This is a genomic window from Akkermansia sp. UNK.MGS-1, assembly GCF_000980515.1.
GTDB classification, from domain to species: domain Bacteria; phylum Verrucomicrobiota; class Verrucomicrobiia; order Verrucomicrobiales; family Akkermansiaceae; genus Akkermansia; species Akkermansia muciniphila.
The window spans coordinates 142,921-190,924 of the sequence record NZ_LBCB01000009.1; the positions used below are offsets into that span (position 1 = coordinate 142,921).

At 51.3% G+C, this 48,004-nt stretch carries 39 protein-coding genes, 1 tRNA gene and 1 pseudogene; 14 read left to right on the forward strand and 27 right to left on the reverse strand.

The genetic code is table 11. The features are described from left to right. From WW58_RS13120 to WW58_RS05810, 5 genes are all read left to right on the forward strand, one after another. Positions 1-594, forward strand: a 594-nt coding sequence (locus WW58_RS13120; protein ID WP_288143413.1) for a tetratricopeptide repeat protein, incomplete at its 5' end; no start/stop codon positions are given. 80 nt (positions 595-674) lie between these two features. Continuing rightward, a complete protein-coding gene (locus tag WW58_RS05795) occupies positions 675-3,386 on the forward strand; it encodes a tetratricopeptide repeat protein (RefSeq protein ID WP_046436073.1) in 2,712 nt (903 codons plus the stop codon). Positions 3,387-3,425: 39 nt separating this feature from the next. Then, positions 3,426-4,565: a GYF domain-containing protein gene (locus WW58_RS13125; protein WP_146023958.1), complete on the forward strand. Its 1,140-nt coding sequence runs from the start codon at positions 3,426-3,428 to the stop codon at positions 4,563-4,565. After that, entirely contained in the window at positions 4,463-5,959 is a 1,497-nt protein-coding gene (locus tag WW58_RS05805) for a GYF domain-containing protein (RefSeq protein ID WP_146023959.1), read from the forward strand. Before WW58_RS13125 ends, WW58_RS05805 begins: the two co-directional genes overlap by 103 nt. Before the next feature lie 268 nt (positions 5,960-6,227). Continuing rightward, positions 6,228-6,551: a hypothetical protein gene (locus tag WW58_RS05810; RefSeq protein ID WP_046436078.1), complete on the forward strand. Its 324-nt coding sequence runs from the start codon at positions 6,228-6,230 to the stop codon at positions 6,549-6,551. Between the two features lie 926 nt (positions 6,552-7,477). Here the strand turns inward: WW58_RS05810 and WW58_RS05815 are convergent. Further along, complete coding sequence (locus WW58_RS05815) at positions 7,478-8,539, reverse strand: tyrosine-type recombinase/integrase (protein ID WP_162000117.1); 1,062 nt, start codon at positions 8,537-8,539, stop codon at positions 7,478-7,480. A gap of 690 nt (positions 8,540-9,229) precedes the next feature. On the opposite strand from WW58_RS05815, the gene WW58_RS05820 reads away from it, so the two are divergent. Next, entirely contained in the window at positions 9,230-10,048 is an 819-nt protein-coding gene (locus tag WW58_RS05820; protein ID WP_046436082.1) for a Hachiman antiphage defense system protein HamA, read from the forward strand. Further along, positions 10,038-13,148, forward strand: coding sequence for a DEAD/DEAH box helicase (locus tag WW58_RS05825; RefSeq protein WP_046436084.1), 3,111 nt, complete (start codon positions 10,038-10,040; stop codon positions 13,146-13,148). Before WW58_RS05820 ends, WW58_RS05825 begins: the two co-directional genes overlap by 11 nt. A gap of 270 nt (positions 13,149-13,418) precedes the next feature. On the opposite strand, the gene WW58_RS05830 is transcribed toward WW58_RS05825, so the two are convergent. The 11 genes from WW58_RS05830 to WW58_RS05885 form a co-directional block, all read right to left on the reverse strand. Continuing rightward, a tRNA-Leu gene (locus WW58_RS05830) sits at positions 13,419-13,504 on the reverse strand. Positions 13,505-13,607: 103 nt separating this feature from the next. Beyond that, complete coding sequence (locus tag WW58_RS05835) at positions 13,608-14,123, reverse strand: hypothetical protein (protein WP_046436086.1); 516 nt, start codon at positions 14,121-14,123, stop codon at positions 13,608-13,610. After that, positions 14,120-14,914 (reverse strand): tRNA cyclic N6-threonylcarbamoyladenosine(37) synthase TcdA, encoded by a 795-nt coding sequence (gene tcdA, locus WW58_RS05840; protein WP_046436087.1) that lies wholly within the window; start codon positions 14,912-14,914, stop codon positions 14,120-14,122. The genes WW58_RS05835 and tcdA overlap by 4 nt, the downstream gene beginning before the upstream one ends. Before the next feature lie 324 nt (positions 14,915-15,238). Then, entirely contained in the window at positions 15,239-16,042 is an 804-nt protein-coding gene (locus WW58_RS05850) for a TIGR00282 family metallophosphoesterase (RefSeq protein WP_031929972.1), read from the reverse strand. Between the two features lie 32 nt (positions 16,043-16,074). Continuing rightward, positions 16,075-16,545, reverse strand: a complete 471-nt coding sequence (locus WW58_RS05855) for a universal stress protein (RefSeq protein WP_012419131.1) — start codon at positions 16,543-16,545, stop codon at positions 16,075-16,077. Between the two features lie 78 nt (positions 16,546-16,623). Continuing rightward, positions 16,624-17,589 (reverse strand): tryptophan--tRNA ligase, encoded by a 966-nt coding sequence (gene trpS / locus WW58_RS05860; protein WP_046436091.1) that lies wholly within the window; start codon positions 17,587-17,589, stop codon positions 16,624-16,626. 190 nt (positions 17,590-17,779) lie between these two features. Continuing rightward, a complete protein-coding gene (locus tag WW58_RS13130) occupies positions 17,780-18,634 on the reverse strand; it encodes an NAD-dependent epimerase/dehydratase family protein (RefSeq protein WP_102758813.1) in 855 nt (284 codons plus the stop codon). Then, positions 18,631-19,326, reverse strand: coding sequence for a 2-C-methyl-D-erythritol 4-phosphate cytidylyltransferase (gene ispD, locus WW58_RS05870; RefSeq protein ID WP_046436092.1), 696 nt, complete (start codon positions 19,324-19,326; stop codon positions 18,631-18,633). The genes WW58_RS13130 and ispD overlap by 4 nt, the downstream gene beginning before the upstream one ends. Further along, positions 19,323-19,778 carry a GatB/YqeY domain-containing protein gene (locus WW58_RS05875; RefSeq protein WP_022198625.1) on the reverse strand — a complete coding sequence of 152 codons (456 nt, stop codon included), beginning with the start codon at positions 19,776-19,778 and terminating at the stop codon, positions 19,323-19,325. Before WW58_RS05875 ends, ispD begins: the two co-directional genes overlap by 4 nt. Before the next feature lie 118 nt (positions 19,779-19,896). Beyond that, a complete protein-coding gene (locus tag WW58_RS05880) occupies positions 19,897-20,811 on the reverse strand; it encodes an SMP-30/gluconolactonase/LRE family protein (protein ID WP_046436094.1) in 915 nt (304 codons plus the stop codon). A gap of 126 nt (positions 20,812-20,937) precedes the next feature. Then, the gene (locus tag WW58_RS05885) at positions 20,938-22,494 is read right to left on the reverse strand and encodes a 2-isopropylmalate synthase (RefSeq protein WP_046436096.1); all 1,557 of its coding nucleotides are present in this window, start codon (positions 22,492-22,494) and stop codon (positions 20,938-20,940) included. Positions 22,495-22,660: 166 nt separating this feature from the next. Between WW58_RS05885 and WW58_RS05890 the strand changes: the two genes are divergently transcribed. Then, positions 22,661-23,539: a fumarylacetoacetate hydrolase family protein gene (locus tag WW58_RS05890; RefSeq protein WP_102728002.1), complete on the forward strand. Its 879-nt coding sequence runs from the start codon at positions 22,661-22,663 to the stop codon at positions 23,537-23,539. Positions 23,540-23,746: 207 nt separating this feature from the next. After that, positions 23,747-24,115 (forward strand): rhodanese-like domain-containing protein, encoded by a 369-nt coding sequence (locus WW58_RS05895; protein ID WP_205596323.1) that lies wholly within the window; start codon positions 23,747-23,749, stop codon positions 24,113-24,115. A 130-nt stretch (positions 24,116-24,245) separates the two neighbouring features. On the opposite strand, the gene WW58_RS05900 is transcribed toward WW58_RS05895, so the two are convergent. The 8 genes from WW58_RS05900 to WW58_RS05935 form a co-directional block, all read right to left on the reverse strand. After that, positions 24,246-26,756, reverse strand: coding sequence for an alpha-N-acetylglucosaminidase (locus WW58_RS05900; protein WP_046436189.1), 2,511 nt, complete (start codon positions 26,754-26,756; stop codon positions 24,246-24,248). A gap of 162 nt (positions 26,757-26,918) precedes the next feature. After that, positions 26,919-29,501, reverse strand: a complete 2,583-nt coding sequence (locus WW58_RS05905) for an ATP-dependent Clp protease ATP-binding subunit (protein WP_046436098.1) — start codon at positions 29,499-29,501, stop codon at positions 26,919-26,921. Positions 29,502-29,529: 28 nt separating this feature from the next. Next, the gene (locus WW58_RS05910) at positions 29,530-30,585 is read right to left on the reverse strand and encodes a protein arginine kinase (protein ID WP_046436100.1); all 1,056 of its coding nucleotides are present in this window, start codon (positions 30,583-30,585) and stop codon (positions 29,530-29,532) included. Positions 30,586-30,590: 5 nt separating this feature from the next. Beyond that, positions 30,591-31,082 carry a UvrB/UvrC motif-containing protein gene (locus WW58_RS05915; RefSeq protein ID WP_180971939.1) on the reverse strand — a complete coding sequence of 164 codons (492 nt, stop codon included), beginning with the start codon at positions 31,080-31,082 and terminating at the stop codon, positions 30,591-30,593. A gap of 121 nt (positions 31,083-31,203) precedes the next feature. Then, on the reverse strand, positions 31,204-32,058 hold the full coding sequence (locus WW58_RS05920; protein WP_022198614.1) for a metal ABC transporter permease: 855 nt from the start codon (positions 32,056-32,058) through the stop codon (positions 31,204-31,206). Next, positions 32,055-32,855 (reverse strand): metal ABC transporter ATP-binding protein, encoded by an 801-nt coding sequence (locus tag WW58_RS05925; RefSeq protein WP_046436190.1) that lies wholly within the window; start codon positions 32,853-32,855, stop codon positions 32,055-32,057. The genes WW58_RS05920 and WW58_RS05925 overlap by 4 nt, the downstream gene beginning before the upstream one ends. Next, the gene (locus WW58_RS05930; RefSeq protein ID WP_046436103.1) at positions 32,852-33,286 is read right to left on the reverse strand and encodes a hypothetical protein; all 435 of its coding nucleotides are present in this window, start codon (positions 33,284-33,286) and stop codon (positions 32,852-32,854) included. Before WW58_RS05930 ends, WW58_RS05925 begins: the two co-directional genes overlap by 4 nt. Then, positions 33,283-34,224: a metal ABC transporter substrate-binding protein gene (locus tag WW58_RS05935; protein WP_146021600.1), complete on the reverse strand. Its 942-nt coding sequence runs from the start codon at positions 34,222-34,224 to the stop codon at positions 33,283-33,285. The genes WW58_RS05930 and WW58_RS05935 overlap by 4 nt, the downstream gene beginning before the upstream one ends. A 457-nt stretch (positions 34,225-34,681) precedes the next feature. Here WW58_RS05935 and WW58_RS13135 point away from each other — a divergent pair, with 457 nt between their 5' ends. From WW58_RS13135 to WW58_RS05965, 5 genes and pseudogenes are all read left to right on the forward strand, one after another. Continuing rightward, positions 34,682-37,543 (forward strand): beta-N-acetylglucosaminidase domain-containing protein, encoded by a 2,862-nt coding sequence (locus WW58_RS13135; protein ID WP_102758815.1) that lies wholly within the window; start codon positions 34,682-34,684, stop codon positions 37,541-37,543. A gap of 188 nt (positions 37,544-37,731) precedes the next feature. Continuing rightward, positions 37,732-39,471 (forward strand): single-stranded-DNA-specific exonuclease RecJ, encoded by a 1,740-nt coding sequence (gene recJ, locus WW58_RS05950; RefSeq protein ID WP_046436108.1) that lies wholly within the window; start codon positions 37,732-37,734, stop codon positions 39,469-39,471. 574 nt (positions 39,472-40,045) lie between these two features. Beyond that, positions 40,046-40,234 (forward strand): annotated as a pseudogene (locus tag WW58_RS05955) (2-isopropylmalate synthase); the annotation flags it as partial. A 97-nt stretch (positions 40,235-40,331) separates the two neighbouring features. Then, a complete protein-coding gene (locus WW58_RS05960; protein ID WP_128804652.1) occupies positions 40,332-40,580 on the forward strand; it encodes a hypothetical protein in 249 nt (82 codons plus the stop codon). Positions 40,581-40,877: 297 nt separating this feature from the next. After that, a complete protein-coding gene (locus tag WW58_RS05965; RefSeq protein ID WP_102741756.1) occupies positions 40,878-41,207 on the forward strand; it encodes a hypothetical protein in 330 nt (109 codons plus the stop codon). A gap of 582 nt (positions 41,208-41,789) precedes the next feature. On the opposite strand, the gene WW58_RS13140 is transcribed toward WW58_RS05965, so the two are convergent. The 7 genes from WW58_RS13140 to WW58_RS06000 all read right to left on the reverse strand — a co-directional run. Next, entirely contained in the window at positions 41,790-42,554 is a 765-nt protein-coding gene (locus WW58_RS13140) for an RHS repeat domain-containing protein (protein WP_338400067.1), read from the reverse strand. A gap of 30 nt (positions 42,555-42,584) precedes the next feature. Then, positions 42,585-43,304, reverse strand: a complete 720-nt coding sequence (locus tag WW58_RS05970; protein ID WP_046436116.1) for a hypothetical protein — start codon at positions 43,302-43,304, stop codon at positions 42,585-42,587. A 566-nt stretch (positions 43,305-43,870) separates the two neighbouring features. Further along, positions 43,871-44,737, reverse strand: a complete 867-nt coding sequence (locus tag WW58_RS05980; RefSeq protein WP_206646783.1) for an RHS repeat-associated core domain-containing protein — start codon at positions 44,735-44,737, stop codon at positions 43,871-43,873. Positions 44,738-45,076: 339 nt separating this feature from the next. Further along, positions 45,077-45,463, reverse strand: coding sequence for a DUF6714 family protein (locus tag WW58_RS05985; protein WP_046436122.1), 387 nt, complete (start codon positions 45,461-45,463; stop codon positions 45,077-45,079). After that, positions 45,456-46,028: an RHS repeat-associated core domain-containing protein gene (locus WW58_RS13145; protein ID WP_146023960.1), complete on the reverse strand. Its 573-nt coding sequence runs from the start codon at positions 46,026-46,028 to the stop codon at positions 45,456-45,458. Before WW58_RS13145 ends, WW58_RS05985 begins: the two co-directional genes overlap by 8 nt. Before the next feature lie 502 nt (positions 46,029-46,530). Continuing rightward, complete coding sequence (locus WW58_RS13150) at positions 46,531-47,103, reverse strand: hypothetical protein (RefSeq protein ID WP_146020789.1); 573 nt, start codon at positions 47,101-47,103, stop codon at positions 46,531-46,533. Between the two features lie 8 nt (positions 47,104-47,111). Continuing rightward, positions 47,112-48,004, reverse strand: an 893-nt coding sequence (locus WW58_RS06000; RefSeq protein ID WP_288143414.1) for an RHS repeat-associated core domain-containing protein, incomplete at its 5' end; no start/stop codon positions are given.

Sequence of the window (48,004 nt, forward strand, 5' to 3'; positions counted from 1 at the left end):
AAAGACCCGAAGCTTGCCTTTCAGTGGACGCTTAAATCGGCAGAGCAAGGTAATTCCAGTGCCATGGTCAATTTGGGGTATTTTTATGAAGTAGGAGATGGTTCAACCGATCCCAAACGCGTATTTGACAGGTCTTACGGTATCGTACCCAGAGATTACGACAAAGCTGCCGAGTGGTACGAAAAAGCAGCGGTTCAAGGTCATGTTCGTGCGCATTTTTACCTTGCTACAATTTACAGGCTCAAATCAGACGATAAAAAATACATGGAATATCTTGCCAGGGCTGCGAACCTGGGAGATCCGGAAGCTCAATTTGAAATAGCGAACACTTTTCAAAGTATCGGCGATCGTAAATCCGCCGTGACCTGGCTCATGAAAGCAGCCGAGCAAGGATTTACCAGAGCACAAGTTAATCTTGGCTACTGTTATGAAACGGGTGATGGAGTTGCCAAGAACCTTGATAAGGCGGCCGAGTGGTATAATAAAGCTGCCAATTTGGGAAACGGGGAAGCAAAATACTTATTGAATAAACTTCTAGAAAAACATCCGGCTTCCAAAATTCAAAGTGTGGAGAAAAAATGTAATCCTAACTAAAATAGACAGGAGTTTTTGTTTAGGAAAAATTTACGTAAAAAATGAAGAATTTTCTTCCATAGCTTCCGTCCACCAACATCATGAAACGCGTTTTTTCTTACATCATCGGATTATCAGTTTTTTCGACCTTATTATGTGAAGGCGCCGGTATCGTCGCCTGGAAGGATCAAGCTTTCCATGAGGACTCCATGGCCAAAATAGCAACGTACAGCAGGAGAAAGCTGAGTGGAAACAAAGGGATATTCAACGTAAAGGGAAAAGATATCTACCTGCCTGAGAATCTCTATTGGTACATTGATATTCCAATGGGCCTTCCTTCAGAACTCTCTGATTCGGTTCAATATGAGATGCTCCTCAAGCAGAAATATGAGATGGGCGTTTTTCGGAAACGCTTTCCGAAGTCTTCAGCTATTCTCGATCCATGGCTGAAGCGATTGCAGGAATACCAGGACAACTATGATTCCGGAAAGCGTTTTGTCAACGGTGTCTGGATGGGAAAATCAGCCTGTGAGCAACAGCAGGCCGCATTGAGGGAGAAGAGGAACCAACGACGCTTGCAAGAAGAACAGAAGAGAAAAGAGGCAGATAAAAATACTGTTGGGACGGATTCCAGGTCTGCCGGAAGAGAAGAAAAAACCCGGATACCGTACGCGGACGGTTCCTTGAAGGAAATAAGCGGAGGGAGTGTCGAGGGGGCCAGGACAGTCGTCAAAAGATTGGAGCAGAGTAAAAAGTCCTTGGATCCCGCAGGGCGGAATCAGGCGGAGCAGGTCATTCAATCCATCAAACGGCTTTTTACCGCGCAGTCCGCTTACAAAAAGGCCTTGCAGCAGCAAGCCGGAGCCAAGGCCAAAGCGGAACAATATGAACGCCAGGCGGAGAATAACATGAGGCCGAATCCATTGACGGGAGAGCCTAACTCCTATATGGCCAATCGTGCCCGTAAGCAGGCAAGAGAGATTGTCCTGAACGCGGAACATGCTCTTATTAGTGGAAAGAGGGAACTTCTCCAGGCGTTGAAGCAAAGCGATACTCTGGCCTGCACCTTGTATAAGACCATTCCTCAGGACGCGGAGAGTCTGGCTCTTGCCGTTGCGGCGATAGCCGAGTCCTATCATGGAGAGATAGATTTCAGAAGCCGGTTTGAGGAAGTCAGGGATAAAGAGGACAGACGGCAGGAAGAAATTGCCCGTGAACAGGAAGAAAGGGAACAACAGTTAGCTCGTGAGAAGAACAAGGAAGAAAAATTTCAGCAAGCAAGAGCGAGAAAAGAACAGCGTCTGAGAAAAGAGCATATCGCCCGTGAACAGGAGGAAGAACGGGAAAGACAGTTAGTCGCCATGTTGAAAAACAGTTCGGCGGACGCGGAAGTCCTGGCCGCTAGAGTGGAAGATCTGTCCAAAGGAGATTATTATGAACTCATGCTGAATTGCATTTTGAGGGATGATGTTGATTTGTTTGACAAGATTGTTCATTCCGGGAAAGGAGACATCAATTATAAATATCCGGAAAGGGATCACCTTTCATTATTGCAATGTGCCGTCATGTTTGAAAAGCCGGACATAGTTGAAATCCTTTTGGAGAATGGATGCCTGGTGGAAAAGAAAGATTTTTTGCCTATCTTAAAGGCTGTCAAAGATGGAAAGTTTAATGAAAAAATGGAAGAAATCAATAGGTTACGCCAAGCATTTGATCCGGAAATAAACAGATTGGTGAATGAACGCGGTAAAGGTAAAATAAATGAAAATTCTTGGAAATCCGTCGTGGATCAATTCATGTCGGATAATCGTGAATACAAACCATCCCGCGCCGTGTGTGAGCATCCTTTTTTAAAATCACGAACAGCCTGGTTTTATCATCGACTTGCCGAAAGTAATTCAGTCTTCTATAAAAAAGCCTTCAAGTGGTTTTCAAGATCGGCGGCGGCAGGAGTTCAAGGCGATTCATTTATATTAGCCTCTCTCTATTACAAAGGAGAAGGAACACAAAAAGATTTAAAACAGGCATTGTTTTGGATGGAAAAAGCCGCAGCCCAAAGTGATGAGCTTGCTATTAAAGCATTACCCAAAATACGAAAAGAAGCAGAAGAGAACATGGATGCGGTAAAAGCGCCTTCCACACTGTCTCATCCAACAGTTCCGGACAGGCCCGAGGCTCCTGCAACACCTCCCGTCAAGTACATGAGCGATACCGACACCAACAGGATGATATATCGCACCTTGGGTTCTCCTGACCCACGAGCCTTGGAGGGAATTGACGAGAAGAACAGGAACGTCATTCAGACGTCCACGGACCCCGTCGAGATCTCAAAGGCCGCCGAGAAAGCTTACGCCGACAAGGGAACCATTGACCCGGCCATGCGTCAGTACCTGACCAACATGGCCCACTACCGTGCTCTTTCGAATAAAACAGGACAGGGAACAGCCTATCACCCCAGTTTGTCCAGAGCCTTTCCTTCGTTACCTACTGTCATGGAAATGGGAGATGAGGTATGGGCGGAAGAGGTTGATAAAATGATAGGCACTTCACAAGAAACCTATGACCCTAATTTGTCTCTGGCATGCAGGCAACGAGCCAGGGACATTATCGAAGCGAGAAGCCGCATTATGGGTGGTTCCATGGATCGCCCGGAAGATATTTATCGGAGACTTGGCATTTCAGAAGATACGGATCCTGTTTCAGAGGACACGAATTGTAGCCCGCTTTCCGGGATGGCTCTCCCGTTGATTTTTCTGGGGCTCCTGATTGTCATTCCTTTAGGAGTTTTTTGCAGGTTGTGCAGAAAATTGTAACAGCATCACGGATATTAGAACTCAATTTTCAAATCAAAGATGAAAAAATATTTTATTTGCGACGATTCCGGGAATCTGCAAGGCCCCTATTCCGAGCATGTGCTTCAAGTTCTCCATGAAGAGGGTTCCATACGGTCTGATACCCGTATTCGTGAAACCCAGTCTTCTGAATGGGGCACATATTCAGACATTGCGGCAAAAGTTTTGGAGGGCAATCCCCGGAAGGAGGCTGATGAATCCTCCTATCTGATTGCGCTGCCGGATGGAGACACTGAAGGCCCTTACACCAAAGAACAAATGAAAGCCCTGTATCGCAACGGTCGTTTGGCCGGATCCCTTCTTTGCTGCAAGACGGGCGCATCCTCATGGGAAGCGCTTGAAACGTTAATCGGGGAAAATGTTCAACAGACTGCTTCTCCTGAAATCACAGGAGGAAGGAGGGAAGGCTCCCGTTCTTCTTGCTCAAGCGAAGATGACAAGAATTCTCATTTAATGCCGGAAATGCCTCCTGTGCCCAAGACATCGCCTCCATTAGAAGAAACCGCTTCATACGGCAATCCTCCGTTGCAGGATGAAAGAAGTACTCCCTCTGGGCAGAGGTATGACATGAGAGCGTTCTGGACAATGACCATGCTGTATCTTTTGTCCCCGTTGCTGATTATAGTGGCATCAGCAACCTATGCAGGTAATGCCCGGGTTAGCCTAACGGTTATAGGTATAGGAATATTATTCTTTTTGTATACTCAGATTGCATTGCTGATCAATACATGGAGGGCGTGGAAATGCATACAGCCCATTGCCCGGTATGGTCGTCGCGTCCCCTCAGCGGGGCAGGCTGTGGGGCTGTTGTTCGTTCCCGTATTTAATTTATACTGGATGTATGTCTGCTTTGTCGGATTAGCCGACAACGCCTCCTGGCTTGCCCGGGCCTCCCGGCAAACCAGCCTCCGGCTGAAAGCATGGCCGATGTTTGCCTTCGTGCTGTTTTCACAACTCACCTTTGGAGGCAGTATCATTACTGGAGCCCTCCCTGAATTTAGACCATTTTCTGATCTTCTTTCCTGGCTTTGGATCCCATGGCCGATCGCGGTGTTCTGGTACACGGAAAGAATTATTCAGGCATTTCCACGTCCTCAAGAAAGGAAAAAGAAATATTCACAACAAGAAGAGGCAAGATGAAATCTTATTTGATCAAACTGCCGGACGGAACTCAAATGGGGCCGTTTCCATGGGAGAAGATAGATAAACTATATGCTTCCCGAAGAATCAGCGGAGATGATCTGGTATGGACGGAAGGAATGCCGGCATGGCTTCCTCTTCGCGAAGTTCAAAAAAAGAAGGACGAACCGCATTCGCAACAGGCGGGTACATCAGACGCTTCCAGACCGGGGAAGGAGGAAGCGTCTTATTTTCTTTCAGCGGGCGGAGAAAGCCGCAAGGGACCCTATACATTCAAGGAAATAAGCAACTGGTACGCGACCGGACAGCTTTCTCCTGAGGCGTTCCTGTGGAAAGAGGGAATGGCCGAGTGGGTAAGAGTGGGGGAATTTGTCAGCGGCTATCAGGAGGAAAGCTCCTTCTGGGTGGGGGTTTTTGGAATGCTATCATCTCTGACCGGCCTTTCTCCCATAGAAAGATTCAGTTTGAAAAGCATATTCAAAGGGGTATTCCGCCGCAGGACGGCGCAGGAAAGGATAGATTTTTTTACGTCAGGCGGGTCGAAATCTACCCCAGCGCTGGAAGAAATATCTACGGATTGGCCTTCGCCATGGCTCTTCACCCGCATTCTCGCGCTTTCCCTGTTGATATGCATCGGGTGGAGACTCATGTTTGAGGCATTTAATAACGCTCCTGTAGTTTCTGGTGCCGCTTATTTAGGTCTGTTGTTTTCCATAAGTTTTACTGTGCCCTTTTCCATTCTTGTCCTGTTTGCGGAATTTAATGTCAGAAGGAACATCTCGTGGTATTCGATTATCGTCCTGGTGCTAGGTGGAGGGATTTTGTCTTTGATTGTTACAATGATTTTGAACGAGCTTTCCGGTAATCCCAGGGCTGCTTACTGGGCCGGTCCCATTGAAGAAGCCGCAAAACTTGTTGTTGCCATTTTCTTTGCCCGAAAATTCTTTCTGAATGGGCAAATTTTAAATGGCATGTTGTGTGGTGCCGCTGTAGGCGCCGGTTTCGCTGGTTTTGAAACAGCGGGTTATATCGTGAATTCTGAATATACCGGCCCAGGTCCGGATCCATTGGATATAGCGGTAATGAGAGGAATTTTTGCTCCCTTTGGTCATGTTTCCTGGTCGGCAATCATGGCCGGGGCATTCTGGCTTGCGATGAAGAAACAACGGCAGAACAACATTCCCTCCATTCTTCAACCCTCTTTTTGGCGAATTGCCGTTATCCCGATAGGGCTTCACATGTTTTGGAACAGTCCTTTGTTGTATAAGTCGGCATTATTGTATTATGCAAAATGGGGGATATGTGCCGTCATTTGCTGGAGTATGGTCTTTTTACTCCTCAATGCAGGATTAATCCAGGTCAGGCAAGCTAGGGAACATAAAATAGACCTTTAGTATCATGTGCCGATATACTGTGTCCTCGTTATGCGCCGGCGCTGTTTTTGCCAACAGGCCGGGAATGCTGTATTCCTGTAGCGAGGATATTCTTCAAGTGTGGCAATTGAGCAACAGTTATTATCCATCTTTCAAGTTCCTTCCCCAAAAGAGGGCAATGGCTGGTCAAGCTCATCATTCACGGCAGGTGCTGTCTCTGATAACCCTTTTCACGCCATGCCGTATGTTCCTGCCAGGGGAACGCATGTCACCAACAAGGAAAACAACAATGAAAAACAGACCATCCATTACTAAAGAGGAGGATCATAAAAACAAGGAAGTGCCGGACATTTGTCTCAGAGAAACTGCCGCACACTATCATGATGAACTTATCAGGTGCATCGAGCAGGAGTGCGGCCCATCAATTCCCCATGTTCATGATAAGCCCGTCCTTTCGAGAAGGAATAAGGCGCTTGTCTGCTTTCTTTTGTTCATCCTCTTAATGACCGGCGCCATTGTCTGGCATTGCTTTGCAAACCGGGCAGATCGGGATATTTACGAGTATCATGTTACTGAAGAGGTTATTATAGGGTCACAGATAGCAATTTCATAGATCCGTAAGAAAAACAGAAATAATGAATACTAGCCCGGCAATGACTGAAGAGGTGGGTCTCCTATCATGAAAGACAACACCATTTAATAACGCTGGCCTTCCAGTACCAAGATTGCTGTGTTAAAAGAAAACAAAGAGTTGACGGATTTTTGTCATCTTTACCCGTGAGTGGGTGGGCGAAAAGAGATGAGGGAGCAGAGGAAGAAAATAATAAAAATACCATACATTCATAATTATATCATATTTTTTTTGATGAAAATTAAAAATGTATGATATAAAATCAAAAAATATATTTCAAAAATAGCAGATGTAATGGAAAAGGGGGTAAATACGAGCCACCATTCTGTAATTGATATTACTAAGCAAGAGTCTCAAATGTAAGATTTTGAGATAAAAAGCGTTGACGCACCTTTTGTATAATAATGCGTTGATAGTCAACAAAATCTTACCCTAACTCAACATCGATCCAGTACAACATAACCTCATAATATCCTTAAGCTACCTGTTTGTTGGACAAAGTCCAACAAAAATCCAAGTCATAATAGATTTATCCTAAAAGTAACATGAAAATCATAGAAGGTGCATTTGTCTCTGCTGAGACATTATTGAAGAACTAAGGGGCATTTAGGAATGTCTGGAGGTGCTTCTTGCCCGGCAGGCTGCCGAATCCGGTTCGGTCGTCTGGGCAGATCAGGCTACTCTTGCCAAACGTTACGATACGAGTAAATCGACCATTGCAAATTACTGGCAGAAGCCATGAGTTCAAATCATGTCAGGATGATCCGTCCCCATGGGGGAATTCAGAAGCATCATGCCGCTGAATTTGACGCTTTCATGGTGTCTATTTCTCTTTCCTCCTACAAACAAACTAAAAATAAGTGAGAAGAGAAGAAGATATCCCAGGACTTATGAATCAGTAGGCAGTGTTATGCATTCCGGTCAGCGTAGAAATCTTCTTCGGGAACGATGTTCCAAAAACACTCCGCCATCTCTTGATCCACCCCAGACAGATTCATGTAACGGTGCATGATCTGGGTAGAGCTGGAGTGTCCCATTTCCAATTGAAGCCGGGGAATGTCTCGATGAGTAAGGACATGGTAGCTGGCGAAGGTGTGGCGCAAGGCGTCGTTAGGCCATCGTTTCCCATTGGCATCCCATCCCGCTCTATAACGAAGCCCTGCCCATCGGACGGGCCACTGGGGCGGACATATGGAGTTATCCTCCTGACGAGGAGCTATGCGCAACCAAGACTCTAATGCCGCACATATACTTACTTGACGTGTCCCTCCCGTTTTTGAGGCCATACTGCGTACTTTGATGACTTTTGACGGAGTGTCCAAAAAGATGTCATTCCAAGTCAGCCTGGTTACTTCCTGCGGGCGAATTCCGGCAAACGTCATGATCGCAAGTGGAGCCAGGCAACAGGTCAAATCCAATCTTGCACCTTCTACGGTTTTCTTTCTCGTTTTGGGCTGAGCCTTCTCTTCCGGCGATGGTGGACGGCACGCCATAAATAAGGCCTGTATTTCTTCCGGAATCAAGGGATGGATTTCATGTTCCTGAATGGAAATAATGTCAAGGGCTTGAGCCGGATTGTCACGGCACCATTTCCTCTTGATACCGAAGTTGAAGATACTGCTGAGGATTTTCCGTGCATCATTCTTCTGCTTATCAGGTTTGAAGGTTTGGGAGATCATCTGCCGGCAATCTTCCGTCGTGAGCTGAGAGAGCAATGTCACAGCGAAATCCGGGCAGCATTTGCCGATGCGTCCGGTTATGTAGCGGATCTGTGCAAGTGTACTTTCCCGACGCTTCTGAACGTCTTGTTTCACTTCCAGCAGCCTTGATACTGCGTCACAAAAAGGGATGGATTTGCTGTCTCTCTTTTCCTGCTCCAGCCCCATCCGGACAAGCCGTCCGATTTCCGAAACTTCCTGCACCAGTTCCAGCACCGGGGCCATTCCTTTCACAAAACCGAAAACATCCACGCCATAAGGCTCCAGAATGTCCTGCGCCTCCCGGAACAACTGAGCCTCTGCCGCAGAAACCTGGAACACGCTGCTTCCTTCCGCATTCCTTCTCGTTCGCAACTGAGCGGCAAAAGCGTTTCCTTCCCGTTGTGTCGTAAAATAACGATTCTGCCTCTTGCCTGTTTCCGACAACTCCGCCGGTATGGAAACACGGTAGACCGCTTTCCTGTTTTGAGCCTTGCGTTGTTCATCAAGAACGCATCGTATGACGGAAGGTTTGGGCATTGCCTCTTTGTAGCACATTTCCACGACAGGGTCATGCCCTTAATCTCGTCACACCCCGAATAATGACGGATATGAGATGTTCCTGTTAATACAAATCATCTATATTGTCTGTAATTCATTCAGTTAAAATATTCGTTGAGTTTCTAGCAATATCTGCCTAGGTGGAGTATTCCGCAAGTTTATTGTGACAGGAAAAGACGTTAGTGAATTTAGGGGCAGATATGGAAAAGGTAGACGTAACCTACGTTTGACGATGGTGCTCTCCACAATGAAATGGATCGAGCAAAACGCTTGATTTTAATAATTCATCAATATAATTTGTGATGGTCAATTGGTGTAGTGTCTGTACCGACATTGTTTGCTACGGACTAGATGATGAGCCGTTGAAATGGAAGGGGAAATAAAAATCAGGAACGAAATGATATGCCTTGGACTTCAGAACACTCTAAATGGCTGGTCGATACAGGCCAACGATTACACACCGCAGACGGCAAGGAGGTTCATATTTGGGAATTTCGCCATGAAAAAGACGAATTTGTTCTCTCCGCATGGTCTAAGCACTTTCGGAATCACTACTGCTTTGATAGTGAAATTGATTATTGGCGCAAAGGGTATAAGTACTCTCGCGGAGAGTATCTTAACACTATAAAATTCCCGAGTCCCCAAGATCCACCAGGGCCAAGTATTCGTGCTGGCGACTTTGGAGAAGTACTTGTTGCCGATTTTCTTGAATACATACTTAAATATTGGGTTCCACGTACACGCTACGGTGACAAAACCATTCGGAATGAATCTACCAAAGGCAGTGATATAATCGGCTTTCATATCGTCAAGGATGGTAACGCTTCTTCAGAGGATAAGCTTGCAATTTTTGAAGCGAAGGCTCAGTTCTCTACAAAGAAGAATAAGGCAAGGCTTCAAGATGCGGTGGATGGATCAACGAAAGATATCGCTCGAAAGGCTGAGTCTTTGAATGCTATCAAGCAAAGGCTATATGTCCGGAATGAGCTTAATAATGCTGAAAAAATTGAACGCTTCCAAAATGAGGTAGATCACCCATACAAGGAAATTTATGGGGCTGTCGCTCTTTTTGATAATCTGTTTTTTGACGAGCGCTTGGAATCTTTGACCGATTCATCCTATCATCCACATTCAGGTGAACTTTTTTTATTGATTATCAAGGGAGATCAGATGATGGCACTTGTTCACGAACTCTACAGGAGGGCTGCAGATGAGGCCTGAACAGAAATCCCAACTCCTGCTTGGCGTAACCAGGTCAAAGGCTAAGATGTTTGAGTACGGTATCCCGGAAAAGCATCACATCAAAATTACACAAGATCCGGCAAGGCTCTTCACCCTCTCGATTGGCGTGCTGGGCGATCTTGCCGCCGCAATCAACCGGGAGGGACTAGATTCCGATCTCCTTCTGGAGATGAGGGCTAATCTGCTCTTCTCTGCGCGTTTTTTTGACTCTTATATCCAGTCAAAGCTAAACGAAATACTTGATCCATACCTCGTACTTATTGGCTCCGCCTCCTATTACTTGTGCGATCTTCCCGGAAGCGCGTCTGTTTTGGCTAATAGCATTGATAGGGGATGCCCGGATCTGGATGCCGGTGGTTTGGAAAACCTACTGCTCTGGCTGTTGAAGGCCGATTTGGAAACCCATTTTGATGGAACCGAAGGACCATTCGGAAAATCCATCGACGAAATTTCAAAGTGGATTTGCCAGTTTTTCAAGAAAGGATATGGCGAAGCCACTCTTCTAGGTTTGGCCACGAAGTTGAGGAACACTGCCTATCAATTCGGAACACCCAGACAGCTTCTATTTGGCGATGTGATAGCGGCCGTTCTGAGAAAAAAGCTCGAAAACTCTGCATGGCAGGCTTTACCGTCATATTCCGGGTTGTCTCAAGACAAATGGCTCCTTGCACTTCAAAAGGATTCGTTCATCAAGGAACTTTGGCCCGCGCAACATCTTATGGGTAAGGCTAATGTTCTCAAAGGCAAGTCTGCTATCGTTCAAATGCCCACCAGCGCAGGTAAAACGAAGGCAACAGAATTGATCCTGCGAAGTGCATTTTTGGCCGACCGTGTTTCACTGGCCATCATCATCGCTCCGTTCAGGGCACTGTGCCATGAGATTAAGAACAGTCTTGTAGAAGCATTCCATAACGAACCCACTATAGTAGACGAATTATCCGATGTCTTACAGACTGACTTCAAAATTACTGAATTCTTAGGACACCAACAGATCCTTGTAGTAACCCCAGAAAAGCTGATCTACGTCCTTCGACACGCTCCAGATCTGGCGGCCCACGTTGGCCTGCTGGTCTTTGATGAAGGCCACCAATTCGACAGCGGCACCCGAGGAATCACATATGAACTACTCTTAACATCGTTGCGTTTCATGATTCCCAAAGAGACCCAGAAGGTGCTGATTTCTGCGGTCATCAGTAACGCCGAGGCTGTAGGAGAATGGCTGAACGGTGAGCCTAACGTCGTCGAAGGCACAACCCTGATTCCGACGTTCAGATCGGTCGGATTCGTGAGCTGGCTTGATTCGTTGGGAAGAATTGAGTACGTTGACAGTCGTGATGCTGAGCAAAAAGAATTTTTCGTTCCGAGGGTAATTGAAAGTTTCAATCTCAAGAAGAAAAAACGAGAAAGGGGAACACGTTTGTTTCCTGAAAGGACGGATGGTCAGTCTATTGCGCTGTATCTCGGCTTGAAATTAGTGCCAAATGGCAGTATTGCTATTTTTTGTGGAAGGAAATCGACAGCGGCCAAAATCTGTGAAAAAGCCGTCAATATCATTGAGCGCGGTTCACCTTTAGCGTTGCCGTCAGATTTTTCAAACACTCAGGAAGTTGAGCGGCTAGCACGTTTACACGTCGAAAATCTCGGTACTGACTCGCCAGCATCCCAGAGCGCGGCACACGGCATTTTTTCCCATCACGGTAATACTCCGCATGGTATTCGGTTGGCGGTAGAGCATGCTATGCGCAATAACCTTGTCCGATTTGTTGTTTGCACATCCACCTTAGCACAAGGCGTGAATCTTCCAATTCGGTATCTTATTGTAACCAGTATTTACCAAGGAGTGGAACGTATCAAGGTCCGCGATTTCCACAATCTAATTGGCAGAGCAGGTCGAGCTGGAATGCATACTGAAGGCAGCATCCTGTTTGCAGATCCGATGATCTATGACGAGCGAAAGGATCATAAGGATAAATGGAGATGGAATCAGGTGAAAAAACTTCTGGAACCCCGCAATTCTGAGCCATGCATTAGCAATCTTCTATCGATCTTCGATCCTCTCAAGAGTGATAACGGAAAATACATCATCCCCATAGAGATTTTGGATTTTGTTAAAGCCTATATCACCGATTCTGATGGAGTTAACAAACTAGCAGTTGAAATAACGACACGGCATGCAGACAAAGGATGCTCTCGAGATAGTATCGAACAGCAATTTGCATGGAGAATTAGACTCATTTGTGCTGTAGAGAGTTTTCTCTTATCCCATTGGGATGAATCGGAGAATGGCCTTTCGAAAGCCGATGTGATTCGCCTTGCCGAAGGAACGTTGGCTTTCTTCCTTGCAGATAAAGAAAAAAAGGATCATCTCTGTGACTTGTTTCAGCTCCTTGCTGAGAACATCTCGGAAAGAATCACCAATCCAGTTCGCCGTAAAATCTATGGTAGGATGCTTTACGGAATTCAGGAGGCTCAAGCCATTGAGGAATGGGTTCAGTCCAACGCTGACAGTCTACTTTCCATCGTTGACGAAACAGAAGTGCTTGATCTTATTTGGCCATTGCTCATCCGACATATCAATCGTGGTATATTCACCAAGTTCGATAAACAAGAGGTTCTTAAAGAAATCGCGCATGGATGGCTCAGAGGAAAGCCTTTTAGTGAATTCCTGAAAGTCATCCATACGAGGAAAGCCAAGATGATGTGGGGTACCCAACGGAGAGAGTTCAAGATCGATCACGTCGTTGAGGTCTGCGAAGGAGTACTTGCTTATGACGGTGCGCTTGTTGTAAGTGCTGTATGTGAACTCGTCCAAGATGATACCGGAGAGCAGGTTAATCGTCTGAAACTTTTCCAAAAGCGCCTGAAATATGGACTGCCCTCAGAAACTACCATTGCTCTTTATGAGCTCGGCTTTTCGGATCGTGTCATCGTTCAAGACCTCGTTGCATCCTTAAATTTGGCCGCAACCCAAAAGAAGGATATAGTCAAAGAGCTGAAACAAAATAGGGAAGAAGCCAATTTAGCGGTAGAAAAATACCCAAGGTATTTTCAGGAACGAATGAAAGAACTCCTGCAGTAGCAATCTAAATTATCGATCAGGGCTATCTTGCGCCCTAATGTTTTAGTAAGTGCGCGGAGTATACAATAATAGTTGTCAGAGAAAATTCAAGGTTGTACATGCGACTGTAAATGTGGCTTTGGAAGAGCGATTTCGGCTACCAATGGCTACCAAACGTGTTCCGAATTTTGCGAATTCGTGCCTGATTTTGATAATGGCTATAAATTGGAGACCTTGCAATCCGGGTAAAGGAAAACCTCTTAATTCTTTCGAATTAAGAGGTTTATCAATTGGTGCTCGGGAGGGGACTCGAACCCCTACGGTTTATCACCACTAGATCCTTAGTCTAGCGCGTCTACCAATTCCGCCACCTGAGCATGGAGGCCTTAAGGCGGGGAGTTTTTAGCGCAGAGAAATGAAAATATCAAGCTTTTTCTTCTTTTTTATCTTTCCGGGCCCGTTTTTGCGGACAGGTTTTTCTTACCGGACCGGGAGGGAGGTTGTCGAGGGCATGATAGCAGGGCGCAGAGTAACGGCTCCGGTATCATATTTTTCCGAGGGTTTGAAGAGCCAGCCGGGGGTGGTGTTGGCCACCTCAAACCTGGTCGGTTTGAAGATGGGCAGCCTCAGATTGGAATTGGGTTCGTAACCGTATTTGCCCGTGTATTTGCCGTATACCCTGTATTCATAGTTGTTGTCGTAGGCGTAGCGCGGATTTCCGGTGTATTCCGGCAGGCGGTCCGGGGTGCGGCAGGCGCTTTCATCCATGATGACGAGTTGGGCCGTTCTCCAAGTCTGGCCTGGCTGGCGCAGGTATCCCCAGAAGCGCGTTGCCGGTACATGGTAGCGGCGGCCGACGAAGTAGTTTCCCCTGGGTTCGCGGGCTATTTCCGCATTGCGGGCGTTGATGCCGGCAATGTCTTTTTCCAGGGTGTTGCACTGGGTCAAGGCGGGAAGGAGGGCGGCCCCCAGCAGGGAAAGCAGGAGTTTGTTCATGATGACGATGGTGTTTTTTTCTTATTTAAGAGCATTTGAATGGCGGCGGAAGCCGCAAAGAAGCCAAAGGTTCCCGTGATATGGGTGACGGAGCCGAATCCGGCGTCACAACCCATTTTCCCCTGGAATTCCGGATTACGTGTGCAGGAGGTTGTTCCGTCGCAGGTAGGATATACGGGCGTTTCTTGGGAGAAAACGCAGGGGATTTTCAGTTTCCGGGCTTTTTCTCCAAGCGGAAGGGCATAATCTTTTTTCAGCCTGTAGCGTAAGCTGGAGAGCAGGGGATCCCCCCTGGTGCGGGAGAGGTCGTCTATTTCTATCCGGGCGGGATTGATGCGCCCTCCCGCGCCGCCGCAGGTTACCAGCGGTTGCTTGCTGCGGTAACAGGAGGCGATGAGGTGGGCCTTGGGTATCAGGGAGTCGATGGCGTCAATGATGACGTCCGGTTCCGCCGACAGCAGTTTTTCCGCGTTGGAGGCCGTGTAGAAATTGCTGATGGGAATGACTTCCGCTTCCGGGTTGATTTCCCGGATGCGTGTGGCCATGGTTTCCGTTTTGGATTGCCCGATTGTGGACGCCAACGCATGTATTTGCCGGTTGGTGTTGGTAATGCAGAGGTCGTCCATATCCATCAGAATGATAGTGCCTACGCCTGACCGAGCCAGGGCTTCCGCCGCCCAGGAACCTACACCCCCAATGCCGACGACGGCTATGCGGGCGCTTCTGAGAAGAGATAGTCCGCTGTTTCCGTACAGGCGGCCTATACCGCCGAATCTGGCTTCATAGTTCATGACCACGTGTCTGTTCCAGAGTATGGGAGATTAAGGAGAATAAGGGCGCCCGGGTTTCTGTCCGTTGCTTCATCCTGAAAATATGGAGACGCGGGAAATCCTTGGATTCCGGACGCCACAGCCAGCTTCCCGTTATTCCGGGAAGGGGGGGCGGGACGCCGGCAGCTTTTTCCTTCCGCAAGTGTGATGGAGGGCGTCCGTTGAAACAGGTTTTTCTTATAATCCGCATCCTGGCCGCGCTTCACGGGGTTTCCGCCATGTCCGGAACATCCGCAGAGCACCGCCACCGGGCACGGGAAGAGGAATGCTGCTGAAGCATGCATATCAGGAGGCCGGTTTTTCCACGATTTTGCTGATGCGGGCGATGCTGAGCGCCCTGCCTGTGGCTTCATCTATTTGCACGACGGCTCCGCAGAGGCGCACGGGCCAGTTCGCTACGGGGAATTTGGCCGGCATGGAGGTGCGGAAACGCTGGAGAATAGGTTCCCGTTCCCGTCCCAGCACCCCGACGGCGGGGCCGCACATGCCGGCGTCCGTCAGGTAGGCCGTGCCGCGCTCCAGAATGGTTTCATCCGCCGTCTGCACATGGGTATGTGTCCCGACGACGGCAGAAACCAGGCCGTCCAGATTGTAGCCGGTGGAGATTTTTTCACTGGTCGTTTCCGCGTGCATGTCCACAAAGATAACCCGCACGCCTTTTTCTTCCCTGAGTCTTTTGGCTTCCGCTTCCGAGATGAGGAAGGGGTTTTCCAGCGGCGGCTGAATGAATGAGCGCCCCTGAACCTGCATGACGGCTATTTTCCCCTTGGGAGTTTCCACGACTACGCTCCCGTGCCCCGGTGTTCCCTGCGGATAGTTGACGGGACGCAGCACCCGCGGTTCGGATTCCATCCACGGGGCCAGCTCCGCCTGGTCCCAGACATGGTCTCCCGTTGTGATGACATCCACTCCGGCGTGCAGCAGTTCCTGTGCCAGACGGGGCGTGATGCCTCTCCCGGCAGCCGCGTTTTCCCCGTTGACGATGATGAAGTCCGCCCCGTGTTCCCGTTTGAGTTCCGGCAACATGTGCTTCACGGCGGTGCGTCCGGGTTCGCCGACCACATCGCCTATAAAGAGTATGGTAATCATGATTGGGACGGAGCTGGCGCAGATGGCGGTTTTTACTGTTCTTCCCTGGTGACGGGCACTACCAGAACGGGCACGGGGGATTTCCGCATCACGGAGCTTGCGACGCTGCCCAGAAAGACGGTGGAGAGGAAGCCGTGGTTATGCTTGCCCACCACGATCATGTCGATGTGGTGTTTTTCAGCATAATTAATGACTGCTTCGCTGATTTCAAATTCATCTTCCACCGCCTGGATGATCGTGGCGTCCGTCAGCCGGGAGAGTTTTTCCGCCGTTTGTTTCAAATGGTTTTTGGCGATGGAAATAACTTCGTTTTCTTCCGTCTGGTCCATCACGGGAACGGGCACTTCATCCGGCAGAACGCCGGAAACTTCATAGCAAATGCTGGGTTCCACAATGTGGAGCAAATGGATGATGCTGTCGTTGGGGCAGGCCAGTTTGCCGATTTGGTGGATGACGGCGTCCGTGGCGTTGGAGAAATCAATAGCTACCAGAATATTCTTCATATCTTTCTGTATAACATTCCGTACTTTTCCATGCCACAAAAAAACGTGTGCTGCCCCGGCTTTCCCGGGTGTTCCGTTTTAGGCCAGCCCCACGGCGCGGCGCACCCTGTCCAGCACTACAGAGGCCGTCTCGCGCGCCTTGCGGGCGCCTTCTTCCAGCGTCCGGCGCACATAGTCCTGATTGGCTTCCAGTTCCGCCCTGCGTTCGCGAGCGGGCCGGAAGTATTCCCAGTAAGCGTCAAAGAGGCGCTTTTTGAAGTCTCCATAGCCGCATCCCCCGTTCTGGAAATCGCGCACCATGTTTTCATAACCCTGCGCGGAGGCAAAGAGTTTGTAAAGTTGCAGGATGACGGAACCTTCCGTCGGCTTGGGATCTTCCACGGGGGTGGAATCCGTAGGGATTCTCATGATGAGTTTGCGGACAGCTTTTTCCTCTCCGAAAATAGGAAGCGTGTTATTATAGCTTTTACTCATTTTCTGCCCGTCCAGCCCCGGAACAATGGCTGTGCTTTCCGCAATAAGCGCATCCGGAAGTTTGCAGGTGCCTTCTCCGAATTGTTCGTTCATTTTGCCCGCCAGGTCGCGTGTGACTTCCAGATGCTGTTTCTGGTCCTTGCCTACGGGCACCAGGTCGGAGTCATACATCAGGATGTCGGCCGCCATCAGCACGGGGTAGGTGAACAGGGCGTTGCTGGGGGAGAATCCCTTGGCAATTTTATCTTTGTAGGAATGGCAGCGTTCCAGCAGGCCCATCGGACAGACGGTGCTGAGTATCCAGGCCAGTTCATTGACTTCCGGCACGGCGGACTGGCGGAAAAAGACGCATTTTTCGGGATCCAGGCCCACGGCCAGAAAGTCCGTAGCGAGGTTGCTGCAGTTTTCCCTCAGCGTGTTCGCGTCGTGAACGGTGCTCATGGCGTGGTAGTCCGCCAGGAAGTAGAAAGATTCTCCGCTTTCCTGCATGCGGACGGCCGGTTCCATGGCTCCGAAGTAGTTGCCGACATGCAGCTTGCCGCTGGGTTGAAGACCTGTGATGATACGCATTGCGCGCGGGATTTTGCCTGTTCGCGCCCGGCAAGTCAAGAAAGGGGAGAGTCAAAGACAGGAGGGGCCGTCGGCTGGATTTTTTTCCGGCATGTGCCTGCCTCACGAGATGCGTTCAGAAGGGATGCCTCTTCTTATTTATGGAATGTCCGGAAAGGGCCGGTCAGCGTGGAAAAGGATGGGGGTAAAATTACTCTTCCAGCGCCTCCAGTACGTTATGCACACCGTCCGCAAAGCTTGGGTAGAGCGGTTCCCAGCCCAGGGCCAGAAGGCGGGAGCAGGAAATCCTCTGGTTGGAGAAGCCCCGGCGCGCTTCCGCCGGGAGCGGTTCAGGCTGCGGAGCGGGTTTCCCCAGCAAATTGGAAAGGTAGGAGTATATTTCTCCCATTTGCATGGGGGTGCGGTCCGTCAGGTTGTAAATGCCGGCAGGCGGTTCCCGCAGGGTGCAGAGCAGGTGCAGGGCGGCTGCGGCATCGTCCCGGTGGATGTAATTGAGCCATCTGTCCATGGCTCCGGGGAGGGCCGTCCCCTTCGTGACGTACTGGGAGACGAGAACACAGCGGCCCGGCCCGTACAGGGCTCCCAGCCGGACGACCGTGCCTCCCGCTGCCAGGACCGTCTGTTCCGCCTGAATAAGAAGCCCGTTTTTTCCGGAGGAGGGATAGACATTGTGTTCCTCCGTAATCCAGCGTCCGTCCGTGATTCCATAGACGGCGGTACTGGAACAGAAGATGACCGGCGTTCCGGGAAAGGCTTCCAGCGTGTTTCGCGTCCCATTGGCGTAAAGGTTGCGGTAGGCTTCCTCTCCGCCTCCCCTCGTGCTGGCGCACATGACGATGATCTGGGGGGAGGGGATGCGGGCGGCCAGCCCCTGCATGGAGGCCCGGTCTGCAACGTCGGCTTCGTAAATGGCTTTTTGCGGGTCAATATCCGCCGTCAGGGCCGTATGTCCCGCTTTCCGCAGGCTTTCCGCCAGGGCTTTTCCCAGATACCCTGTTCCCAGAATGAGAACGATGCGGGGATTCTTACACAGAAGGCCGGTCATGAGTCATTGCGGAGGTGCTTGAGTTCCATTAGCATTTCAGCGCGGGAAATGTCTTCCGGCCATGTGATTTTGGGATTGGGCTCATGATTATGCACCAGGCGCGTAGGGTGGCCGATGAGCTGCAGGGCGGTGACTTCATCCGTTACCTGGATATTCCGTTCCGTGACTTCCACATAAGCGTCCAGCAGAAGAGGGTATTGGAAGACCTGCGGGGTTTCCATGCACCACAGGCCGTCCCGTTCCACCTGTTCCGGAATCGTAAAGCGTTTTTTATCCGCACGCTTCAGGGTATCCGTTACGGGATGTGCGGAAGCGGCCGCCCCATATTCCCTGGCGGTTTGAATGCAACGGGAAATTTGCTCCACCGTAATGAGCGGGCGGGCTCCATCGTGCACGGCCACGAATTCCGGGGTATAAAGCAGGGCTGCCAGTCCGTTCTGCACGGATTCATGTCGTTCCGCCCCTCCGTCCACACGGGTAACGGGTATTTCCGTTTCCAGGTCTGCGCCGTTAATGGCATGAAAACGTTCTTCCGGGCAGACGACTACGATTTCCGTGATTTCCCGGCAGCTGGCAAAGGCGCGGATGCTGCGTTCCAGCACCTTGACTCCGTGCAGGGGGGCCAGCAGCTTGTCAAATCCGGCGCGCCGGGAGGACCCGGCCGCAACGATGATGGCGGCGCAGCATTTCATGACAGTCTGGCTGACACCATGCGGGCCAGCTCCTTGCCGTTGACTCTGCCGGCCGTGCGTTCCTGCATGAGTTTCATGACCTGCCCCATGTCTTTTTTGGTAGAGGCTCCCGTTTCCTTCATCACGGTTTCCAGAATGGCTGCCGTTTCTTCTGCTGTGAGTTCCGCGGGCATGAACTGTTTGAGGACGGCGATTTCAGCTTCTTCCTTTTCCGCCAGTTCCGGGCGTCCGGCGGAGCGGAATTGCTCCGCAGAGTCCTCACGCTGCTTGATTTGCTTGCGGACTACGGCCAGTTCTTCCGCTTCTTCCAGCAGGGTTCCCAGACCTCCCTTGGCGATGGCCGTGTTCGTGAGGGCCGTCTTGAGGGCGCGCAGGGTATTGAGGGTAACGGTGTCTTTTGCTTTCATGGCGGTTTTCATCCCCTCCATGATTTGGTCGGAAATCTTGTTCATATTTCCATTAACTAAGCGCATCTCCAGATGTACTTCAAGCCGTAAATTGAAAAAGACCGCCAGCGCAGGAAATACCGCGGCGGCCCGGATAAGGGGAATAAAAGCGGAACAGCCGGGTTTATTTTTTTCCGCCAATGGGCATGATGTGGATTTTCTTTTCCGTCATGCCCGGAACCACCATCATGGAGTCATACAGGATAAAGTCCGCCGCTCCTTCAACTGGGCCGGTAGCTACCGGGGCGGAACGCCCCGTCTTCAGATCCAGCCTGCGGACAGCTTCCGGTTTTTTATCTTTGGACCAGTCGCTGTAGTATAGGGCGTTGTCACGGTACACCAGCCCATCGTACTGTCCCCGTTCCTTGGAAAGTTCCGTGACCTCCCGGGAAACGGGGTTGATGGAGAGCAGGCGTCCGCTGGGTTTGCCCTTTTCATCCGTTGCGTATTCGCAGAGGTAAATGACCTTTCTTTCCGGATCCCAGGCCAGGCCGTTCGGCTTGTAGATGGGCTGTTTGGTCACCAGTTCTCCATAAGAGCTGGTATTCGTGTCCACATAGAAAATCTGGTTGGTATCCGTGGAGGAAACCATGAGCCTGCCATTGATGAACGCCAGGTCATTGAGGAATTTCATGCGGGACGGGGACAAGTCCACGTATCCTTCAATAGCGCCGGTCTTGGCGTTTATCTTGAAGACCATGTCCACGTCTGTGCAGTAAAGAAAGCCGTCCTGATACAGTAACCCCTTCGGCGCGTCCAGGGTATCTACGTCCGTGATTTTTTTCGGCTCTGTGGAACCGTGCGGAATGACGCCCAGATAGCCGTCCTTGTCTTTTTCCGTAGGCGTGAGCCTGGAGCCGATGCAGGTGAAATAGATATTGCCCTCGGCATCCGCCGCCACGCTTTCCGGATGTCCGTCAATGGCAATGGTGTTTTTTTCCAGGGCGGGCAGCGGTTCGGCGGGTTCCGGCTGTTTTTTTGCCGGCGGTGCGGCCAGCGCGCTGCACGCCAGGCAGAGAAGGAGTGGTGTCGCTTTCATGGGGTGGTGCGGTATAAGAGTCTTGATCCTTATGACATGGGAGCAATGGAAATGCAAGCCCTGTAGAGGATGATAGGCTGCCGGGCAGAGTCGCGCCCCGTTCGGGCGAACGGGGCGCTTTCCGTGTTAGATGGTTCCAGAATCCAGATTGTTGGGCCGGGGCATGTTTTCCATGCGGATAGAGCGGTTGACCGCGTTCAGGTAGGCGCGGGCGGAGGCCTCAATGACGTCTGTGGAGGCTCCCTTGCCCACAATGGGCTTGGGCTGCCCGAAGTCCACATGAACCGTGACTTCTCCCAGAGCGTCCTTCCCTTCGGAAGCGGCGTTGACGCTGTAGCCTTTCAGCGTGCCTTTGCGCTTAGTGATGCGTTCAATAGCCTTGATGACGGCATCCACGGCGCCGTTGCCTGTAGAGCTGTCTTCAAATTTCTTGCCTTCCTTGAGCAGTCCCACCGTAGCCGTGGGACGCGCGTGGCTGCCCGCCACGAATTGCAGGAAGTCCAGTTCCCATAGGCCGGTGGAGGCATGCAGGGAGTCGTCCACAATGGCGGAAAGATCATCATCATAAACGAATTTTTTGGAGTCGCCCACTTTCTTGAAGCGTTCAAAGACGGTGTTGACTTCCTCTTCCGTGAGGACATGGCCCAGCTGTTCCAGCCTGGATTTGACGGCAGCGCGCCCGGAATGCTTGGTGAGCGGGAGTTCCGTGGCGCCCCAGCCGACCGCCTGCGGGTCCATGACTTCATAGGTTTCCCGGCAGTTGAGGATGCCGTGCTGGTGGATGCCTGAAGAGTGGGCGAAAGCGTTTTCCCCCACGATGGCTTTGGACCGCTGCACCTGCATGCCGCTCATGCGGGCCACGATGCGGGAAGTGCGGACGATTTCCTTCGTGTTGATGTTGTCCGTGACGTCTCCGAATTGCCCGGCGCGGGTGCGCAGGGCCATGATGACTTCTTCCAGAGCCACGTTTCCGGCGCGTTCGCCGATGCCGTTAATGGTTCCTTCCACCTGGCGGGCTCCGGCGCGGACGGCTGCCAGGGAGTTGGCTACGGCCAGCCCAAGGTCATTGTGGCAATGCACGGAGATGACGGCTTTGCCGATGTTCGGCACATTTTCTTTCAGGTGGCGGATGATGCGGTAGAATTCGTCCGGAGTAGTGTAGCCCACAGTATCCGGAATGTTGACGGTCGTGGCGCCGGCGTCGATGACTGTTTCCACGACTTTGGTCAGAAAATCCAGGTCTGTGCGGGAAGCGTCCTCCGGGGAAAATTCCACATCCTGCACGAATTGCTTGGCATAGGATACGCCTTCCGCCGCCATGCGCAGAATTTCGGATTCCGCTTTTTTCAATTTGAACTGCATGTGCAGCTTGCTGGTTGCCAGGAAGATGTGGATGCGGGCGCGTTCCCCGGCGGGTTCCAGGGCCCTGGCCGCCGCTTCAATATCCGCCTTCACGCAGCGGGCCAGCCCTGCGATGCGGCATTTTTTGATTTCGCGGGCGATGGTGTGCACGGCTTCAAAGTCGCCATCGGAGATGCAGGGAAAGCCGGCTTCAATCACGTCCATGCCCAGCCGTTCCATTTGCCGCGCCACTTCCAGCTTTTCGCGTAGGTTCATGGATGCTCCGGGGCATTGTTCTCCATCGCGCAGGGTAGTGTCAAAAAAATAGATTTGATCGGACATAGGTTAATGATGTTAAGCGGTGGCATGATAATGTTTTGCTCCGGTAACGCAAGCCCTACGCGCTGCATGCTTTCACAGAGCGTCCGGGCGGCGGAAGAGAACCGCCGGAGCAAAGAATGACGGAACCTCCCTTTGCCTAAAAGGAGGAGCTTTGTAGGATGGAAGGGTGAAGATCAGATTTTACCTGAATGACCGGGCGGAGCGCGTCATGGCTCTGTGGAGCGAAAGCCGCGGAGAATACCTGGCGGCGGACTCCGTGCTTGCCGAGGTGGATGCCTGCATTTGCGGGGAAACGGGATCCTGCGGGGAGGAAATAAAGCGCATTGCCGCGTTTCTGGATAATACCGCCGCCAAAGCTGTTGACCCTGAATGGACGATTGATACCGCGCTGCCCTGTTCCCCTTCCAAGCTGGTGTGCCTGGGAAAGAGCTATGCAGACCATGCGAAGGAGTTTGACGGGGATTCCGTACAGGAGCCGGCTGTTTTCCTGAAATCGCCTTCCGCCATTACTTCCTGCAGCGATGTCGTTTTGTATCCGCCCGGCTGCGACAAGCTGGATTATGAGATTGAATTGGCCGTAGTGATTAAGGAGGTGCTGAAAAACGCTTCCCCGGAGGAGGCCGCGCGGGCTATCAGCGGCTATACGCTGATGTGCGACTATTCGGAAAGGGCCAACCAGCTGGAACATGGCGGACAGTGGACCAAGGGAAAGAGTTATGACAGCTTTGCCCCAATGGGCCCCACGTTCATTTCCGCTGATGAACTTGGGGACGGAGCCGGCATTCCCCTGGAATTGAAGGTGAACGGGGAAGTGCGCCAAAGCGGCAATACGGACGGCTTGATCTGGCCTGTTCCGCGCCTGATTGCCTATGTTTCCCGGTTCATGACCTTATGGCCCGGAGATGTGGTTTCCACCGGAACTCCGGGAGGCGTGGGGATGGGGATGAAGCCTCCGGTATATTTGAAACCCGGGGATGTAGTGGAATGGGGAAGCCCCGCTTTTGGATTCGCTTCCCAGGCTGTGGTGATTGATGATGAGGGGTAGGGGGACAATTCTCCGGCTCTTCTGAATATGGAGGGTAAGGGAAAGTTTTTTCTCTTACCGCTTCTGCGTATTGTTTCTGTATCCGGAGCGTTGGTTTCCCGTGGAACGGGGCCGCCGGAGCGGGCCGGAGGGCAGATGACGCCTGCGTGCGGGGGCTGGGCGGTATTTTCTCTTGATTACTTCGCCGCGGTTTAGTGAAGTGGCCGCGTGAAAAACGTGGTTTTGTACGTGGTCATGGTGACCGGGCTGACAGCCCTCTTCGTCTGGCTGAAAGGCAGGAATGCGGAACGCGCCCCTGTTCCCGCCGCCATGGTGGTGTCTCCGGAAAGCGGCATGGCGCGCCCTATTGTGCTGGTGGATGTCCGAACTCCGGATGAGTACCGCACGGGACATAAGGAGGGAGCCTTGAATATTCCGGCAGATGAGGTGGAACAACGGGCTCCGCAGCTTCTTCCGGATAAAAACGCCGTGATTCTGCTGTATTGCCGTACGGGCAAGAGGGCGGACAAGGCGCTGGAAACGCTCAGGAAGATGGGATATTCCCATGTGGAAAACCTGCACCGGTTCGAAATGTAACTTTCCGTCCGATTGTTCTGTGCGGGGCTTCCGAGGGACGCCGGGCGTGCCGTTTCCTGGTTCGGTCAGGAAACGGCACGGGTACGGATTCATGAGGCTCCTTCCGGAAAGCGAATGAAATTCAAGCCGTTCATTCTTTAATCAATTCCAGTTTCCCATTGGAGGATTTTCCGCCTACGGAGCGGACCCTGGCTCTGAGGGAGCATCCGTTGTTGGCATGGATTCCCTTGGGAAGGGAAAGTTTGTAGAAATTCCCGCGGGAAGGCTTGCCTGCCAATCCGGCGTGCTGGTCGCGGGCGATTACTTTGCCGTTTTCCAGGAGTTCGACGCCGTCTATTTCCAGGGCATGGCTGCCGGAAGTGAAGACGAAGCGCACCCCCCGGAGTTTTTCAAGATCAGCGGAAGAAACGGGCCAGTCCAGATAACTCCATTCCGTGGATACCGTCGCGGAGGTCCAGTTTCCTATAATTGATCCGGCTGCTTTTCTTTTCAGGGAAGAAGGCAGGGGGGGCGCCTCCCGGATAGCCTGGCGGCAGGCGTTGACCAGATCTCCGGGCGCGTGCGCCGCGCTTACGCCAGTGGAACGGACCCATTTTTCCTCCCATGCTCCCATATCCGGATTTTTATCGGAAAGACGGCTCTGAATAAAGTGTTCCCAGCGCGGCAGATAGTAGTCCCTGATAAGGCCGCTCCATATTTTGGCGGCGTAGTCGTCTACGGGAGGCCCCCATCTGGTCACCAGCCTTCTGGCGTTTTGTTCATACTTGTTTTTTCCCTCCGGAGAAGTTCCGTGAGACCGGGCAAATGATAACCAGCGCGACAGCCTCCAGGTGGGGTGTCCTTCCAGAAGGGAATCCGCCCGAAGGGCGTATTTGCGGAAATATTCCATGCATTTTTTCGTATTCTCCATGTCTTGTTCATCCAGGGCTTCCAGAGCGGCCAGGATGGCTTCATTCATGCGTATGCCAAGGTAATGGGCGGTCATCTCAACGGCATCCTGGCGGAACAGGGGGGACTGTTCCATGCCGCGAGTGTTGACGAACAGGGAGAGGCCTTTCAGAAAATCTTCGCTTGTGTTTACGGAACAGCCGCGGGTGCCGGGTTTCATTTGCCAGTTGAAACGGGGATGGTCCTTTAAGTTGGAATAGGCTGTGCGGCGGAACAGATTCCAGGCTTCCTTCATGCTGTCCGGATAATTTCCGTATCGGGCACGGCAATAATTTTCCAGATATTGTTCCACGTCCTCCTGGCGGTCCCTCCATGCGGCGTCCGTAACCAGTTCGTAGATAACGTCATTGTTTTCTATCCCTTCCGGGGCCATGCCCATTCCGGAGAGGCGCCCCCTGGATGAAGAGTTCAAGGCTTCCAGATGGCCGTTGGCGTAAAAATCCATTACCCCAGTCATGGCGCATTTGCCGCCCATGTTGGGAACCACGCTGTAAACCCACGGTTTATTGAAAAAACCCTTGAAGACGTCCCAGTTCATGCCGTTGCGCCAGAAAGTCTTGTTGTAATCCGCCGCCAGGTCCAGAAGGAGCATCTTATCGTCCGGAACCTTGCTGAGCAAAGCCTTCAGAGTATCTGCGTTCCAGATATTGCGCTGGTATCCGAACATCCATCCCTGCATGACCCATACCGCATTCGGGTTGGTGGAGGAAATGGAGCGGTAGATTTGTTCTCCGAGGGAGCTGAGCATATTGTTGCGGGCTTCGGCGCCTCCTTTGTTTTCGGGAAGTTCCATTTCATTGAAAGAGTCCGCAAGAAAATGGGTGTTTTTCCCGAATTCCTTCTGCCATTCCTGCATGTACAGGCGTCCTATTTTAAGGAAAAGGGGCTCTTCCGGAGAAAGAAAATGGGCGTGGTTTTTTTGAGGCCAACCTCCCCACCCCAGCCGGTGAAGCTTCGCTTCCGGATAAAGGCGGAGGATTCCCCGGGGAACGAAACCGGAAAAAGCGGGACAAATGGGGGTCATGCCCAGGGATTTCATCCTGTGCAGGATGCGGTGCTGCAGGGCGATTTGGTCCTTGTGCCAGCTGGCGGGCAGGGGGCCGTCATGATTGACGATGTTCCCCATCCGCTGCCAGGGAAGGTGTGCCGGTCCCGTATAAAATTCTTCTATTTCTTTCTCCGTCAGTCCCAGCTGTTTCCATACCCGGACGGCGATTCCCTCCGTGGCAACCAGGGCCAGAGGCATATCTATGCCGTGCAGAGCCATCCAATCTATTTCTTTTTCCCAGCGTTCCCAGGTCCAGTAAGGCATCGTATAGCCATAGGTGACCACATTGAAGTAATAGTGGTTGCGGAAAGGGGAAACGATGCGGCGCGGCGCGGCATCCGGCAGTTGCGCCGGCCAGCGGATATCTTTATTATCCCAGGAGACCATTCCCAGACGGTTTGTCTTCAGAAAATCATAGAATCCCCGGCAGAGGGCTGTGCCGCTGCTTCCCCGGATATTCAGTATTCCGCCGGAAGCTTTCGTTTCAAAAACATCGTGCCCGTCTTCTTTTTCAATAATTTCCAGTTGCAGTTTTTCCGGGGCTTTAGCCAGGGACGGAACGGTCCGCATGATTACTGAACGCGCTGCTTCCCGCTCCCTGTTTTTCTGTATATCTTCTGCGAAGACAAACAGATTTGTCAGCATGAAAAGGAATAGAATTTTTGAGAAGTAAAAGGTCATATTTATAATATATCACAGACTGGTAAATGGTTCTTTCAGCGAAAAACGGATATTTGCGTAATCCGTCAAAGAAAAAGCCCCTGCATGCCAGCATGCAGGGGCCTCGGTTGAAAAACCGGAAAGCTTTTATTCCGCCTTGGGCTTCCGTGGAGCCCTTTTGCGCGGCGTTTTGGGCTTTGCCGGGGTTTTATCCTTGATGTGCAGGAAGGTGAGCGTCTCCGTTCCGTCCGTTTCCACGGCTTCAATTTTATCGCCGGGTTTCACGTCTCCCCTCAGCAGGGATTCCGCCAGCGGGTCTTCCAGCAGGCGTTCGATGGTGCGGCGCATCGGGCGTGCGCCGTACTGCGGGTCGTAGCCGTTCTTGATGATCAGGCTCAGGGCTTCCGGGCTCAGGGCCAGCGTGATATTCTTGGTCTTGAGACGGGAGATGAGCTTGTCCGCTTCCAGATGCACGATGCGTTCCAGGTCATCCCGTTCCAGCATGCGGAAGACGGAAATGTCATCAAAGCGGTTCAGGAATTCCGGGCGGAATTGCCTGCGCGCTTCTTCCAGAATCTTTCCCTTCATGGCGGCGTAGTCCGCGTTGTCGGCGGCCATGGCCCCGAAGCCCATGGCGCTCTGCCGCTTGGCGGAGGCGGCCCCCACGTTGGAGGTCAGGATGATGATGGTGTTGCGGAAGTTGATCTTGCGTCCCAGGGAGTCCGTCACGCTTCCTTCTTCCAGAATCTGGAGAAGCAGGTTCATGACGTCCGGATGGGCCTTTTCCACTTCATCAAAGAGGATGACGGAGTAGGGCCTGCGCCGGACGGCTTCCGTGAGCTGGCCGCCTTCGTCATGGCCTACGTAGCCGGGAGGAGAACCGATGAGACGGGACGTGGTGTGTTTTTCCATGTACTCGCTCATGTCCACCTGAATCAGGGCGTCCGCGGTGCCGAACATGATTTCCGCCAGATTGCGGGCCAGATAGGTTTTACCCACGCCGGTGGGGCCCAGGAAGAGGAATGAGCCGATCGGGCGGCGAGGGTCCTTGATGTCCGCGCGGCTGCGCCGCAGGGCGCGGGCGATGGCGGAGGCCGCCTCGTCCTGGCCGATGACTTTGCTTTTTAACTCTTCTTCCATCCGCAGAAGTTTGGCGGTTTCCTTTTCCTCCATCCGGGCCAGCGGGATGCCCGTCCATTTGGCGAGCACGCTCATCACGTCTTCATCCGTCACGGGAACGTAATTGGTCTCATAGGAATTGCGCCAGGTTTCCAGCATGTTCTGAAGTTCCGCCCTGGCTTGTTTTTCCTCGTCGCGCAGGCAGGCTGCTTCCTCAAAAAGCTGGGTTTCCACAGCCTTGTCCTTGCGTTCCTTGATTTCCGCAATGCGGGTTTCCATGTCGCTGATGTGGTCCGGGCGGGTCATCTGGGAGACGCGCTTGCGCGCCCCTGCTTCATCCAGGATGTCGATGGCCTTGTCCGGCAGGAACCGGCCCGTCAGATAGCGGTGGGAGAGCCTGGCTGCGGCTTCAACGGCTTCCTTCGTATAATGCACCTTGTGATGTTCCTCATACTTGGGCTGGATGCCGGCAAGAATCTGAATGGTGTCCTCCACGGAGGGTTCCCCTACCTGCACCTGCTGGAAGCGGCGTTCCAGGGCGGCATCCTTCTCAATGTGTTTCCTGTATTCGTTGAGCGTGGTGGCGCCTATGGCCTGGAGCTCACCCCGGGAGAGGGCGGGCTTGATGATGTTGGAGGCGTCCATGGAGCCTTCCGCGGAGCCGGCGCCCACGATGGTGTGCAGTTCGTCAATGAAAAGGATGACGTTGCCTTCCCGGCGTATTTCATCCATCACGGCCTTGAGCCGTTCTTCAAACTGGCCGCGGTATTTGGTGCCGGCCACCATCAGCGCCAGATCCAGGGAGATGACCCTCTTGCTGCGCAGGAGCTCCGGAACATGGCCCTGGGCTATTTCCTGGGCCAGCCCTTCCACGATGGCGGTTTTGCCCACCCCTGCTTCACCGAGCAGGACGGGGTTGTTCTTGTTCCTCCGGCACAGAATCTGGATGACGCGCTCAATTTCCGAGGCGCGGCCGATGACGGGATCCAGCTTGCCGTCCCGGGCCAGCTGGGTCATGTCCCGGCCGAAGGCCTGGAGTGCTGGGGTCTTGGATTTCTGTTGCCTGGAGTAGGAGGGGGAGGAAGGCTCGTCCGTCGGGATGGCGGAGGATTCATTTTCCTCCTCGTCGTCATCGTCGTCCGGGATGATGTTGTCTTCATCCGCATCCATCTGGTATTTGGGGGTCAGCACGTCCAGCAGTTCGCGCCGCGCCTGTTCCAAATCCACGCCGAAGTGGCGCAGAATCTGTCCGGCCACGCCGTCTCCGTCACGGATGAGGCCCAGGAGCAGGTGTTCCGTGCCCACATACGTGTGGTTGAGTTCCTGGGCTTCCCTGTTTGCCATTGCCAGGACTTTGCGCACCCTGGGGGTGTACGGGATGTTGCCCTCCGCCTGGGGTTCCGTGCCCCGGCCTATTTGTTCCTCCACCTGTTTGCGCACGGCGGTAAGCTCCACGCCCAGATTTTCCAGGATGGTGACGGCCACGCCCTTGCCCAGCTTGAGCAGGCCGAGCAGAAGGTGTTCGGTTCCTATGTAATGATGATTGAAGCGGTCCGCTTCCCGGCGCGCATGCGCCAGCACTTGTTGCGCCCTAGGCGTAAAATTATTCATGGATGGTCAAAAAATTGGTATGGTTGCATTAGTTGCCGGAAAGTTCCTTCCGGATCATATCAGCGCGGATCTGGTCCCTGTGTTCCGAAGTGGTTTGGTCCGTGGTGGACAGGCGGGCCAGATGGGCCGGCTGGATGTTCATGATGGTTTTATTGACGTTTTTTAATGCCTGGTGGGAAAAGATGTCCAGAGACGCTCCCATCCGGAGGAAGGAGAGCAGCGCCAGCGCCTCCTGCGTGGAAAGCAGAGTGGCGTTGGTCAGAAGGCCGTAGGCGCGGGAAACGCGGTCCTTCACCTGCAGGGAAGATGACTGGAGCAGCCGCCTGCGCGCGTTCCATTCCTGATGGGCCAGGTCGGAGGTGAAGCGGGTCATGCGTTCCACAATCCGGTCTTCACTGTCCCCCAGCGTGGACTGGTTGGATATCTGGAAAAGGTTGCCGGTGGCTTCCGTCCCTTCCCCGTAAAGGCCGCGGACGGTAATGTTAAGCTGTGCGGCCGCCTGAACGACCTGCTGCATCTGTTCAGAGATGACGAGGCCCGGCAGATGCATCATCACGGAGGCCCTCATGCCCGTGCCCAGGTTGGTGGGACAGGCGGTAATGTAGCCCAGCCGCGTATTGTAGGCGTACGGAAGCCTGGCTTCCAGTTCAGAGTCTATTTTGGAGATAGCCCCCCATGCTTTTTTAAGCTGGATGCCGGGCAGGATATACTGCAGGCGCAGATGGTCCTCCTCATTAAAGAGGATGCTGGCATTCTGGCTGCGGGAGATGAGGACGGCGCAGCCTTCCGAACGCGCCGCCAGTTCCCGGGAAATGAGGTGGCGTTCCACCAGCAACTGTTTCTGTTGCTGGGTAAGACCGGAGAGCTCCGCATAATAGCCTCCCTTCATGACGGGGATTTGGCGCGCTTCTCCGGAAGTGAGCTTCAGCGTTTCTTCCCTCTGCTGGCGTGTGGCCCAGCCGGGAAAGGGGGTGGCGGTCAGGTTGCGCGCCAGGCGGATGCGGGAGGTGAGGACGATGTCGTGCTCATCCCTTGATTCCACCATCCATTTGGCGGGGTTGTTGAGTAAGTCGTCAAAGAGCATGTATGTTAATTGGTCGGCGTGCGCAATTGTTTGATTTGATCGCGGAGTTTGGCGGCGCGTTCATAATCCTCTCTTGCCACTGCCAGGGAAAGCTGTTGTTCCAGATCGCTGATGGTATGGGTTTCCGTTTCGCGTTTTTCGGCCCGTTCCGGCGTTTTTCCGTGATGGTGGGAATCAGGCTGGATCTGGGTAAGAAGCGGGAGGATTTCTTCTTCAAAGACGTTGTAGCATTCACTGCAGCCCAGGCGTCCTACGTTTTTGTAATCCTGAAGGGTGAAGGAGCAGATCGGACAGCTTGTGAGGGGCAGGGATTGCAAGGCCGGAATGGGAGCGGCAGAACCCGCTGCTCCTTCCTTGCCGAATTGGCCCTGAAGGTTCGGGAACAGTTTCTCCGCCAGATCAAAGGCATCCGGATCCAGCAGACCCCGCTCCTGGGCGCATTTGGCGCAAAGGCAGAATTTGGTGGACTTCCCGTTGATGATCTGTGTCAGGAACACCGTTGCCGGTGCAGAGCATATCTCACATTTTTTCACAACCCGCATTATAATGGCGCTCCCTGTGGCGGACTAGTAGTCTGCGTGTCATGGATTGTCATGAAAACGGGCCTTGTTATTGTACTTAAGAAGAATTCTTTCCGCGTTGTTTCAAAAGCCCGCACCGTGATGAATACAAATAGGCTGTGCAAAAAATGACGCCCAGCACCAGAATGATGGTGGCGCCCAGATGCCAGCCCAGAGGGAAGGACAGGTAAAAAGCCAGCAGGGAACCCAGCCCTCCGATGATTCCTCCCCCCCAGAAGAGATGGGCCGGCTTGTTGGTAAGCAGGTACACCGTGGCGGCGGGGCCGACAAGCAGCCCCAGTGTCAGGAACGCTCCCACGGCCTGCAGGGAGGAAACGAGCACCAGAATGATCAGGGTGAAGATGCCGTAGCTGATGAGGCGGGAGGGGATTCCCAGCGTGGTGGCGATGTCCGGGTCAAAGAGACAGATCAGGATGGGGCGGCGGAAGAGCAGCAGGATCAGGACGCTGACGGAGCTGATGGCGAAGGCGATCCACAGGTCGGAGTCGGACAGGCTCATGATGGAGCCAAACAGCCAGTCGTCAATTTTCTGTTGCAGGCCCAGCCTGACCAGCACGATGAAGCCCGCAGCGAAAGCCGTGGTATGCAGGATGGAGAGGGCGGTGTCCTGGTTCAGCCGGGATGTTCGGGAAACGAAGAGGGAACCCAGACCCACCAGCAGGGCGGCCACCACAGCCCCCGTCAGCAGGCTCCAGCGGGTAAGGCCGAAGAGGAGCACCGCCACCGCAATGCCCGGCAGCAGGGCGCAGGAAAGCGTACCGATTTGGAGGGCGGATTTTTTCAGGATTACCAGCCCGCTGACGAAGCCGTTGGCGAAGCCGATCATGACGCAGGCCAGCAGGGACCGCTGCGCGATGGGTTCGCGGAGGAATTGGAGAAAATCGTCCATCATGAAGCTTGGGGTTCCGGTTGAGGTTCCATTCCGTATGTCTCCCGGATGCGTGCGGGGGTAAGCACTTCCTTCGGGGGGCCGAAGGCGGCCAGCTCCCTGTTCATCAGCAGGATGGTGTCGAAGATGTCCGCCGCCGTGTTCAAATCGTGGTGGGAGGCGATGACCAGCCGTCCTTCCGCCGCCAGGGAATCCAGAAGCTTCCCCAGGGATTGGCTGGCAGGAGCGTCCAGGCCCGTGAAGGGTTCGTCCAGCAGGAGGACATGGGCCTCCTGCGCCAGGGCCCGAGCCAGAAAGGCCCGCTGCTGCTGGCCGCCGGAGAGTTCTGAAATCTGGCGGTCCGCCAGGGATTCCATACCAAGAACGTGAAGGGATTTTTCCACAATATCCCGGTCATGCCTCCCGAATTTTTTCCACAGGCCCAGGGACGGATAACGGCCCATTTCCACCAGCGCGTGGACGGTGATGGGGAAAGACCAGTCCACGTCGGAACGCTGGGGCAGGTAGGCTATTTCTCCCGGCGTGTCGTGCAGGGGGCATCCGTTCCACAGGATTTTTCCGGAATCGGGGCGGATCAGCCCGGCCAGAGCCTTGATCAGCGTGGATTTTCCTGCACCGTTGGGACCCATCAGAGCCAGCGTGTGGCCGCAGGTGATGGAAAAGCTGATGCCGTTGAGCGCGAGAAGGCTTCCATAATAAACGCTGAGGCTGTCCACTTCCAGTCGGTGGCGGTCCGGGTGGCTGGCGTGCGCGCCCCAGCAGATGTGGTCCTGGGTGCAGGGAGGGGCTGGGCTGTTCATTTCCATGAGAAGGAGTAGCTGTCGTTCAGGGAGGGGCCGAAGGACCAGCGGGTGGCGGAGACGGTGGTTTTCCCCTCCGGTTCCAGTTCCAGCATGACGGGGGTGTCCGGCGTGTTTTCCGGCCAGCGGGCGGAAACGGTAAGCGTTACGGAACCGTTTTTCAACGGCAGGCCGCATTCCGTTTCTTCATGCAGCCCGGGCGTTTCGGGCTGCCAGAGAAGACGGCCGCCGCAGGAGATGGAAAGGGCTTCCGGACGGTGGGCGCATCTGACCGTGATGACCGTGGGAACATCCGCGGTTTGCGCCGTGGGGGCGGAATGCTCCGCTTCCTGTGATCCGGTGGTGGGTGCCGTCATGTTGTAGAGGAAGAATCCCAGCAGGATGACGACTCCCAGAGTGGGAAAAAACTGCCGCAGGGGTGTGCTGGTCATGGCCTGGGGGACGGGGAAAGGGCTTCCTTGATGATGCCTGTGTTTTGTCTGAACATGGATTCGAACGTGTGGCCCTCAGGTGCCAGCCCGTCGGTATTGATTGGTCTGGCAACGGGGATGTTCAGGGATTTGGCGATTTCCGTAAGGCTCTTGGGGTTGGAGGAATATTCCGGGAATAGGGCTTTTACCCCGGCTGACCTCAGCTTTTTCAGCGTGGAGGCCAGCTGGGAGGAGTTGCCTTCATCTTCACGGCTTATCCCCTGGATGCTGATGCTGCGGAAGCCGAATTCCCTGCAGAAATGGTTCATGGCCGCATGCCCCGTAACCAGGACGCGGTCCGTTTCCGGAATGTCCGCAAGTTCCTTTCTGGCCCAGGAGGAAAGCTGGTCCATCTTTCTGTTCCACCGGGACAGGCCGGCTTTATAGTCCTGTTCATGGGCCGGGTCCAGCCGCGTGAGCGTTGCGGCCAGGGTGCGGGCGGCGCGTTTCATATTGGCCGGGGTGTGCCACCAGTGGGGGTCGTTGGGACCGTGGGCGCAGCAGTCTCCGTCGTGTTCGTGGTCATGGTCTGCGGTGTCTTCCTCCACGGGAACATCCGGGACGGAGGCTCCGAGATCCAGAATTTGCGCGCTGCCTCCCAGGGCGTCCTTTAATTTGGGAAGGTACGGCTCCAGGTTTTTGCCGGAGGCCAGCACCAGGCGCGCCCGTCCTGCGGCGGCAATGTCCTGCGGCGAGGGTTCAAAGCTGTGCAGGTTGCCGTTGGGGCGCAGCAGGTCCGCCACCTGCACGCGGCTGCCGCCGATGGCGCGGGCCATGTCTCCCAGGACGGGGTGCAGAGCCGCGATTTTCAATACTGGGGCATCCTGGGCCTGAAGAGAGCAGAACAGGCCCAGAAGACACAGAAAAGGAATCAAAATGCGCCGGAGCATGTTACGCATGATGAACCTTCCCTTCAAGTGATGCAATGGTCAAATTTGTCTTCTGAAATGGGATGACGCTGACTTTTCAGGGATTCTGCACGGCCCTTTTTTGTTTTTCAGCGTTACGGTGAATTTTTGGTCAAGAAGGGAGAAGGCGGCGCCCCTGGCATCCAGCCCCGCCAGGATTTCCGTGCGGGACGATTGCCCTTCACAGGAAATTCCATCAACATGCCGCTTCCTGCAGGGGGGCGGCTGCGCCGGGCGGTCTCCGGATGAGCCGGGTGATGGAGTGATGACAGTTCCCGAATATTCCATGAGGAGCGGGGAGATCTTCCTGAAGAGGGAAGAGAAGGCGGGGAAGTTTCTTTTTGAAGTCTTTTCCCGTGTTTTTCCCCTGGTGGCGACAGCCTGATGGAGGAGAACGGTTTTTTCTTGAGGTGGAAAGTTTTTTCTGGTTCCATTATCGCGCATCATCATGAATGGTTTTCAACTTCTCCAATGTGGCTTGAGCGTGGCGGCCTTTCTGGCCGGTTCCGCTCTGGCGGCGACTCCTGCCGTATATCCGTCCCCCCAGCAGTCCAAATTCACCTCCCAGACGGTTGCTTTCTCCGGGAAGCCTTCCGTGACAATACGTTCCGCCAAGGCGGGCGGGAGCAAGCTGCTGGACGGGGTTCCGGAAAAATCCGGAGCCTACAAGCTGGTGATTTCTCCGCAGGGAAAGGTGGGCATAGGAGCCCATGACGAACGTGGGGCATTTTACGCCATGCAGACGCTGCGGCAGCTGGGAACGAAGACCGGCGGAGAAGGCGTGATCTTGCCCGTTGGGGAAATTACGGATTGGCCGGACATTGAATTCCGCGGAACGGTGGAAGGTTTTTACGGCACTCCCTGGAGCCATGAAGCCCGTCTGAGCCAGCTGCGCTTTTACGGGCAGAACAAAATGAACACATACATCTACGGGCCGAAGGACGATCCCTACCATTCCTCCCCCCACTGGCGGGATCCCTATCCCGCGGACCAGGCCGCCCAGATCAGGGAACTGGTGAAGGTGGCGAAGGAAAACCATGTGGACTTTGTCTGGGCCATCCACCCCGGCAAAGACATTAAGTGGACGGAAGAAGACATGAACAACGTCATCAAAAAGTTTGAGATGATGTACAAGCTGGGCGTCCGTTCCTTTGCCGTGTTTTTTGACGACATCTTCGGAGAGGGCAAGCGGGGGGACATGCAGGCCCTTCTGCTGAACAAAATCAATGACGAATTTGTCAAGGTGAAGAAAGACGTCACCCCCCTGGTCATGTGCCCCACGGAGTACAACCGCGGCTGGGCCGATCCCAAGCCGGGAACCTATCTGGACATTCTGGGGGACCGTCTGGACCCCTCCATCCACGTCATGTGGACGGGGAACTCCGTTTGCCATGACATTACGCTGGAAGGCCAGCAATGGGTGAACAGAAGAATCAAGCGCCCTTCCTACGTCTGGTGGAACTTCCCCGTCACGGACTACTGCCGTTCCAACCTCTGCATGGGCCGCGTGTATGGCGTTGCCTCGGAACCGGGAGCGAAGGAATCCATGGGCGGTTTCGTCTCCAACCCCATGGATAAGCCGGAGGCCTCCAAGGTCTCCCTCTTCGGCCTTGCGGACTACTCCTGGAACATCAACGGGTTCAAGTCTGATGAGGCCTGGAAGGAAGGAGTCAGGCGCCTGTTCCCGAAAGCGGCGGAAGCCATGCAGGTTTTTGTGAACCACAACTCCGACCAGGGCCCTAACGGTCACGGCTACCGGCGTGAGGAATCCGTGGAAATAGAGCCCGTAGTCAAGCGCGTGCTGGAAGCCGCCCGGGAAGGCAAGATTGAGAAGAAGGATATGGCCCTGCTCAAAAAGGAATTTGCCCGTATGGCCGCCGCTGCGCCCGTCATCCGTGCCAGGGCGAACAATCCGCGGCTGATGAAGGAAATAGGCGCGTGGGTGGATGCCTTTGAGCAGCTGGGGCATGCCGGTCAGCACGCTGTAGCGGCGCTGGAGGAAAACAACGCCAGAGAAGCCGCGACCCGGCTGGTGCAGGCTACGCAGGCTCTGGCGGCCATGGATGGAATTTCCCGCCGCCACAACCAGGAAGGACAGTTGTATCGTTCTGCGGTAAAGACCGGTTCCCGTGTGATGGCCCCCGCCGTCAATGAACTGGCGGATATTGTCTCCAAAAAAGTTTTTCCGGCCATTGCCGGCGCGCCGGCCCTTTCTCCCAAGCCCCTGGTCAAGGGGGGCAGCATGGATAAGGCGGAACTCTTCTGTGACGGGGATCGCGGCTCTTTCTGGCACTCCGGCGCCTACGGCCAGCCGGGCGACTGGTATGGCGTGGACTACGGGATGCCCATCCCCGTGCGGAGCGTGGAAGTGCTGATGGGCCGCAATGACAAGGACGGCGACTATGTAGAAAAAGGGCAGCTGGAAGGCTCCCGCGACCTCGAAACCTGGAAACCGCTGGGGCCGGAAACTTCCGGCATGCAGGTGGTCTGGAAGGCTCCCAAGCCGGTTTTGCTCCGTGCCGTGCGCTACCGCGTCATTGAACCGAAAAAAACAGGCAACGGCCGGTCTGTCTGGACTGCCGTGCGGGAAATAGCCGTCAACACGCCTCCTTCCGCTATGGCTTCCTCCAATGTGGCGGGGCTGGAGGGCGTTTCCGTGCAGAAATCCGACAAAATCGTGCGGATCAACCGCGTGATGGAAACGCATAAGATGAAACCCGGGGAATTTATTTCCCTGCAGCTGGATGGCCCCACGGACGCTACCTGGCTGGAAGTCAACCTGGAACGGGATGACGTCAACTCCTGGGCGGAAGTGGTGCTGGACGTGGAAGGTTCTTCCAAGCCCGTAGTCCAGAAGCTGGACAAACAGGGCAAAAACTTCATTGCCAGGGGCAACCAGCTTCCCAAGGGAATCAAGGGGATGAAGCTGGTTAATAAAAGCGGCAGTGAGCAGGATATTGTTCTGAACATGTTCAAATTTGACGTTCCTCCCGCGGACCCCGGCACCAGTCTGGTTTCCCTGAGCGACAGAAACCTGAAAACGGTTTACCGTGCCGACAAGCCGCTGGACGTAGTCGTTCCCAATCTGGACAATCCCAAGGCCACCAAAGTAATCGTGGTGGGATCTGCCGCCTTCGCCATCCAGGCCCGCCGCGGAGAAGGCGCCTGGACGCCGGTCGGCAAACGGAACGCCGGCCCCGGTGTCTCTGAATTTGCCATCCCTGCCGGAACTTCTGCCGTGCGCCTGACCTATAAGGCTCCCCAGCCGGAGGCGATCATTAATGAAGTCATTTTTTCCTCCCGGAAATAACCGTCTCAGACGCCGCTGGCATCTTACTCCGTCCGGTACGTTCCGGACGGAGTTTTATTTTGAAAGGGACGGGTGCGCTGCGTGCAGGCCGTTTCCCGGAAACGGAAGCGGAAACCTCTTTTCTCCGCTTTGGCCGTCTGCTGTGGAAACAACCTTGACCCTGTTGGATGCGGGGCTAAAATACTGCCATGACACCGGGTTTTCATTGGACTCTACGCCCTTCCGTGAAGGAGGATGATCCGGTCTTGAAAGCGTTTCCTGCGGAACTGCCTCTGCTGGTCAAGCAGCTTCTGCTGCAGCGCGGGTTCACCGGGGGAACGGAAACGGAACTCTTTCTGGAACCCAGGCTTTCCCACCTGAGCGACCCTTTCCTGATGGGGGAAATGAGGGTAGCCGTGGACCGCATTTTCCGGGCCGTGGATGAAGGGGAAACCGTGTGCATTTATGGGGACTATGATGTGGACGGAGTTACCTCCGTGGCGCTTCTTCGGGCCATTTTGATGGCTTATGACCTGGATCCCCAGTATTTTATTCCCGTTCGTTCCCGGGAAGGCTACGGCCTCAGCGAGGCCGGCATCAAGCGTTGCCTTTGCGAATGTGCGGACCCTCCCAGCCTGCTCATTACGGTGGACTGCGGCACTTCCTCCGTAAAAGAGGTGGACATGCTCAACGGCCTGGGGATAGACGTCATCATTCTGGACCACCATGAGGCGGGCCCTTTGGGGCGGCCGGACGCGGTGGCGGTGGTCAATGCCAAAATTGAGGAAAACAGCCCGTATACTTATCTGTGCAGCGCGGGCGTCGTCTTCAAGCTGGCGCATGCCCTCCTGAAGGAGCGGAAGCTGAAAACCTTTGACCTGAAACTTTATCTGGACCTGGTAGCCGTGGCTACTGTGGCGGACATCGTTCCCCTGGTGGCGGAAAACAGGATTCTGGTTCGCCACGGCCTGGGAAGGCTGGCTCACAGCCGCCATACGGGGCTCAAAACCCTGACGGAAATAGCGGGCATCCGCCCTTCCGACTCCGTTAACCACGCGGGCTTCCTGAACGCCGCCCACGTGGGGTTCAGGATAGGCCCGCGCATTAATGCCGCCGGGCGCATGGATTCCCCTATGGATGCGTTGGAACTCCTGCTGACCATGGACGCCAGGAGGGCCGTGCAGCTTGCCCAAATGCTGGATTCCCACAACCGCAAGCGGCAGGAGGAAGAGGAGGCCATCCGGACGGATGCGGTGGAAATGCTTCACAACTCCTTTGACCCGGAGAGGGACAACGTTATTGTGCTGGGTTCCCGCGCGTGGCATCCCGGCGTGGTGGGCATTGTGGCCTCCCAGCTGATGAGGCGGTACCACAAGCCGACTTTCGTCATCGCCTTTGATGAAAGCGGCGTGGGGAAGGGCTCCGGCCGTTCCATTCCCGGCGTGTCCCTGGTGCAGGCCATCCACCACTGCGCGGATACGCTGGTTTCCGGCGGCGGCCATGATATGGCGGCGGGGCTGGTGATTGAAGAATCCCGCATGGACGACTTCCGCCGGGCTTTCAACCGTTATGTGTCCGAAACCACGACGGAGGAACAGCGCTGCCCCGTACTCAACATTGACATGGAAGTGTCCTTCCAGGCTCTGACGCTGGATTTGCTGGACAGCTATGAAAAACTGGAACCCTTCGGCAACTCCAATCCCCAGCCTCTATTCATGAGTTCCGACGTTTTTCCCACGGAACCGCCCAAGCGCGTGGGAACCAATCATCTGAAGCTTTTCATGCGTCAGGGCATCGTGGAGCGCGACGCTATTTTCTTTAACGGAGCGCAACGGGAACTTCCCAATCCCCCTTGGGATATCGCTTTTACGATTGACCGCAACGTGTACCGCGGCCGCGCCTCCCTGTCCATTTCCATTCAGGAAATACGTTCCCACCGGGAAATGTAGAAAACGGCCTATTGCTGTGAATAGCAATAGGCCGTTGAGTTGTGAATAATGTGTCAAACCTTATCCTATGGTAATCTTAATAGATTGTTATTAGGCGTATTATCCAGTTTGGGGTTACATAATTTTCTCATCTGGAACTGATTTCAGGAATGAGTTCCAGTTATTGGAATTCTATGTTTATTCGTACATTATAACCTTGTTTAACAGGCAGTTTTTTTGTGAAGGAAGGCACTCTCTTTCAAAATTTCAATGGATGAGACAACTCTAACAATGTCATATGTATTTGAGGTGTCTTGACAGAGCAGGTTTTAAAGAGCATTGTCTGTCCCGTTCCCCATTCAGGGTGGATTTATAGTAAAAACAAGCAAGATGAATACCCTGTTTCTGCAAGGTCGTCTATTGCTGCTTCTCGGACGGTAAGTCCGTGAAGATATCTTGATATGCGCCGGTGAGCCGTTCCGGCGCGAGGGAAGTAAACGGCTGTCTTGATTTGCACCAAAGGAATGATTCCGTAACAGGAACGTTTTCCGTGCGCAGTTCCCGAAGGAACGACCTCTTAACATTTTTACTGTAAATGAAAGAACAAATACATATTTTTGATACGACGCTGAGAGACGGGGAACAGTGCCCCGGCGCGGCGATGAACGTGGAGCAGAAAATACAGGTGGCCATGCAGCTGGAAACGCTGGGCGTGGATATTATTAAAGCGGGCTTCCCCGTTATTTCAGACGGCGATTTCCGAGCCGTCCGGGCCGTGGGTAGAGGGAAAGGAAGGGGATTGCTCGACAGCCCTGGCCTTCTTGCGTGGTTTGCTGGATGACCCGGAGGACCTTGACCAATTTCCTTCCTTTATAGCTTGGATGCAGGGGGCAAGACAGCGTATTCAGGCGTGCCTGAAAAGGCGCACGGCCCGCACCAGGGTTCATCATCTGGTCATGGCCGGGGAAAAGTATTTCACAAAACCGGGAAGTGAAGGGTTTAACGGCGGCATGGAACATTACCCGGTGATTCTTCTGGATGATATCATGAAGAACGTGAAGGAGGCGGAGCGGTGGAACGTCATGAGCCGGAGCAAGAATATCCTGTATGCCGGAGTGGTCTCCATTTAAGGCAAAGGGAAGGATGCCTTCCCGATGGCGTTGTCCTGGGCGGTGGTGCAGTTGCTCAACACGGATCCGGAGAGAGCCTGACGGCTTTTCCGATGGAGGGAGGCGATACAGATAAAATATGCGGCTTTCTGGCTGAGCGGTTATCATGAGGCGCCTCCGAATGGGACGGAAGATGAAAAGGATGCCGTGGATGAGGCCCTGGCAAGGGAGTTGCCCGCTCTGGCGTGGTTCATTGACCATTACCGGGCGCCGGAGCATTTGCAGGAACCTACGGGACGTCACCGATGCAGAGCATACATGAACAAGACACTAGCCACGGCTGTTCTGGGCATCAGCCCGGAAATGCAGTTACTGGAACTGATTGACCAGGCCGCACGCTGCGGAACTCCGGAAGATGCCAAACAGATCTACAGGAAGGACGCCACTTCCACGGGTATTTATGACCGTGTAAGAGCTAATCTTCCTGCTGACAAAATGAGAGCATTCAATCTTCTGGCCAGGAACGCGGCTAAACTGGGCGGAAAGTTATCCAAACTGGCAGAGATGTGTCCGGATCGCGTGCAGGTACGAAAGGAAGGAGGCGGACGGAGGAACGTGTACACCATTGCCCATTCCGTGACAGGGTAGAACAGAGTGCGGAAATATTCTTAATCAGTTTATTTTGTGGTGATAAAATGGACCGCTACGTGGTGGGATACAGGGCAAGACAGGGTGCGCATTTTTTACTTTGTATCATTCAATACATTGAATTTGTGTGAGTTGAATGATATCGCACAGGGTAAATAGGGTAATTTTGAAGAGCCTCTTACACACTGCAAGCAAGAGACCAAAATATGAAGGAGGTACAGAAGCAGACTACCTTTATTAACCAGTTCCTGGCTCTTGAACAATGCTATTTATTATTTTTTTTTCTTCAGAAATTTCCTTTTTAAATTGTATTGGACCTATTTATTATATACAGTAAAAGTTCTTCTAATTGAATTTTTACAACATATTTTTTTCGATCCAAGCAAAGTAACGTCTAACCCTAATAGGAGATGATCTCTATATTTTTCAAGAAGAATTATTTCTATACTTAATGTATCTTTTTCAATAGTTACGAGATCAGTTATTGGGTATTCATGTTTTAATAATTCATTATATGTTTTTCTTTTATATTCTCTTAATATATATATAATGCTTTTTAAATTTATAATTAATATTCATTGATCAAAAAGGGTACGTTATTATAACTCTAGACCATCTTCCCGGAGGATTGCCATTTCTATTTTTATAACAATCTCCATAAGGTATTCTAATAGTTCCGAAATTTGATCCTGATGCACCTGAAATCCAACAATTTGATTGCAAATGACGCTTCCAACATCTTATTGATGAAGGTATGCCTATCCTATTGGCTCGAAAACTATGATGAGCTCCATGATTTCCAAATCGACATCTTATACTACATATTGTAGAAGAAATGGCTTTAGCTGCAGCGACAGCAGCAAGAATAGGAGCAACAAAAGCTGCTGTTGCAAGTTTGCTACAGTAACTGTTTGATAAACAAATTGCAGCTGCTGCAATTGCAGCATACGCTGTAGCTTCCGCAGCAGTGATTGTTAAAGGAATAACGAGAACGATTGCAATTTTTCCCAAATAATCTATTGATGGAGGATAATTGATTAAAAAGCAGTATAAATTTAACCCCCCCTGTTCAGCGATGGGGTCGCGGTTGATCCATCTGCCGTCTTTGGGGTTGTAAAAGCGGTAATTGTAATAGGCCAGGACGGGTTCTTCGTCGTGCATCTCGCCGGACCACTGGACGGGCTGGCCGAGGCTGCCCGTACCGGTCACGGCCCCATAGGGGGAGTAATCGTAAGCCGCCGCGATCGTTCCCTGTGCGTCGAAGACCTCCGTCACATTCTTGTTGAAGTCCACGCCGTAGCAGTACAGGGAAGCGCCCTGCACGAGGGCCAGGGGGCGGGTGGCCACCGGTTCCAGAGGATCCCACAACAGTATCTTTTATTTATTTAAAATGGGTAGATTAATGAATAAAGGAATATGGAGGCATTTTATTTCAATCCATTTATAAGGCGTAATAATTAATTCTAATTGTTTGCTTTCTTTTGTAGTAAATACATAATATGAAGATACTTGTGTTCCATCTAACCCAAAACTTATCAAACGTTCTTGTTCTGATTTGAGTTGCACGCCATCTAGTGATTTAAATTCAAATTTAGCAATTCCAATTGAATCTTTAAAAGAAAAAGAAATGTTGTAGCCATCTTTTGATTTTTTTACTGATGTTATTTTTACTAAAGTTCCATCTAAATTAAATTCTTCATCTTTTTTAATTTTTATTATTTTTTCTTTTAATGGAACTGTTTTTTGTGATGTTAATACAGTTAAAGTTCCATTTAATGCTTTTTCCAATTCTGTTTTAAAAAATAACTTCACTCGACCTATACTGCCATCTTCAGAAAATAGAAAAGAAAATGAACCAATAGCATTACATGGAACTTGCTCTTGGTGGTTGAAAAGTATGATTTCTTTTCCAAGACTAAACATTTTTCGACTCTTTTCTGAATCTGTAATATCTATTGTAATTTCTGATGTATTTTGATAAAATTTTAGATCGCTATATTTTACTTGGACTTCAGGAATATTTTTTATTTCTTGAATATTTCCTAAAGAATAATTTATACATATAATACTAATTAAGAAATATAGCATATAATTCATGATGTCATTTGTTTAATGTTAATTATTTTCGGAATTATGTAGAATAGTCTTGGCGCAAGATTTTCAGAATATCTTAGATATTGATATTTAGCAAATTTCTCCGATAAAAAATCGGAAAGATCAACGAAACAAGACTAAAGTAAATAATGCCGATTTGTTTTCGTATTTTACATCATAATTATTATGGAAACATCATGCTTGTGGCCAAATTGTGGATGGATTTTTGATAAATATACCAATATATAAAAAATATCACATATGTCGGTATAAAATAGATTATGATGAATAATGATATTGATTTTTTGATGCAGTAAAACCAATTGAAAAACGATGTAATATATGAAATATAAATTAGTAGTATAAATAATATTGTCTTTGGATTTGATAATAAATTTGTATTTATAACTAATCTTTCTGGAAAAATGGATATATAAGATCCCACACTCAGGAATATAAAAACAATATAACTGAATATCGATTTGCTTTTTTTGAATTCTTTTTCTTGAAAAAATATATCAAATTTTATTATTTTTTCAAAAATTTCTAACATTTTTCTCATTTGTAAATTAATGTACTGTTTTATCTCTTCCATACCAAATAGCTCTATAAGACCAATCTGCACAATTGTTTTTTAATATATTATATGGAGGCGGTGATTTTATATCTTGTTGAATTCCTCTAAGCATATTTATATCTTCAATAGGGGAAGAGGGTATGGTTTCTGGATTAGTTAAATTGAGGCCATCTGAAGATTCTATATAACCTCTACCAAGAATAATTGTTCCACGTATTGTATTGACTATATATAATCCAACTAATAAAAGAAGAATTAGTTCATTTCCTGTTTTTGACCACTCCACGGCTAATTTCGCTGTTTCCCTGTCTGCTGGATTCAAACCATAATCAAACGTCTTAACTCCTACTTTACACCATTTCCCGTCTTTGTTCTTCTCCCAAAGATCAACAGCTACACCTATATGCAAGGTAAATGTCATGTCAGATAATTGGTCAGGTAAAATCTGCGAAATGTATCTGTCATTTCCATTTAAGTCATTAAAAATATATGGAGAATTTCTAACAAACCCGTACAAATTCCATCCTCCCTGTTCAGCAATGGGGTCGCGATTGATCCACCTGCCGTCTTTGGGGTTGTAATAGCGGTAATTATAATAAACCTGGGCGAGATCATCGTCGTGCATCTCGGCGGACCACTGGACGGGCTGGACGAGGTCTCCCGTGGAAGCCGCCTGTCCATAGGGCGAGTAGGCGAGTTCCCCGACCGGTTCCTGCGCCGTCTTGCGGTTACCGATATTGTCGTAGCTGTAACCGTAGGAGGGACGGCAATTCTGGTCATCATAGCTTACGTTGCGGGAGGCCAGCATGATTTCTCGCGGAGAAGCAATTTCATCATATACAAATTCTTCTTGATGCAAATCAATCTACGTTATTGTTTAATTTTTTTCGGAATTATGCAGAATAGTCTTGTCGCAAGATTTTCAGAATATTTTAAATATTGATATTTAGCAAATTGCTTCGATAAAAAATCGAAAAAATCAACGAAACAAGACTAAAGTAAATAATACCGATTATTTTTCAAAAGAAAGTGTTGGTAAAATAAGATTCAATAAATTCAGAGATTAGGTATTAGTATCATTTTCTCCTCATCTCAAAGAAACCTAATACAAATTTTATTACTAACACGGCAATTTTATAAATTTATTTTAATAAAATAGCTAAATAAAATTCTTGATTTTTTGTGTTTTTTTTTGCAATTAAATTTCAAAATTTAAAGTGCCGGCCCATTTTATTAGTATATTCAGCTGTGGGTTTGTATATATGCTATAATCATTAAATTTTTCTAGAGCCAATGCAGCCGAATCAGCAACTAAAACAATATCTTTTTTATTCATATATTCATTCCAGGAAAAAATCATGATAGCCGGTAGATAATAATGTAATCCGGATATGGAAAGCCAGAAAGGAAATGTGTAATGATTTTGTAGATAATTCGATTCTATTAACGTCCATTCCTTACCTTCCAACAGAATAAGTTCTTCATATGATTCTTCGCTAGATATTTTATAACCATATACCAAATTAAAGGAAGGAATAGGGTATATAGGAAATGCGGCTTTTACTTCTTTAAAAAAATCATCCATTACACTTTATTTTTATTTTTCTTTGACAATTGATTACGTTTGTCCAAGCTTGTTCAGATGCTTTCCGGTGTCCTGAATCTCCTCCTTGGTAACATTTGGAGTTAATAGTATCTCGAGCAATTGCATTTTTTAGCCAAGTTGCAGCCTTGATTTTCAACAGCCAACAACAATCTGTGTCCTTACATTTACCCAGTAATGCTGTCTCTATTTTGGCTGCATTAACAGCACTTTGTAACATCCCATGAAATAAACGGGTACAATTTCCAGTTCCTGGACCTGGCTGTGATAAATCATAAGCACCTGCAGAAACTATTACAATTGCTCCTATTACATCACCAATTGGAAGAAGCCCATCTACGGCTGCAGCTCCTGCGGCAAAAGGAACAGCTCTTGCCATAGCATTTTGACCATTAATATCAAAACTATCAATAGGGTTATTCCCTACGAACGAATACGAATTCCATCCTCCCTGTTCAGCGATGGGGTCGCGGTTGATCCGCCTGCCGTCTTTGGGGTTGTAAAAGCGGTAATTGTAATAGGCCAGGGCGGGTTCTTCGTCGTGCATCTCGCCGGACCACTGGACGGGCTGGACGAGGCTGCCCGTGGAAGCCACCTGTCCATAGGGGAGTAATCGTAAGCCGCCGCGATCGTTCCCTGTGCGTCGAAGACCTCCGTCACATTCTTGTTGAAGTCCACGCCGTAGTAGTAAAGAGAGGCGTTCTACTTCAGGGGCAGACACCGGGAGGGGCTTACCATTTTTTGAGTTCACTTCTTTCAGTATTGAGATATCCAGGGTTGTTGGTTATGCTTTACTTCAAACATTAGTTTTCTTCTTCAGGCTGTTTCATTATCAAGGCTTTCTTCAACTCCATTCTTTCGTATTTGCTACGCTATCGGTAGTAGGTTTACTCCGTGATGTTGAGTTCCCGGCAGATCCTCTCGTATCGTTTGTCCGTCTGTTTTTTCACTGAGAATTTTTAGGATTTTCTCCATACTGTATTTTTTCATTGTTTTTTGTTAGGTTAATAAACCTAACTTTCTTTGTGAATCTATTTTCGGAGAACTGGTCATCTTACTTTCAACACATTATTAATTAGATAATAAATACGGCGATATGTAGTCGCATTAAATGCACCTTTACTTAATCTCATATCGGATGCTTCTTCCTGTGTGATCCATTGTTTCACTGCAAGAATTTGATCAATATTATAGGACAAAAAAACCTCATAGATTCTGTTTAGCAAATATCCTTTGTCGTCTTGAGTTAATGCATATTCAAACTCTGCGTCATTGTCAAAATTACCTACTATGCAATAAAAGACAAAATCTATGGCTGTTCCAACAGTAATTTCATGGTCTAAAAACCATTCATAACGACATTTTATTAAAGAAGGAAGAAAATAAGAAAATCCCTTGGGTGTCGCAAAAAATAAATAGTCTCCACAATCATACCAAAATTTACAATCGATCTCTGTCCAAGTGAGTCCCAATAAAGATCGAGCATAATCATGCATTTCTTCTTCAGAATCAACATAATTAATAAGTAGATCATGCGGATTATTGCTGGGAAAGGGTGGAGAAGAAATAGGAAATAAATCGTATAATTCTTCAATCTTTTCTTTATAAAAATTTGCTTGCATATTTACAATTAAATTAATTTATTTAGTTTAGTAATACATTCATCATACTTATTTTTGCAATTCTGTGCTCCTTCATTCCAACCTTTACTTTGTTCCTGATGTCCTTTGTCACCTCCTTGATGACATTCGTCATCATAAGCTTTACGAGCCTCGGCAAACCTTTTCATTTTTTCGTATCGATCATTAAAAGCATTACACTCGCTTTGAGTAGGACATTCAGGAATTATCATATCCCTACAGGAACTACCTCTAGCCTCTTTTTTTGCCTCGGATTTTTCGCGATATAATTCTGCACATCTTTTATTCCTTTTACTTCTTTCAGCAGCGATTGCTGTTCCTGCTGCTCTGGCTGCTGCCTTTGCCGCAGCTTCTGCCGCTTGCCGTGCAGCCAATGCGGCCCCCGCCTCTGTTTGCAGTGACGACCAAGCTGTCCCTAATAAATCTATTTCAATATTCAAACTATTCCCTACGAACGCATAAAGATTCCACCCCCCTTCTTCAGCGATGGGGTCACGGTTGATCCACCTGCCGTCTTTGGGGTTGTAAAAGCGGTAATTGTAATAGGCCAGGGCGGGTTCTTCGTCGTGCATCTCGCCGGACCACTGTACGGGTTGGACGAGGTTGCCTGTGCTGCCAACTATCCCATAGGGCGAGTAGTCGTAAGCCGCCGCGATCGTTCCCTGTGCGTCGAACACCTCCGTCACATTCTTGTTGAAGTCCGTTCCATAGCAGTACAGGGAAGCGCCCTGCGCGAGGGCCAGGGGGCGGGTGGCCATCGGTTCCAGAGGATCCCACAACAGTGTCCGGAGCACGTTCCGGCTGTTGAGCATGTCCAGGGCGGCTATCTGCAAATACCCCCGGTACAGGCAGCGTTCATGGCTGGTGACCGTGCCGTTTTGGG

What these genes read in the sequence shown, in the direction of transcription:
- WW58_RS05885 (WP_046436096.1), bottom strand. Translation starts at nt 22,494, where the DNA reads ATGTCCGATCAAATCTATTTTTTTGACACTACCCTGCGCGATGGAGAA.
- WW58_RS05825 (WP_046436084.1), top strand. Translation starts at nt 10,038, where the DNA reads ATGAGGCCTGAACAGAAATCCCAACTCCTGCTTGGCGTAACCAGGTCA.
- WW58_RS05930 (WP_046436103.1), bottom strand. Translation starts at nt 33,286, where the DNA reads ATGACCAGCACACCCCTGCGGCAGTTTTTTCCCACTCTGGGAGTCGTC.
- WW58_RS05835 (WP_046436086.1), bottom strand. Translation starts at nt 14,123, where the DNA reads ATGAACAAACTCCTGCTTTCCCTGCTGGGGGCCGCCCTCCTTCCCGCC.
- WW58_RS05960 (WP_128804652.1), top strand. Translation starts at nt 40,332, where the DNA reads ATGCAGGGGGCAAGACAGCGTATTCAGGCGTGCCTGAAAAGGCGCACG.
- WW58_RS05850 (WP_031929972.1), bottom strand. Translation starts at nt 16,042, where the DNA reads ATGATTACCATACTCTTTATAGGCGATGTGGTCGGCGAACCCGGACGC.
- WW58_RS05900 (WP_046436189.1), bottom strand. Translation starts at nt 26,756, where the DNA reads ATGCTGACAAATCTGTTTGTCTTCGCAGAAGATATACAGAAAAACAGG.
- WW58_RS05810 (WP_046436078.1), top strand. Translation starts at nt 6,228, where the DNA reads ATGAAAAACAGACCATCCATTACTAAAGAGGAGGATCATAAAAACAAG.
- WW58_RS05970 (WP_046436116.1), bottom strand. Translation starts at nt 43,304, where the DNA reads ATGAATTATATGCTATATTTCTTAATTAGTATTATATGTATAAATTAT.
- WW58_RS13150 (WP_146020789.1), bottom strand. Translation starts at nt 47,103, where the DNA reads ATGCAAGCAAATTTTTATAAAGAAAAGATTGAAGAATTATACGATTTA.
- WW58_RS13135 (WP_102758815.1), top strand. Translation starts at nt 34,682, where the DNA reads ATGAATGGTTTTCAACTTCTCCAATGTGGCTTGAGCGTGGCGGCCTTT.
- WW58_RS05855 (WP_012419131.1), bottom strand. Translation starts at nt 16,545, where the DNA reads ATGAAGAATATTCTGGTAGCTATTGATTTCTCCAACGCCACGGACGCC.
- WW58_RS05805 (WP_146023959.1), top strand. Translation starts at nt 4,463, where the DNA reads ATGGCCGATCGCGGTGTTCTGGTACACGGAAAGAATTATTCAGGCATT.
- WW58_RS05795 (WP_046436073.1), top strand. Translation starts at nt 675, where the DNA reads ATGAAACGCGTTTTTTCTTACATCATCGGATTATCAGTTTTTTCGACC.
- WW58_RS13125 (WP_146023958.1), top strand. Translation starts at nt 3,426, where the DNA reads ATGAAAAAATATTTTATTTGCGACGATTCCGGGAATCTGCAAGGCCCC.
- WW58_RS05905 (WP_046436098.1), bottom strand. Translation starts at nt 29,501, where the DNA reads ATGAATAATTTTACGCCTAGGGCGCAACAAGTGCTGGCGCATGCGCGC.
- WW58_RS05935 (WP_146021600.1), bottom strand. Translation starts at nt 34,224, where the DNA reads ATGCGTAACATGCTCCGGCGCATTTTGATTCCTTTTCTGTGTCTTCTG.
- tcdA (WP_046436087.1), bottom strand. Translation starts at nt 14,914, where the DNA reads ATGAACTATGAAGCCAGATTCGGCGGTATAGGCCGCCTGTACGGAAAC.
- WW58_RS05875 (WP_022198625.1), bottom strand. Translation starts at nt 19,778, where the DNA reads ATGAACAAGATTTCCGACCAAATCATGGAGGGGATGAAAACCGCCATG.
- WW58_RS05820 (WP_046436082.1), top strand. Translation starts at nt 9,230, where the DNA reads ATGCCTTGGACTTCAGAACACTCTAAATGGCTGGTCGATACAGGCCAA.
- WW58_RS05920 (WP_022198614.1), bottom strand. Translation starts at nt 32,058, where the DNA reads ATGATGGACGATTTTCTCCAATTCCTCCGCGAACCCATCGCGCAGCGG.
- WW58_RS05965 (WP_102741756.1), top strand. Translation starts at nt 40,878, where the DNA reads ATGAACAAGACACTAGCCACGGCTGTTCTGGGCATCAGCCCGGAAATG.
- WW58_RS13145 (WP_146023960.1), bottom strand. Translation starts at nt 46,028, where the DNA reads ATGCACGACGAAGAACCCGCCCTGGCCTATTACAATTACCGCTTTTAC.
- WW58_RS13130 (WP_102758813.1), bottom strand. Translation starts at nt 18,634, where the DNA reads ATGACCGGCCTTCTGTGTAAGAATCCCCGCATCGTTCTCATTCTGGGA.
- ispD (WP_046436092.1), bottom strand. Translation starts at nt 19,326, where the DNA reads ATGAAATGCTGCGCCGCCATCATCGTTGCGGCCGGGTCCTCCCGGCGC.
- WW58_RS05985 (WP_046436122.1), bottom strand. Translation starts at nt 45,463, where the DNA reads ATGGATGATTTTTTTAAAGAAGTAAAAGCCGCATTTCCTATATACCCT.
- trpS (WP_046436091.1), bottom strand. Translation starts at nt 17,589, where the DNA reads ATGCGTATCATCACAGGTCTTCAACCCAGCGGCAAGCTGCATGTCGGC.
- recJ (WP_046436108.1), top strand. Translation starts at nt 37,732, where the DNA reads ATGACACCGGGTTTTCATTGGACTCTACGCCCTTCCGTGAAGGAGGAT.
- WW58_RS05880 (WP_046436094.1), bottom strand. Translation starts at nt 20,811, where the DNA reads ATGAAAGCGACACCACTCCTTCTCTGCCTGGCGTGCAGCGCGCTGGCC.
- WW58_RS05925 (WP_046436190.1), bottom strand. Translation starts at nt 32,855, where the DNA reads ATGAACAGCCCAGCCCCTCCCTGCACCCAGGACCACATCTGCTGGGGC.
- WW58_RS05910 (WP_046436100.1), bottom strand. Translation starts at nt 30,585, where the DNA reads ATGCTCTTTGACGACTTACTCAACAACCCCGCCAAATGGATGGTGGAA.